General features: G+C 67.2%; 59 protein-coding genes, 1 pseudogene and 1 riboswitch (2 of these 61 running past the window's edge). Of the genes and pseudogenes, 36 read left to right on the top strand and 24 right to left on the bottom strand.

What is annotated here, in order from left to right:
* On the bottom strand, window positions 1-602 hold the 5' portion of the coding sequence (gene ispH, locus ACW17U_RS15455; protein ID WP_492053602.1) for a 4-hydroxy-3-methylbut-2-enyl diphosphate reductase. The gene continues 358 nt to the left of window position 1, outside the view; 602 of the gene's 960 nt are visible here — the first part of the coding sequence; it begins with the start codon at window positions 600-602; its stop codon lies off the left edge, out of view.
* Between the two features lie 163 nt (window positions 603-765).
* Here ispH and ACW17U_RS15450 point away from each other — a divergent pair, with 163 nt between their 5' ends.
* The gene (locus ACW17U_RS15450) at window positions 766-1,464 is read left to right on the top strand and encodes a hypothetical protein (RefSeq protein WP_062143249.1); all 699 of its coding nucleotides are present in this window, start codon (window positions 766-768) and stop codon (window positions 1,462-1,464) included.
* The gene (gene argS / locus ACW17U_RS15445; RefSeq protein WP_492053600.1) at window positions 1,461-3,263 is read left to right on the top strand and encodes an arginine--tRNA ligase; all 1,803 of its coding nucleotides are present in this window, start codon (window positions 1,461-1,463) and stop codon (window positions 3,261-3,263) included. The genes ACW17U_RS15450 and argS overlap by 4 nt, the downstream gene beginning before the upstream one ends.
* Before the next feature lie 50 nt (window positions 3,264-3,313).
* On the opposite strand, the gene ACW17U_RS15440 is transcribed toward argS, so the two are convergent.
* Entirely contained in the window at window positions 3,314-5,125 is a 1,812-nt protein-coding gene (locus ACW17U_RS15440; RefSeq protein ID WP_492053599.1) for a methyl-accepting chemotaxis protein, read from the bottom strand.
* A 184-nt stretch (window positions 5,126-5,309) separates the two neighbouring features.
* Window positions 5,310-5,401, top strand: a riboswitch (glycine riboswitch).
* Window positions 5,402-5,651: 250 nt separating this feature from the next.
* On the opposite strand from ACW17U_RS15440, the gene gcvT reads away from it, so the two are divergent.
* From gcvT to ACW17U_RS15410, 6 genes are all read left to right on the top strand, one after another.
* Window positions 5,652-6,701, top strand: coding sequence for a glycine cleavage system aminomethyltransferase GcvT (gcvT, locus tag ACW17U_RS15435; RefSeq protein WP_492055750.1), 1,050 nt, complete (start codon window positions 5,652-5,654; stop codon window positions 6,699-6,701).
* 13 nt (window positions 6,702-6,714) lie between these two features.
* On the top strand, window positions 6,715-7,080 hold the full coding sequence (gcvH, locus tag ACW17U_RS15430) for a glycine cleavage system protein GcvH (RefSeq protein ID WP_492053597.1): 366 nt from the start codon (window positions 6,715-6,717) through the stop codon (window positions 7,078-7,080).
* A gap of 59 nt (window positions 7,081-7,139) precedes the next feature.
* A complete protein-coding gene (gene gcvPA, locus ACW17U_RS15425; protein WP_492053595.1) occupies window positions 7,140-8,486 on the top strand; it encodes an aminomethyl-transferring glycine dehydrogenase subunit GcvPA in 1,347 nt (448 codons plus the stop codon).
* Window positions 8,483-10,060: an aminomethyl-transferring glycine dehydrogenase subunit GcvPB gene (gene gcvPB, locus ACW17U_RS15420; RefSeq protein ID WP_492053593.1), complete on the top strand. Its 1,578-nt coding sequence runs from the start codon at window positions 8,483-8,485 to the stop codon at window positions 10,058-10,060. Before gcvPA ends, gcvPB begins: the two co-directional genes overlap by 4 nt.
* Before the next feature lie 130 nt (window positions 10,061-10,190).
* Window positions 10,191-10,601 carry a hypothetical protein gene (locus tag ACW17U_RS15415; protein ID WP_062143269.1) on the top strand — a complete coding sequence of 137 codons (411 nt, stop codon included), beginning with the start codon at window positions 10,191-10,193 and terminating at the stop codon, window positions 10,599-10,601.
* Window positions 10,598-11,044, top strand: a complete 447-nt coding sequence (locus ACW17U_RS15410) for a hypothetical protein (RefSeq protein WP_378109279.1) — start codon at window positions 10,598-10,600, stop codon at window positions 11,042-11,044. The genes ACW17U_RS15415 and ACW17U_RS15410 overlap by 4 nt, the downstream gene beginning before the upstream one ends.
* A gap of 36 nt (window positions 11,045-11,080) precedes the next feature.
* Here ACW17U_RS15410 and ACW17U_RS15405 read toward each other — a convergent pair whose 3' ends face one another.
* The 5 genes from ACW17U_RS15405 to ACW17U_RS15385 form a co-directional block, all read right to left on the bottom strand.
* Entirely contained in the window at window positions 11,081-11,590 is a 510-nt protein-coding gene (locus ACW17U_RS15405; protein ID WP_492053591.1) for a F0F1 ATP synthase subunit B, read from the bottom strand.
* 13 nt (window positions 11,591-11,603) lie between these two features.
* The gene (locus ACW17U_RS15400) at window positions 11,604-12,140 is read right to left on the bottom strand and encodes a F0F1 ATP synthase subunit B family protein (protein ID WP_062143275.1); all 537 of its coding nucleotides are present in this window, start codon (window positions 12,138-12,140) and stop codon (window positions 11,604-11,606) included.
* 124 nt (window positions 12,141-12,264) lie between these two features.
* On the bottom strand, window positions 12,265-12,489 hold the full coding sequence (locus tag ACW17U_RS15395; protein ID WP_058348596.1) for a F0F1 ATP synthase subunit C: 225 nt from the start codon (window positions 12,487-12,489) through the stop codon (window positions 12,265-12,267).
* A 46-nt stretch (window positions 12,490-12,535) separates the two neighbouring features.
* Window positions 12,536-13,297, bottom strand: coding sequence for a F0F1 ATP synthase subunit A (locus tag ACW17U_RS15390; protein ID WP_062143278.1), 762 nt, complete (start codon window positions 13,295-13,297; stop codon window positions 12,536-12,538).
* A 5-nt stretch (window positions 13,298-13,302) separates the two neighbouring features.
* On the bottom strand, window positions 13,303-13,683 hold the full coding sequence (locus tag ACW17U_RS15385; protein WP_492053588.1) for an AtpZ/AtpI family protein: 381 nt from the start codon (window positions 13,681-13,683) through the stop codon (window positions 13,303-13,305).
* Window positions 13,684-14,075: 392 nt separating this feature from the next.
* Between ACW17U_RS15385 and ACW17U_RS15380 the strand changes: the two genes are divergently transcribed.
* Both ACW17U_RS15380 and ACW17U_RS15375 read left to right on the top strand, forming a co-directional pair.
* Window positions 14,076-14,459: a DUF6481 family protein gene (locus ACW17U_RS15380; RefSeq protein WP_062143285.1), complete on the top strand. Its 384-nt coding sequence runs from the start codon at window positions 14,076-14,078 to the stop codon at window positions 14,457-14,459.
* A gap of 100 nt (window positions 14,460-14,559) precedes the next feature.
* Entirely contained in the window at window positions 14,560-15,357 is a 798-nt protein-coding gene (locus ACW17U_RS15375; RefSeq protein WP_492053586.1) for a TSUP family transporter, read from the top strand.
* A gap of 12 nt (window positions 15,358-15,369) precedes the next feature.
* Here the strand turns inward: ACW17U_RS15375 and ACW17U_RS15370 are convergent, their stop codons facing one another.
* The 4 genes from ACW17U_RS15370 to ACW17U_RS15355 form a co-directional block, all read right to left on the bottom strand.
* Entirely contained in the window at window positions 15,370-18,816 is a 3,447-nt protein-coding gene (locus tag ACW17U_RS15370; RefSeq protein WP_492053584.1) for an AAA family ATPase, read from the bottom strand.
* An 18-nt stretch (window positions 18,817-18,834) separates the two neighbouring features.
* Window positions 18,835-19,437, bottom strand: coding sequence for a thioredoxin domain-containing protein (locus tag ACW17U_RS15365; protein ID WP_492053583.1), 603 nt, complete (start codon window positions 19,435-19,437; stop codon window positions 18,835-18,837).
* Window positions 19,438-19,447: 10 nt separating this feature from the next.
* Complete coding sequence (locus tag ACW17U_RS15360; protein ID WP_062143300.1) at window positions 19,448-20,074, bottom strand: DsbA family protein; 627 nt, start codon at window positions 20,072-20,074, stop codon at window positions 19,448-19,450.
* Between the two features lie 120 nt (window positions 20,075-20,194).
* Window positions 20,195-20,740: a DUF721 domain-containing protein gene (locus ACW17U_RS15355; protein ID WP_492053581.1), complete on the bottom strand. Its 546-nt coding sequence runs from the start codon at window positions 20,738-20,740 to the stop codon at window positions 20,195-20,197.
* Window positions 20,741-20,797: 57 nt separating this feature from the next.
* On the opposite strand from ACW17U_RS15355, the gene mutY reads away from it, so the two are divergent.
* Window positions 20,798-21,856 (top strand): A/G-specific adenine glycosylase, encoded by a 1,059-nt coding sequence (gene mutY, locus ACW17U_RS15350; RefSeq protein WP_492053580.1) that lies wholly within the window; start codon window positions 20,798-20,800, stop codon window positions 21,854-21,856.
* On the opposite strand, the gene ACW17U_RS15345 is transcribed toward mutY, so the two are convergent.
* Window positions 21,853-22,929: a site-specific DNA-methyltransferase gene (locus tag ACW17U_RS15345; RefSeq protein ID WP_492053578.1), complete on the bottom strand. Its 1,077-nt coding sequence runs from the start codon at window positions 22,927-22,929 to the stop codon at window positions 21,853-21,855. The two genes, mutY and ACW17U_RS15345, sit on opposite strands and share 4 nt — an antisense overlap.
* Window positions 22,930-23,116: 187 nt before the next feature.
* Here ACW17U_RS15345 and ACW17U_RS15340 point away from each other — a divergent pair, with 187 nt between their 5' ends.
* On the top strand, window positions 23,117-24,286 hold the full coding sequence (locus ACW17U_RS15340; RefSeq protein WP_492053576.1) for an acyl-CoA dehydrogenase family protein: 1,170 nt from the start codon (window positions 23,117-23,119) through the stop codon (window positions 24,284-24,286).
* Here ACW17U_RS15340 and rnhB read toward each other — a convergent pair.
* Window positions 24,283-24,930 carry a ribonuclease HII gene (gene rnhB / locus ACW17U_RS15335; protein ID WP_492053574.1) on the bottom strand — a complete coding sequence of 216 codons (648 nt, stop codon included), beginning with the start codon at window positions 24,928-24,930 and terminating at the stop codon, window positions 24,283-24,285. The genes ACW17U_RS15340 and rnhB overlap by 4 nt on opposite strands.
* Before the next feature lie 129 nt (window positions 24,931-25,059).
* On the opposite strand from rnhB, the gene ACW17U_RS15330 reads away from it, so the two are divergent.
* Window positions 25,060-25,962: a glycoside hydrolase family 16 protein gene (locus ACW17U_RS15330; RefSeq protein ID WP_492053572.1), complete on the top strand. Its 903-nt coding sequence runs from the start codon at window positions 25,060-25,062 to the stop codon at window positions 25,960-25,962.
* A 94-nt stretch (window positions 25,963-26,056) separates the two neighbouring features.
* On the opposite strand, the gene ACW17U_RS15325 is transcribed toward ACW17U_RS15330, so the two are convergent.
* The 5 genes from ACW17U_RS15325 to ygfZ form a co-directional block, all read right to left on the bottom strand.
* Window positions 26,057-26,647: a DNA-3-methyladenine glycosylase I gene (locus ACW17U_RS15325; RefSeq protein ID WP_492053571.1), complete on the bottom strand. Its 591-nt coding sequence runs from the start codon at window positions 26,645-26,647 to the stop codon at window positions 26,057-26,059.
* 61 nt (window positions 26,648-26,708) lie between these two features.
* Window positions 26,709-26,918 (bottom strand): helix-turn-helix transcriptional regulator, encoded by a 210-nt coding sequence (locus ACW17U_RS15320; RefSeq protein ID WP_062143325.1) that lies wholly within the window; start codon window positions 26,916-26,918, stop codon window positions 26,709-26,711.
* On the bottom strand, window positions 26,911-27,366 hold the full coding sequence (locus tag ACW17U_RS15315) for a hypothetical protein (RefSeq protein ID WP_492053569.1): 456 nt from the start codon (window positions 27,364-27,366) through the stop codon (window positions 26,911-26,913). Before ACW17U_RS15315 ends, ACW17U_RS15320 begins: the two co-directional genes overlap by 8 nt.
* 83 nt (window positions 27,367-27,449) lie before the next feature.
* The gene (locus ACW17U_RS15310; RefSeq protein WP_492053568.1) at window positions 27,450-28,340 is read right to left on the bottom strand and encodes an alpha/beta fold hydrolase; all 891 of its coding nucleotides are present in this window, start codon (window positions 28,338-28,340) and stop codon (window positions 27,450-27,452) included.
* 97 nt (window positions 28,341-28,437) lie between these two features.
* The gene (gene ygfZ / locus ACW17U_RS15305) at window positions 28,438-29,247 is read right to left on the bottom strand and encodes a CAF17-like 4Fe-4S cluster assembly/insertion protein YgfZ (protein ID WP_492053567.1); all 810 of its coding nucleotides are present in this window, start codon (window positions 29,245-29,247) and stop codon (window positions 28,438-28,440) included.
* 109 nt (window positions 29,248-29,356) lie between these two features.
* On the opposite strand from ygfZ, the gene ACW17U_RS15300 reads away from it, so the two are divergent.
* The 4 genes from ACW17U_RS15300 to ACW17U_RS15285 all read left to right on the top strand — a co-directional run bounded on the left by ACW17U_RS15300 (window position 29,357) and on the right by ACW17U_RS15285 (window position 34,066).
* Window positions 29,357-30,544, top strand: a complete 1,188-nt coding sequence (locus ACW17U_RS15300) for a glycosyltransferase family 9 protein (protein WP_062143336.1) — start codon at window positions 29,357-29,359, stop codon at window positions 30,542-30,544.
* Window positions 30,545-30,675: 131 nt separating this feature from the next.
* A complete protein-coding gene (locus ACW17U_RS15295) occupies window positions 30,676-31,011 on the top strand; it encodes a YciI family protein (protein ID WP_236849558.1) in 336 nt (111 codons plus the stop codon).
* Between the two features lie 6 nt (window positions 31,012-31,017).
* Entirely contained in the window at window positions 31,018-32,250 is a 1,233-nt protein-coding gene (locus ACW17U_RS15290) for an RNA polymerase sigma factor (RefSeq protein WP_492053565.1), read from the top strand.
* 31 nt (window positions 32,251-32,281) lie between these two features.
* Window positions 32,282-34,066 carry a feruloyl-CoA synthase gene (locus ACW17U_RS15285; RefSeq protein ID WP_492053563.1) on the top strand — a complete coding sequence of 595 codons (1,785 nt, stop codon included), beginning with the start codon at window positions 32,282-32,284 and terminating at the stop codon, window positions 34,064-34,066.
* A 93-nt stretch (window positions 34,067-34,159) separates the two neighbouring features.
* On the opposite strand, the gene ACW17U_RS15280 is transcribed toward ACW17U_RS15285, so the two are convergent.
* Window positions 34,160-34,849, bottom strand: a complete 690-nt coding sequence (locus ACW17U_RS15280; RefSeq protein ID WP_492053562.1) for a lysoplasmalogenase — start codon at window positions 34,847-34,849, stop codon at window positions 34,160-34,162.
* 141 nt (window positions 34,850-34,990) lie between these two features.
* On the opposite strand from ACW17U_RS15280, the gene ACW17U_RS15275 reads away from it, so the two are divergent.
* Window positions 34,991-36,532, top strand: coding sequence for an acetolactate synthase large subunit (locus tag ACW17U_RS15275; protein ID WP_492053560.1), 1,542 nt, complete (start codon window positions 34,991-34,993; stop codon window positions 36,530-36,532).
* Between the two features lie 7 nt (window positions 36,533-36,539).
* On the top strand, window positions 36,540-37,217 hold the full coding sequence (locus tag ACW17U_RS15270) for a nitroreductase family protein (RefSeq protein WP_492053558.1): 678 nt from the start codon (window positions 36,540-36,542) through the stop codon (window positions 37,215-37,217).
* Window positions 37,218-37,300: 83 nt separating this feature from the next.
* Here ACW17U_RS15270 and ACW17U_RS15265 read toward each other — a convergent pair whose 3' ends face one another.
* Entirely contained in the window at window positions 37,301-38,644 is a 1,344-nt protein-coding gene (locus tag ACW17U_RS15265) for a hypothetical protein (RefSeq protein ID WP_492053556.1), read from the bottom strand.
* 107 nt (window positions 38,645-38,751) lie between these two features.
* On the opposite strand from ACW17U_RS15265, the gene ACW17U_RS15260 reads away from it, so the two are divergent.
* Genes ACW17U_RS15260 through ACW17U_RS15230 form a run of 7 tightly spaced genes read left to right on the top strand, consistent with a single transcriptional unit; the run spans window position 38,752 to window position 43,887 of the window.
* Window positions 38,752-39,843 carry an MBL fold metallo-hydrolase gene (locus ACW17U_RS15260; RefSeq protein WP_492053554.1) on the top strand — a complete coding sequence of 364 codons (1,092 nt, stop codon included), beginning with the start codon at window positions 38,752-38,754 and terminating at the stop codon, window positions 39,841-39,843.
* Window positions 39,844-39,874: 31 nt separating this feature from the next.
* Window positions 39,875-40,318 (top strand): MarR family winged helix-turn-helix transcriptional regulator, encoded by a 444-nt coding sequence (locus ACW17U_RS15255; protein WP_492053552.1) that lies wholly within the window; start codon window positions 39,875-39,877, stop codon window positions 40,316-40,318.
* Entirely contained in the window at window positions 40,315-41,085 is a 771-nt protein-coding gene (locus tag ACW17U_RS15250; RefSeq protein ID WP_492053550.1) for an enoyl-CoA hydratase, read from the top strand. Before ACW17U_RS15255 ends, ACW17U_RS15250 begins: the two co-directional genes overlap by 4 nt.
* Window positions 41,086-41,089: 4 nt before the next feature.
* Window positions 41,090-41,506: a DUF3995 domain-containing protein gene (locus ACW17U_RS15245; protein WP_492053549.1), complete on the top strand. Its 417-nt coding sequence runs from the start codon at window positions 41,090-41,092 to the stop codon at window positions 41,504-41,506.
* A gap of 37 nt (window positions 41,507-41,543) precedes the next feature.
* The gene (locus ACW17U_RS15240; protein ID WP_492053547.1) at window positions 41,544-42,515 is read left to right on the top strand and encodes an SDR family NAD(P)-dependent oxidoreductase; all 972 of its coding nucleotides are present in this window, start codon (window positions 41,544-41,546) and stop codon (window positions 42,513-42,515) included.
* Window positions 42,515-43,033 (top strand): hypothetical protein, encoded by a 519-nt coding sequence (locus tag ACW17U_RS15235; RefSeq protein ID WP_492053545.1) that lies wholly within the window; start codon window positions 42,515-42,517, stop codon window positions 43,031-43,033. The genes ACW17U_RS15240 and ACW17U_RS15235 overlap by 1 nt, the downstream gene beginning before the upstream one ends.
* Window positions 43,030-43,887 (top strand): SDR family oxidoreductase, encoded by an 858-nt coding sequence (locus ACW17U_RS15230; RefSeq protein ID WP_492053544.1) that lies wholly within the window; start codon window positions 43,030-43,032, stop codon window positions 43,885-43,887. Before ACW17U_RS15235 ends, ACW17U_RS15230 begins: the two co-directional genes overlap by 4 nt.
* Here ACW17U_RS15230 and ACW17U_RS15225 read toward each other — a convergent pair.
* Entirely contained in the window at window positions 43,884-44,213 is a 330-nt protein-coding gene (locus ACW17U_RS15225) for a TfoX/Sxy family protein (RefSeq protein WP_084745696.1), read from the bottom strand. The genes ACW17U_RS15230 and ACW17U_RS15225 overlap by 4 nt on opposite strands.
* On the opposite strand from ACW17U_RS15225, the gene ACW17U_RS15220 reads away from it, so the two are divergent.
* Window positions 44,212-44,691, top strand: a complete 480-nt coding sequence (locus tag ACW17U_RS15220) for a GNAT family N-acetyltransferase (RefSeq protein ID WP_062143379.1) — start codon at window positions 44,212-44,214, stop codon at window positions 44,689-44,691. The genes ACW17U_RS15225 and ACW17U_RS15220 overlap by 2 nt on opposite strands.
* 58 nt (window positions 44,692-44,749) lie before the next feature.
* On the opposite strand, the gene ACW17U_RS15215 is transcribed toward ACW17U_RS15220, so the two are convergent.
* The gene (locus tag ACW17U_RS15215; protein ID WP_492053542.1) at window positions 44,750-46,018 is read right to left on the bottom strand and encodes an MFS transporter; all 1,269 of its coding nucleotides are present in this window, start codon (window positions 46,016-46,018) and stop codon (window positions 44,750-44,752) included.
* A 112-nt stretch (window positions 46,019-46,130) separates the two neighbouring features.
* Here ACW17U_RS15215 and ACW17U_RS15210 point away from each other — a divergent pair.
* The 8 genes and pseudogenes from ACW17U_RS15210 (at window position 46,131) to ACW17U_RS15175 (ending at window position 51,756) form a co-directional block, all read left to right on the top strand.
* Window positions 46,131-46,172: pseudogene (locus tag ACW17U_RS15210) on the top strand (hypothetical protein).
* 58 nt (window positions 46,173-46,230) lie between these two features.
* Window positions 46,231-46,761 carry a GNAT family N-acetyltransferase gene (locus ACW17U_RS15205; RefSeq protein ID WP_062143386.1) on the top strand — a complete coding sequence of 177 codons (531 nt, stop codon included), beginning with the start codon at window positions 46,231-46,233 and terminating at the stop codon, window positions 46,759-46,761.
* A gap of 47 nt (window positions 46,762-46,808) precedes the next feature.
* Window positions 46,809-47,384 (top strand): DUF1285 domain-containing protein, encoded by a 576-nt coding sequence (locus tag ACW17U_RS15200; protein WP_492055749.1) that lies wholly within the window; start codon window positions 46,809-46,811, stop codon window positions 47,382-47,384.
* Window positions 47,381-48,031: a CoA pyrophosphatase gene (locus ACW17U_RS15195; RefSeq protein WP_062143390.1), complete on the top strand. Its 651-nt coding sequence runs from the start codon at window positions 47,381-47,383 to the stop codon at window positions 48,029-48,031. The genes ACW17U_RS15200 and ACW17U_RS15195 overlap by 4 nt, the downstream gene beginning before the upstream one ends.
* Window positions 48,032-48,128: 97 nt before the next feature.
* The gene (locus tag ACW17U_RS15190; RefSeq protein WP_166504112.1) at window positions 48,129-49,382 is read left to right on the top strand and encodes a CCA tRNA nucleotidyltransferase; all 1,254 of its coding nucleotides are present in this window, start codon (window positions 48,129-48,131) and stop codon (window positions 49,380-49,382) included.
* Window positions 49,382-50,089 (top strand): glutamine amidotransferase-related protein, encoded by a 708-nt coding sequence (locus tag ACW17U_RS15185; protein WP_492053539.1) that lies wholly within the window; start codon window positions 49,382-49,384, stop codon window positions 50,087-50,089. The genes ACW17U_RS15190 and ACW17U_RS15185 overlap by 1 nt, the downstream gene beginning before the upstream one ends.
* Before the next feature lie 100 nt (window positions 50,090-50,189).
* On the top strand, window positions 50,190-50,894 hold the full coding sequence (locus ACW17U_RS15180; RefSeq protein WP_492053537.1) for a hypothetical protein: 705 nt from the start codon (window positions 50,190-50,192) through the stop codon (window positions 50,892-50,894).
* A gap of 13 nt (window positions 50,895-50,907) precedes the next feature.
* Window positions 50,908-51,756 carry an alpha/beta hydrolase gene (locus ACW17U_RS15175; RefSeq protein WP_492053535.1) on the top strand — a complete coding sequence of 283 codons (849 nt, stop codon included), beginning with the start codon at window positions 50,908-50,910 and terminating at the stop codon, window positions 51,754-51,756.
* Window positions 51,757-51,765: 9 nt separating this feature from the next.
* Here ACW17U_RS15175 and hemF read toward each other — a convergent pair whose 3' ends face one another.
* The gene (hemF, locus tag ACW17U_RS15170; RefSeq protein WP_062143401.1) at window positions 51,766-52,638 is read right to left on the bottom strand and encodes an oxygen-dependent coproporphyrinogen oxidase; all 873 of its coding nucleotides are present in this window, start codon (window positions 52,636-52,638) and stop codon (window positions 51,766-51,768) included.
* A gap of 58 nt (window positions 52,639-52,696) precedes the next feature.
* Window positions 52,697-53,158 (bottom strand): tRNA (cytidine(34)-2'-O)-methyltransferase, encoded by a 462-nt coding sequence (locus ACW17U_RS15165; protein WP_492053533.1) that lies wholly within the window; start codon window positions 53,156-53,158, stop codon window positions 52,697-52,699.
* 204 nt (window positions 53,159-53,362) lie between these two features.
* On the opposite strand from ACW17U_RS15165, the gene petA reads away from it, so the two are divergent.
* Window positions 53,363-53,636: the beginning of a ubiquinol-cytochrome c reductase iron-sulfur subunit gene (petA, locus tag ACW17U_RS15160; RefSeq protein WP_062143407.1), read on the top strand. The gene runs 278 nt beyond the window's last position; the window shows 274 of its 552 coding nt (coding positions 1-274); it begins with the start codon at window positions 53,363-53,365; its stop codon lies beyond the right edge, outside the window.

The following is a 53,636-nucleotide window of genomic DNA, read 5'->3' as shown; positions in this document are numbered from 1 at the left end:
TTGTGCGGCGCGGCGATGCCCGGGAAGCGGGCCTTGAGCAGGTCGACCATGTCGGCGGTGTCATCGACCGACAAGGTGGTCTGGGTCAGGAAGGCGACATTGGCCGGATCCTTGGGGATCCAGGCGCGGGCATCGTCGATGTTTTCGATCAGGGTCACCGTGCCCTCGGGCAGCTGGCCCATGGTGCCGACCACTTCCGGATGACCTTCATGGCCGATCAGGACGATCTCACGGCCCGAATTGAAGTGCTTCTGGGCCTCGACATGGACCTTGGAAACCAGGGGGCAGGTGGCATCGAGAAAGATCATCTCGCGGGCCTTGGCCTCGGCCGGCACCGACTTGGGCACTCCGTGGGCCGAAAACACTACCGGGCGATCATCGGGGGCTTCGGACAGTTCCTCGATGAAGATCGCGCCCAGGGCCTTGAGGCGATCAACGACATGACGATTGTGCACGATCTCGTGGCGCACATAGACCGGCGCACCGAATTTCTCGATCGCCCGCTCGACAATCTGGATGGCGCGATCGACCCCCGCACAGAAGCCCCGGGGGCTGGCGAGCACGAGGGTGAGCGGCGGACGGACCGGAGCGGGGGCGTTCATGGGCGGGAACCTAAGCGTTCGAAGGCCCTCGCGCCAGCACCGCGGCGGGGGTTCGCAGCCAAAGCTGTCGATTGCGACGTCACGCATATGCCTTTATCAGGCTGCATGACGCCGACTGGGGCATGCGCTCCTTCAAGCTCTTTCAATTCTGACCGGACGTTTCATGCGCCCTCATTTCACCGTCGCCCTCAGTGCCCTGATGGCTGTTTCGATCGCGGCCACCGCGACGAGCGTTCACGCCCAGGCCCGTGGGCGCGGCCAGGACCAGGGCGGTCAGGACGAAGAGCAGGCCAGCAAGAAGAAGAAGCGCGACGAGGAGTGGAACCAGTCCAAGGCCCCGCTCGCCCAGCTGCGCAATGCGGGACCCTGCCCCTACGTGAAGGTGCTCTACGACGCCAGCCGCTTCGTCGAGTTCAAGGACGGGCGGGAAAGCCCGGCGGCGGTAGCCTATACCGGCGAGATCCAGGGCGTTTCGTCAGGCTGTGCCTACAAGAGCGATGATCCGATCAGCATCCGCGTCGAAGTGCTGTTCCAGCTCGGCCGTGGTCCGCAGGGCGCTGAGCCCCAGCGCAACTATCGCTACTGGGTTGCGGTCACCGAGCGGAACCAGGCGATTATCGCCAAGGAATATTTCGATCTGCCGATCACCTTCCCGACGGGGCAGGATCGCGTGTTCGCCACCGAGCAGCTGCAGACCATCACCATCCCGCGCGCGGACGCCAAGGTCAGCGGCGGCAATTTCGAAGTCCTGGTCGGCTTCGACGTGACCCCGGAAATGGCCGCCTTCAATCGTGAGGGCAAGCGCTTCCGGGTCAATGCCGGCCAGACGACGGCCCAAGCAGGGACTCCCAACAAGCAATGAGTGATTTGAAGCGGTCCTTGAGCGAGGCGGCCGCAGCCGCCTTCCAGGCCGCCGGACTGTCTCCCGAGTTCGGGCGTGTCACGGCGTCCGACCGGCCTGATCTTGCCGATTTCCAATGCAACGGTGCCCTCGCGGCCGCCAAGAGCGCCAAGCGCAATCCGCGTGAGATCGCGGTGCAGGTGGTCGATCACCTGAAGGGTGACCCGCGCCTGGCCTCGGTGGAAATCGCCGGCGTCGGCTTCATCAACATGCGGGTCAGCGCCGAGGCCCTGTCGGCCCGCGCCAAGGAGATCGCCGCAGATCCGCGCGCCGGGGCCGCCCTGGTCGAGTCGCCGCGCCGGGTGCTGGTGGACTATGCCGGTCCCAATGTCGCCAAGCCGATGCATGTGGGTCACCTGCGGGCCTCGATCATCGGTGAGTCCGTCAAGCGCCTGTACCGGTTCCGGGGTGACGACGTGGTCGGTGACGCCCACTTCGGCGACTGGGGCTTCCAGATGGGCCTGCTGATCACCGCCGTGATGGACGAGCACCCGTTCATCCAGGCCCTGATGGAAAAGCTGCCGGAAGCGCCGCGCGGCTTCACCAAGTCCGATGAGGACAAGGTGCTCGCCGAGTTCGCGGCCCTGATCAGCCTGGCGGATCTGGACCGGCTCTATCCGCTGGCCTCGACCCGCCAGAAGGAAGATCTCGACTACAAGGAGCGGGCCCGTCGGGCGACCGCAGAGTTGCAGAACGGCCGGTTCGGCTACCGTCTGCTGTGGCGCCATTTCGTCAATGTCAGCCGGGTTGCCCTGGAGCGTGAGTTCCATGCCCTCGGCGTCGACTTCGACCTCTGGAAGGGCGAAAGCGACGTCCAGGAACTGATTGCCCCGATGGTGCATCAGCTGGAGGACAAGGGGCTTCTGGTCGAGGACCAGGGCGCGCGGATCGTTCGTGTGTCCCAGGAAGGCGACAAGCGCGATGTGCCGCCCTTGCTGGTGGTCTCATCCGAAGGCTCGGCCATGTACGGCACGACCGACCTGGCCACGATCCTCGACCGTCGCAGCAGCTTTGACCCGCACCTGATCCTCTATTGCGTCGACCAGCGTCAGGCCGACCATTTCGAGACGGTGTTCCGGGCTGCCTATCTGGCCGGTTATGCCGAGCCGGGCACGCTGGAGCATATCGGCTTCGGCACCATGAACGGCAGCGACGGCAAGCCGTTCAAGACCCGGGCCGGTGGCGTGCTGAAGCTGCACGACCTGATCGAAATGGCCCGCGAAAAGGCCCGTGAACGCCTGCGCGAAGCAGGGCTCGGGACCGAGCTGTCGCCAGAGGCCTTCGAAGAGACCGCCCACAAGGTCGGGATCGCCGCCCTGAAGTTCGCCGACCTGCAGAACTTCCGCGGCACGTCCTATGTGTTTGATCTTGATCGGTTCACCAGCTTTGAGGGCAAGACCGGTCCCTATCTTCTGTACCAGTCGGTGCGGATCAAGAGCGTGCTGCGCAAGGCTGCCGAAGCCGGGCTGAAGGCGGGCCGGATCACCATCGGCGAGCCGGCGGAGCGGGATCTGGCCATGCTGCTGGACGCTTTCGAAGGGGCTCTGACCGAGGCCTATGACAAGAAGGCTCCGAACTTTGTCGCCGAGCATGCCTACAAGCTGGCCCAGACCTTCTCGAAGTTCTATGCGGCCTGCCCGATCATGAGTGCCGACGACGACGCGACGCGAGCCTCACGTCTGAACCTGGCCCAGACCACCCTGCGGCAACTGGAGCAGGCCCTGGATCTGCTGGGTATTGAAGCCCCGGAGCGCATGTAGCCACAGGCTGCGCGTCAGCACCCTGACTGAGTTCTCGGAGTGAGACCCTGTCAGGCGGCTTCGGCTCCGGCTTCGGCCTGTGCGCCGCTCTCGCCCACCCTGAACCGCTGGATCAGGGCCCCAAGTTCGCCAGCTTCGCGGGTAAGGCTGTGGCTTGCGGCGGTGGTCTCCTCGACCATGGCGGCGTTCTGCTGGGTGACCTGGTCCATCTGGCTGACAGCATTGTTGATCTCGGCCAGGCCGATCGCCTGATGCTTGGCGGCTGAGGCGATGGTGTTCACCAGGTCCTCGATGCGTCCGAAATGGTCGACGACGCTGGAGAGTTCCTCGCCGACCCGGACGACCAGCCCCACGCCACTCTGGACGCTGTCGGAGGATTCCGTGACCAGAGTCTTGATCTCCTTTGCCGCGTCCGCCGACCGCTGGGCCAGGGCGCGGACTTCCTGGGCCACGACCGCGAAGCCGCGGCCGGCCTCGCCGGCGCGCGCCGCCTCGACCCCGGCATTGAGGGCCAGAAGATTGGTCTGGAAGGCGATCTCGTCGATCACCGTGATGATCTGGCCGATCTGCCGTGACGAAGCGTCGATCCGCTCCATCGCGGTCATGGCCTCAGTGGCGACGGCGCTGGACTTGCCGACCATGGTGCGGCTGACTGAAGTCGCCTTCTGGGCTTCAGCCGCGTTTTCGGCCGTCTGCCGCACGGTGGCGGTGACCTGGTCCAGTGCTGCGGCAGTTTCCTCGAGGCTGGCGGCCTGTTGCTCTGTGCGTCGGGCGAGATCATCAGACGCCGAAGAAATTTCACGTGAGCCGCTGTCAACAGCGCTCGTGCTGTCCAGGACCCGCCCCAGGGTTTCTTCAAGTATTTCCAGAGAGCTGTTGAAGTCGTCGCGCAGACATTCGAATTCCCGTGGAAATGTTGCGGTTATCCGCTGGGTCAGATTGCCTTCCGCCAATTGCCGGAGCCCGCCGCCCAAGAGCTTGACGACCTGCTGGCGCAGGTTGCGCTCTTCGGTTCTCGCCATTTCGGCCGCCCAATCCTGATCCTGGAACTGCTTCAGCTGCTCGGCCTGTTTCGCGGCCTGGCGCTCCAGTGAGGCCGTTCTGAAACCGGCGACCGATCTGGCCATTTCGCCCACCTCGTCGGCGCGCCCCTGCATCGGGACTTCCTGGGTGAAGTCCCCCGCAGCCAGCTGGCCCATATAGGCGGACACCTTCGACAGGGGGCTCACAATGAAATTGCGCAGGACATTGGAGCCCACCACGACGAGGGCCAGCATCATCAGGGTCGTCGCCGCCAAGAGAGCAAAGGCGATCTTGGTGGTGCGTTCAGCTTCGAGAACGGAATCGGCTGCGGCCTTGTAGGCCATCACCGTCAGGCTGTCGATGACCTTGCGGTGCCGGGCATAGATCGGCTCCAGGGCGGCGATGGAGGTGTTGACGGCGATGACGTCGCCGGACTTCAGGGCGGGGGCGTATTTCTGGTCCACGATGGCCCAGAAGGCGTCCATTTCCACCTGGGACTGTTCCAGGGCTGCCTGTGCGTCCTTCGGCAACCCAGTCTTCTGCCAATAGTCCCGACGTTGCTCATCCTGGCTCTTGAGGGTGGCCAGGGTTGCCAGGGTCGCCTCGGCCTGTCCGGCGTCCTCGGCACCGTGGTGCACGACCAGCATGGCCTCGACGAGGTAAAGCGGCGGCGGCAGGATGTCGGCCAACAGCTCGTAGGCATGGGCCTGCTTCTTTGACAACGGTCCGCCGACCCTGAGTTCCAGCAGGGAGAATACGGCGGTGGCTGTGGCCAGGATGAAGCCCAGCAGCAGGGCACCGGCAAACAGGTTCAGGGCGTCTCGAAGTCTGAGCTTCATGTCTGAGTCCGCAAGTGTGGCCTTATCAGTTCAGGGGAGCAGGGTTAACGGGCCCGAAACCCGGACTGCGGCCATCTGTCTCAGGATGATGCCGAAACGGGCATTCCGCGCGACCAAGCGGCAAGAGGCGTCGGTGAAGCCGGACCCGTGCTTGACTCCGGGTCCCCCCTCCAGCATTGAGCGCCTGACCCACGCGGGAGACATCGGGATTCGCGTCCCGAGGCCGAAGGCGCAACCGCCCCGGAAACGCTCAGGCAAAAGGACCGCGCGGGTTTAGGAACGCTGGAAAGAGGCTGTCTGCCCTCCCTGAACAGGGAAGATGGATGGCCCGCCGAAGGAGCAAGGCTCCCCATCCTTCGCGCGATGGGCCGGGGCCGGAATCTCTCAGGTCAAAGGGACAGCGGGGGCGCGATCGTCTGGTGAAAGCCGGACCAGCAGCGCCGTCCCCGTTTGGAGCCCCCGCGTGTCCGACCAAGATCTCAAGAAGACGCCCCTGTATGACGCCCATGTGGCGTCCGGCGCGCGCATGGTGCCGTTTGCGGGCTATTCCATGCCGGTTCAGTACAAGGACGGGGTGCTGAAAGAGCATCTGTGGACCCGCGAGCATGCCGGCCTGTTCGACGTTTCGCACATGGGGCAGGCGCGCATTCGGGGCACGGATCCGGCCAAGAGCTTCGAGAAGGTGGTCTCGGCCGACTATCAAGGTCTCAAGCCCGGCAAGCAGCGCTATGGCGTTCTGCTGAATGCCCAGGGCGGCATTATCGACGATCTGATGACCGCGCGTCCTGATGACGATGGCCTGTTCGTGGTGGTCAACGGTGCCTGCAAGGACAACGACTACGCCATCATCGCCAAGGCGCTTGAAGGCGAGGCCACGGTCGAGCGCCTGGAAGATCGCGCCCTGCTGGCCCTGCAGGGGCCCGAAGCCGCCGCCGTTCTGGCCGCCCACGTCCCGGCTGCGGCCGATATGGTGTTCATGGACACCGCCGTTCTGACTGCCTTTGGCGTCGAGGCCATCATTTCCCGCTCGGGCTATACCGGTGAAGACGGCTACGAGATCTCGGTGCCGGCCGCCGACGCGACGCGCATCTGGAACACCCTGTTGCAGGACGAGCGCGTGAAGCCCATCGGACTGGGCGCGCGCGACAGCCTGCGCCTGGAGGCCGGCCTGCCCCTCTATGGTCACGACCTCGACGAGACCGTTTCGCCCATCGAGGCGGGCCTGAATTTCGCCATCGGCAAGCGCCGCCGTGAGGCCGCCGATTACCCGGGCGCGTCCCGGATTGGTGCCGAACTGGCCGGCGATCTCTCCCGCATCCGCGTCAATCTGAAGGTGCTCGAAGGTGCTCCGGCCCGTGAGGGCGCGCAGATCGCCGACGAGACCGGCACCGTGGTCGGGGTGATCACCAGCGGCGGCTTCGGACCAAGCTTCGGCGGTGCCATCGCTATCGGCTTTGTGCCCCCCGCTCTGGCGGTGGTCGGCGCGCGGCTGCAGGTGATTGTCCGCGGCAAGTCACAAGCGGCTGAGGTCGTGGCCTCGCCATTCGTTCCCAATCGTTACGTCCGCAAACTCTAGGAAGGGCCCAGACATGCGTTTTACCAAGGATCATGAGTGGGTCGCCGTCGAAGGCGATATCGCTACGGTCGGCATCACCGCCTATGCCGCTGAACAGCTGGGCGACGTGGTGTTTGTCGAGGTGCCTGAGGTCGGCAAGACCGTGAAGCAGGGCGACGGCCTGGCCGTGGTCGAGAGCGTCAAGGCCGCCTCCGACGTCTATGCCCCGGTCTCGGGCGAGGTGGTCGAGGCCAATGCCGCCCTGGGTGACGCGCCCGAGACGGTCAATGCCGTGCCGGAAACCGGCGGCTGGTTTGCGAAGCTGCAGCTTTCCAACCCGTCGGAAGTCGAGGCCCTGATGGACCGCGACGCCTACGAAGCCTTCCTCGGCACGCTCTAACTTCCTGTCATCCCGGCTCTTCGCTGCAGCCAGGATGATACCAGAACAGGCTCCTCCCCATGCGCTACCTGCCCCTGACCCCCGATGATCGCGCCGAGATGCTGGGCGTTATCGGCGTGGACTCGATCGACGCTCTGTTCGTCGATGTTCCCGCCTCCGCCCGGCGCGCCGGGACCGTCGACCTGCCGCTGCACGCCGGCGAGCTGGAGGTCGAGCGTGAGATGGCGGCCCTGGCCCGACGGAACCGCTCGGCGGGGGAGGGGCCTTTCTTCTGTGGCGCGGGAGCCTATCGCCATCACGTGCCGGCGACGGTCGATCACATCATCCAGCGGTCGGAGTTCCTGACCAGCTACACGCCTTACCAGCCGGAAATCGCCCAGGGCACCTTGCAGGTCCTGTTCGAGTTCCAGACCCAGGTCGCGGCCCTGACCGGCATGGAGGTGGCCAATGCTTCGCTCTATGACGGGTCGACCGCCGCCGCCGAGGCGGTGATGATGGCCACCCGGGTCACCCGCCGCAACAAGGCGGTGATGTCGGGCGGCGTCCACCCGCACTATGTCGAGACCATCGACACCCTGGCCCATGCGGCCGGTGTCGCGACCCAGCGCCTGGCCGTCGCCATCGATGCCGAGGACGCGGTGATCGCCGCCATCGACGCCGACACCGCCTGTGTCGTCGTCCAGACCCCCAATGTGTTCGGCACCGCCACCGACGTTACCCGGATCGCCGCCGCGGCCCAGGCCGCCGGTGCCCTGCTGATCGTGGTGACCACCGAGGTCGTGTCGCTGGGCCTGCTCAAGTCGCCCGGCGAGATGGGCGCAGATATCGTGGTGGCCGAGGGCCAGTCGATCGGCAACGGCCTGAACTTCGGCGGCCCCTATGTCGGCCTCTTTGCCTGCAAGGAAAAATACATCCGCCAGGCCCCTGGCCGGCTGTGCGGCGAAACGGTGGACGCCGATGGCCGTCGGGGTTTCGTCCTGACCCTGTCGACCCGCGAGCAGCATATCCGCCGCGACAAGGCCACCTCGAATATCTGCACCAACAGCGGCCTCTGCGCCCTGGCCTTCAGCATCCATATGAGCCTGCTGGGCGAGGTGGGCCTGCGGCAGCTGGCGGCGATCAATCACGAAAAGGCCCGCGCCCTGCGGGATGCCCTGGCCGCCATCCCCGGCGTCGAGATCCTCACTTCGCGGTTCTTCAATGAATTCGCCATCCGGGTGCCGGGCAAGGCCGCCGAGCTGGTGGAGACCCTGGCGGGCCAGGGCATCATCGCCGGCGTCCCGTTCTCGCGTCTCGATGCCCATGCCGGCCTCGACGACGTGCTGCTGGTGGCCGCCACCGAAACCACCCTCGATATCGACATCACCTTCTTCGCCAAGGTTCTGGCCAAGGTCATCGCCCAATGAGCATGAACAGCGTTGGACGGCCGACCCGTCCCGAAACCGCCAATGACACCGTGGACACGCACGCCACCCTGACCGGCGCTCGCGGCCTGCTGCAGGACGAAGCCCTGATCTTCGAGCGCGATGGCTGGCACAAGACCGGGGTCGACCTGCCGGAGGCCTCGGCCCCTGCCGACGACCTGAACAGCCTGCTGCGCACGGCCCCGATCGGCCTGCCGGGCCTCTCCGAGCCCGAGGTTGTCCGCCACTATGTGCGGCTGTCCCAGAAGAACCACGCCATCGACCTGGCGCTGTATCCGCTGGGATCGTGCACGATGAAGCACAATCCGCGCCTCAACGAGAAGATGGCGCGCCTGCCGGGCTTCTCCGACATCCACCCCCTGCAGCCGCAGTCGACCGTGCAGGGGGCTCTGGAACTGATGGACCGCCTGGCCCACTGGCTGAAGACGCTCACGGGCATGCCCGCTGTGGCCCTGACGCCCAAGGCCGGTGCCCATGGCGAGATGTGCGGCATGCTCGCCATCCGCGCGGCGCATGAGGCCAAGGGCCAGGGTCATCGCAAGACCGTCCTGGCCCCGACCAGCGCCCACGGCACCAATCCCGCCACGGCTGCCTTTGTCGGCTACACCGTGGTCGAGATCGCCCAGACCGCCGACGGTCGGGTTGATCTGGCCGACCTGGAATCGAAGCTCGGCGATCACGTGGCGGCCATCATGGTCACCAATCCCAATACCTGCGGTCTGTTCGAGCGCGATGTGGTGGAGATTGCGCGCCTGACCCATGCGGCGGGGGCCTATTTCTACTGCGACGGGGCCAATTTCAACGCCATCGTCGGCCGCGTTCGTCCGGGCGACCTGGGCGTCGATGCCATGCACATCAACCTGCACAAGACCTTCTCGACGCCCCATGGCGGCGGTGGTCCGGGTGCCGGTCCGGTGGTGCTCAGCGAGGCTCTGGCGCCGTTCGCGCCGACGCCCTGGCTGGTGCATGGCGAAGACGGCTTTGCCCTGGTCGAACACGCCGGCGAGGCGGGGGCCGAGACCGCCTTTGGCCGCATGAGCGCCTTCCATGGCCAGATGGGCATGTATACCCGCGCCTATGCCTACATGCTCAGCCACGGGGCCGATGGCCTGCGTCAGGTGGCCGAGGATGCCGTGCTCAACGCCAACTATCTGAAGGCCCGCCTGTCGGACGTGATGAGCCCGGCCTTCCCGGACGGCCCGTGCATGCACGAGGCCCTGTTCGACGACAGCTGGCTTGAAGGCACGGGCGTGACCACCCTGGATTTCGCCAAGGCGATGATCGACGAGGGCTTCCACCCGATGACCATGTATTTCCCGCTGGTCGTCCACGGTGCGATGCTGATCGAACCGACTGAAACCGAGAGCAAGCAGGAACTCGACCGCTTTGTGGTCGCACTGCGAGCCCTGGCTCATGCCGCCAAGGCCGGTGATGTCGAACGCTTCAAGGGAGCGCCCTACCATGCTCCGATGCGGCGTCTCGACGAGACCCTGGCTGCCCGCAAGCCTCGGTTGAGGTGGAAACCTGTGGCGGAAGCGCCACTGGCGGCCGAATAGCAGGGTCCTATTTCAGGACGCGTCGAAAGGGCGCCTTTACGGCGCCCTTATCGGTCCACATATCAGGCTCGCGCGTCGGGCTGATTGGATTTTCCAGGAGCAAACGGAGCGTGAAGTCCGTCAGCTCCTCATGAATGCTTCAGTCGCCCTCGCCATGCCTCGTGCACGCCATTCCCCTGCCGATGATCTCGCCCGCGAGATCGTGGCGCGCGTCCTGCGCGTCACCCTGGTGGTGCTTGGCCTGTTGCTGGTCGCTGCCGGTGCCGTGATAGCCCCCTTGCCGGGCCCGCTGGGCCTGCCGCTCACGGTCATCGGCCTGATGCTTGTGCTGCGGAACTCGTTCAAGGCCCGCAAGCAGTTCGTGCGCTTCCAGCATGCCCACCCCAAGCTGATCTTTCCCTTGCGCAGACTGCTGCGTCGGGAGCCCGAGGTGGTGCTGGTCGCCTGGCAGCAGGTTCTGCGCATTGAGCGGCTGATCATGCCCCGCCGTTGGCGCGTGGCCGTGCGCTGGCGCAAGTCGATCAAGCGCCGCCGTCGGTGACAGGCGCCTCAACCAGCGCGATCGACATCAGGCAAAAGGTCCGCCGGCGCGCTCGGTTGGCCTTGCTGCTGCGCGAGTCTGCGGCTCGGGCCTATCGGATCGCAGCGATCGCCTTTGGTAGCCTGGTGATCCTGGTCGGGGCGGTCCTGACCCCCTTGCCGGGCCATATCGGCCTTCCCATGCTGGTCATCGGCCTGATGATCGTGCTGCGCTACTCGTTCCAGGCGCGCAAGCAGTTCATCCGCTGGCAGAGGCGCCATCCCAAGCTGGTCTTTCCGATCCGGCGGCTGATGCGCCGTGAGCCGGAGGTCCTGCTGGTCTTCTGGCAGCAATTGCTGCGCACCGAGAAGCTGGTCCTGCGCCGGGCCCGGTGGCGTGTTCTGAAGCGGGGCCGCAAACGGGCCCGGCGGCTCTGGAGCCAAAGAAAAAGGGCGCAGCCCTAAAGCTGCGCCCCTGATCTTTTCGCCGGATGATCGCCGCTACTGCAGCTTGGCACCCATCTGGCCGATGGCCGTATCGACCAGCGGGTCGCTCTTCAGATCCGAAAGGCGCGCCGTCAGCACGGCTTCAGCAGCCTGGGCGGCGAGGTCAACGGCGGCAGCCTTGACGTCCGCCGTGGCCTGGGCCTCGGCCTGGGCGATCTTGCGTTCGGCCATTTCGGCGCGGCGCTTGATCTGCTCTTCCAGCTTTTCCTTGGCTTCCTCGGCCAGACGCTTGGCGTCGGCCTTGGCGGCTTCAAGCATGCCGGCCGCCTGACGTTCGGCGTCCTCGCGCTGGGCCTTCACGTCTGCGAGCAGGGCCTGAGCCTCTTCCCGCAGTTGCTGGGCCTCATCGAGCTCGGCCTTGATCTTGGCGGCATGGGCGTCGAGCGCACCGAACAGGGCACCGGGCAGGACCTTGAGCACGACCAGAAGGCCGAAGAACAGGACCAGCGCGACCAGAACCCAGAACTCGGGGTTGGAGAGGCTGAACAGGGACTCGTGTTCCATAGTCTGTCTCTCCTTACGCCGTGGCGGCCTTGAGCTCAGCGGCCGAGGCCGCCTTGCCCGTCAGCTTCTCGACGATGGCGCTGGCCGTATCCGAGGCCACGGCAGCGACGTGGCTCATGGCCTGGTCGCGTGCAGCCTGGATGCTGGCCTCGGCGGCGACCAGCTTTTCGGCCAGAACCGCTTCTTCCTTGGCCTGACGTTCGGCGGCCGCGGCCGAAGCCTTGGCCTTGGCGTCCGCCGCGGTCTTCTGGGCCGAAGCGCGAGCCTCGGCCACCTCGGCCGCAGCCGCACGGGCCTGGACCTCGGCTTCGTCCTTCAGACGGCGGGCGTCGGCGATGTCGCCGGCAATCTTGGCACCGCGAGTCTCGATCGCGCCGCTGACCCGGGGCAGGAGGCCCTTGGACAGCACCGCATAGAGAACGGCGAAGATGAGCAGCAGCCAGACGATCTGGCCGCCCCAGTGCTCGAACTGCAGCTGCGGGAGTCCGCCGCCACCGTGAGCCTCGGGCGCACCAGTCGTTTCGACCGTGCTGTGGGGTTCCGTCGCCATGGGCGAAGTCGCCTCTTTAGCTAAGCATTTTCAAACGGATTTGACGCCGAGAGGCGTCGAGAAAATGCAGGAAAACAAGGGATTCGGTGCGAGCGCCTCGAAACGAGACGGCTCGCGCCGAGGATTAGGAGAAGAGGATCAGGAAGGCGACGACCAGGGCGAAGATGCCCAGGGCTTCGGTCAGCGCCATGCCGAGGAACAGCATCGGACGCTCTTGAGCGGCGGCGGTCGGGTTGCGCAGGGCGCCCTGGAAATAGTTACCGAACATCACGCCCAGGCCGATGCCTGCGCCGATCATGCCCAGCATCGCCAGACCAGCGCCGATGTACTTCGCGGCTTCAGCTTCCATTGTGAGACTCCTAAAGATCGAAAGGTTGGAAAGAAAAAAAGGGTGATCAGTGGCTGTCGAGGTGCACGACGTCGTTCAGATAGACGCAGGCGAGCACCGCAAACACGAAGGCCTGAAGGAAGGCCACCATGAACTCTAGAGCCGTCAGGGCGACGACGGAGGTCAGGGCCAGCGCCGCGCCGGCCCAGCCGAGCACGCCAAGCCCGCCCAGGGCGACGACGAAGCCGGCGAAGATCTTCAGAACCACGTGACCGCCGACCATGTTGCCGAACAGTCGCAGGGCCAGGGTCAGGGGGCGCACCAGGAACGAAACGATCTCGATCAGCACCACCAGCGGCAGGATCCAGCCGGGCACGCCCGACGGGGCGAACAGCTTGAAGAACTTGATGCCGTTCTTGGCAAAGCCCACGGCGACCACGGTCAGGATGACCAGCATGCCCAGGGTGAGGGTCACGGCCAGCTGCGAGGTGGCCGTGAACACCAGGAACATGCCCTGCAGGTTCATGAACAGCACGAAGGCGAACAGGGTGAAGACGAAGGGCAGGAACTTCTTGCCTTCGTGACCGATGATCGACTCCGCCAGGCCATCGACCAGGCCGTAGAGCAACTCGCCCACCGTCTGGAGGCGGCCGGGGATCACCGCCTGCTTGGCCGAGGCCAGGGCGTAGAACACGATGACGAGCGTCGCGGCCAGCAGCATGGCGGCCACGGAATTGGTGATCGACAGATCGATCGGCAGGCCCAACACGGTCACGGTCGGCAGTTCCACGATCTTGCTGACCTGGAACTGGTGCATCGGATCGGCCATTGGCCCTAGTCTCTCTTCTGCTTGGGGGCGGTAGACCCGCCTCCCGTGTCTTCGCCGGCCTGCCCCTCTGGAGCTTCTGCCGACGCCTGCGCGCTCAGTTGCATCGCCTTGCGGACGACGCCGAAGATCGACGCCCCCATGCCGATCAGCAAACCGCCGACCATGCCCCAGGGCGCCGTGTGGGCGAACTGGTCGAGCAGCCAGCCAAAGCCGAGCCCCACCAACACGCCGCCGATCAGATCCGCCAGAAGACGATAGCCGTCCTGGGACGATTTCTCGTGCTCCGCGCGCACCGGCTTTTCTGCCGCCTTCTTGGCCTCAAAGGCGTCGAGCCGAGCGTCGAGGCTTTGCAGGGCCTTGTCGTTCGGTTCGTCGGCCTTGGGCATGGGAGCGGTCAGGTCCGAAAACGCCTGCGGATGCGCCTAAAACAGGCGCATTTCCGGCCGGCTTGATCGCGGCGGAACCTATAGACCTCGCTGCGGTGCGTCAAGGTCGGCTCGGAGTGCCGCAAGCATATGAATAATATGGCATTTTGTGCACAGGGGGCTTCCGTGGAGAAAACCTTGCGGTGGTTCAGCCCTTCTGCGGCGCATGGCTGCAAAGGCGAGCCTGGAACGGGTCTCGACATATCAAGGCCCGGGCTTGGCGTCAGGGCGTGCCAATCCGCGACATATAGGCCGCATACCGAGACTGGCGCGGCGTGCCGGCCGGATGACGCATTGCTTTTTTCGACATTTTGAGGTTTGAGAGCCGCGTCTTTCCCTTAGCCAGAAGATTCATGTCGCATCTGAAGAACACCGGTTTCTCCGATCGTATCTCCGCCGCCGCCGAGGCCAAGAAGGCCATGCTGGCGAAAATGAAGCCCAAGCCCACCGTCACGGACCCCGATTTCGACAAGCGCGAAGAGCTTCGCGCCGCCGAACTGGAAGCCGTGCGCGCCGCTCGGGCTGCGGCCCGCGAAGCGGCCCGCCTCGAGCAGGCTGCCAAGCAGGAACTGATCCTCGCCGCCAAGCGCGCCGAGCGGAAGGAACGCAAGGCTGATGCCGCCGCCGAGCAGCGCATGCGCAAGGAAGAGAAGGCCGCCCAGCGCGAGCAACTTCGTTCCCTGGGCCGCACCAGCAAGAGCGCTCGCGCTCATGAATGGGGCAATCTGATCGGCTGATCGGACGGGAACGGGCTCCGCGCCCGGTTCCCGCGTCTCCCGGGCCGCGACTCGACCGCATGGTCCTGGCTCCTTGCCAACCCTGCGGGAGGGCCTGCCCATGGATCTCGTCCAACCTGAACTCCTGGCGACGATGTTTGCCGTGGCCGCCCTGGCCGGGGCCTTCGACGCCATCGCCGGCGGTGGCGGATTGCTCACCGTGCCGGCCCTGCTGCTGGCGGGACTGGATCCTGTCGGGGCGCTCGCCACCAACAAGTTGCAAGGCGCCTTCGGGTCGGTCTCCTCCACCCTGGCCTTTGCGCGTCGCGGCCTGATCGACTGGCGGACCGCCCTTCCGGTCGCGGCTGCTACGGCCCTGGCCGGGCTCGCCGGGGCCCTTTGCGCCAGCCTGCTGTCTCCGCGCGTCCTGGCGGCCCTGGTGCCGTTGCTGCTGATCGTCATCGCCGTCTATTTCGGCCTGTCGAAGGCCCTCAAGGCCGAAGACGCCCCGCCGCGTCTGGCCCTGCCGGTGTTTGCGGGCCTGATCGCGCCGCTGATCGGCTTCTATGACGGTATCTTCGGTCCCGGGGCCGGGGCTTTCTACATGGTCGCGATCGTGACCCTGCTCGGCTATGGCGCGCTGAAGGCCACGGCCCATACCAAGCTGGCCAATGCCGCCAGCAATCTGGGCAGCCTGACCCTGTTCATGGTCAAGGGTGCTGTGATCTGGCCGATCGGGCTGGCCATGGCCGCTGGCGCCTTCCTCGGGGCCCAGGTCGGATCGCGGCTGGCCATGCGATTCGGGGCCGGCCTGATCCGCCCGCTGCTGGTGATGATGTCCTGCGCCATGGCGATCAAGCTGCTGGCGGATCCCGCCAATCCGCTGCGCCAGGCCGTGCTGGGCCTGTTCGGAGGCTAAAGGGGCTGGTCGCTACTGCGCCGCCACCATCTGTTCGGCGGTATTCAGATCGACGCTGACCAGTTGGCTGACGCCCCGCTCGCCCATGGTCACGCCGAACAGGCGGTCCATCCGGCTCATGGTCACCGGATTGTGGGTGATGGCGATGAACCGGGTCTGGGTGCGGCGGCGCATCTCGTCCAGCATGTTGCAATAGCGGTCGACATTGGCGTCATCGAGCGGCGCATCAACCTCGTCCAGCACGCAGATCGGGGCCGGATTGGCCAGGAAGACGCCGAAGATCAGGGCGCTGGCGGTCAGGGCCTGTTCGCCGCCGCTCATCAGACTCATCGAGGCCATGCGCTTGCCGGGCGGGCAGGCATAGATCTCAAGGCCGGCCTCGAGGGGATCATCGCTTTCGATCAGACGCAGTTCAGCCTGGCCGCCGCCGAACAGGGCCTGGAACAGGGTCTGGAAATGGCCATTGATCACCTCGAAGGCGGCGAGCAGGCGTTCGCGACCCTCGGCGTTCAGCTCTTCGATACCGGCTCGCAGCTTGCCGACCGCGCCGGACAGATCGGCCCGCTCGCTGCGCATGATCTCCAGGCGCGCGGCATATTCCTGGGCCTCTTCCTCGGCCCGCAGATTGACCGGCCCAATGGCGTCGCGCTCCCGTTCGAGCGCAAAGAGGTGGGCCTCCACCCCCGCCGCGTCCTTGGGCACGGCCACAGCCTCGCCAGCGACATGGCGGCCGAGTTCCTCGGGCTCCATCCGGACCGATTCGCGAATACTGCCGGCGATCTCGGCGAACCGCGCCCGGGCGCCGTCGAGATGCGCCACCAGGGCGGCGCGGGTTTCGCGCGCCTCGCCGGCGGCCTGGTCGGCGGCCCGGGCCGCACGGTCGGCGGTCAGACGGGCGGTCTCGGCTGTTTCCAGGGCATCGCTGGCCCGTATGCGCCGGGCTTCGGCCGCGCCGAACTCCTCAAGCAGAACCAGCAGCCGGTCCTTCAGCACAGTCGGTGCCTCGCGTGCCGCCTCGAGCGCGGCCGCCGCCTTCACCCGGTCCGCATCGAGCCCTGCGATACGGTTGCCGGCGGCCTCCGCCCGGCGGGTCCAGTCGCTATGGTCGCGGTCCAGGGCTTCAAGCCGCCGCTGGCGACCGGCCCGCTCGCGGGTTTCGACATCAAGGGCGGTGCGGGCCGCTGAAGCCGCCTCGCGGGCAGTGGCTGCGGCCTGGCGGGCTTCCGCCAGTTGCGGGGCGAGGTCCGCGACCGCTGTTGCACCGGCATGTTCGGCGCGAACGCCGGCCAGGGCAGCCTCGGCCTCGGCCTGTTCAGACTCGAAGCGGTCAATGGTCTCGTCCAGTGACTGGGCCCGGGCGGCCCGCAGGGCCGCAGTACGCTCGAACTGGGCCACGGCGTCGCGGGCCCCGGCCAGCAGGCGTTCAGCCTCGGGCGGAGCCCGGCGACGCTCACGCAGGTTGTCCTCCGCAGCGCGCAGCCGGTCCGTGGCGATTTTCAGGGCACCGGTCGTCGCCTCGGCCCGCGGCGCGGTCAGGTCGATCTCGGCCTCGACCTCGGCCAGACGGGTGCGCTGTTCCAGCCTCACGGCCGCCGGACGCGGTGCGTCGGCGCGGGCGACGAAGCCGTCCCACCGCCACAGGTCGCCCTCGGCGGATACGAGGCGCATGCCGGGAGACAGGCCCTTTTGCAGGCGATCGCCCTCGCCGCGCTGCACCACCGCCGTGAAGGCGAGGCGGGCGGCCAGTTCGGGCGGGGCCTTCACCAGGGGGGCGAGGGGCTGCGCCTCGTCGGGCCAGATCGGGGAGGGGGTTCCGGCCCCGCCCCAGTAGGAGGCTGCACGCGGGTCAAGAGCGGCGTCCAGGTCATCGCCAAGGGCGGCGGCGAGGGCGGCCCCATAGCCCTTGTCCGGGGAGACCGAATCCAGGGCGGGCGCGTGACCGCTGCGGCTGCGCGGCGCGGTCAGGTTGGCCAGGCCCCGGGCCTCGGTCCTCAGGCGACCCAGCTGGTCCTCGACACTGCGCGCCAGCTGCCGGGCCATGGCTTCCTGCTCTGCGGCCTTGGCGCGCTCGGCCTCTGCCGTCTCCAGGGCGGCCCGGGCGGCATTCAGGCTCGTCTGGGCGTTGTCAAAACGCTGGCGGGCGTCGGCGGCAGCCGGATCCGTTTCGGGCCCAACGGCGGCGCGCTCCGACCTGGCCTGGTCGAGGGCGCGCCGGGTCCGGGCCAGTCGGCCCTCCGCATCCGCCAGGCGCGCGGTCGCGGCCCGGGCCCGCGCATCCTCAGCAGCAGCCCGTGCGGCCAATTGCTCGACCACGGCTTCGGCGTCGGCCCGGGCCTCCTCGGCGGCCTTGGCGGCGGCAGCCAGCTCGGGGCCCCGTTCGGGCGCAGCGGCGACGAGGGCGCGGATCTCCGCCAGTTCGCCATCCAGCCGGGCCAGGGCTGCGGCGGCGTCCTGCTGGGTCTGGACCTCGCGGGCCCGGTCATCATCGATGCGGGCCAGGTCGGCCGACAGGCGCTGGAACTCGGCCGCGGCGGCCTCGGCCTCACGCTCGGCGCGGTCCTTCTGGATCGCCAGCTGGCCGAGCACCGCCTGGGCGATCGTGGCCTCTTCGCGCAGGGGCGGCATGGCCGCCTCGGCGCGGGTGATCTCGACCTGGGCGGAAGCTGCGGCGCGGGCGGTGTCTTCCACATTTCGCGCCGCCTGGGTCGCTTCGGCCTGGGTCCGGTTCAGGGTGTCGCGGGCCTCGGTCCAGCGCGCGAACAGCACGGCGCCCTGCACAGCCCGGATCTCGGAAGACAGTCGCTTGTACTTTTCCGCCTGCCGGGCCTCACGGCGAAGCCGGTTCAGCGCGGATTCGAGCTCGCGCGCCACATCCTCAAGGCGCGAGAGATTGGTTTCGGCGGCTCGCAGTCGAAGCTCGGCCTCGTGACGGCGGGTGTGCAGACCCGAGACACCAGCCGCCTCTTCCAGGATGCGCCGGCGGTTCTGCGGCTTGGCCCCGATCAACTCGCTGATCTGGCCCTGGCGCACCAGGGCCGGCGAATTGGCCCCGGTCGAGGCGTCGGCAAACAGCAGCTGGACGTCGCGGGCCCGCACCTCGCGGCCGTTGATGCGATAGGTCGATCCCTCGCCCCGATCGATGCGGCGGACGACCTCCAGGACCGGATCGTCATTGAACTGGGCCGGTGCCGTGCGGTCGGCATTGTCGATGGTCAAGGTGACGTCGGCATGGTTGCGGGCCGGCCGCGCGCCACTGCCGGCGAAGATCACCTCGTCCATGCCGCCGGCCCGCATGGCCTTGGCGGAATTGGCCCCCATCACCCAGCGCAGGGCTTCCAGCAGGTTGGACTTGCCGCAGCCATTGGGGCCGACAATACCGGTCAGGCCGGGCTCGATCCGAAACTCGGTCGGCTCGACGAAGGACTTGAAGCCCGAAAGGCGCAGCCGCTGGAACTGCACGCCGGCGCTCCCCTGTCCTCAGCCCTTGGCCAGGGCGGTCTTGAGGCCCTCGACTGTCAGTTCACCGGGCAGCCTGCGGCCGTTGAGGAAGAAGGTCGGGGTTTGGTTGACCTTGTCGCGCACGCCGGCGATCTCGACCCGCTCATTGAGGGCGTCCAGCGCCTTCTGGTCGCCGAGGGCCGCGGCGAACTGGGCCTCGCTCAGGCCGAAAGCCTTGCCGATGGCCTGCAGGCCCTCAAACAGTTCGCCACTTTCGAAGATGGCGGTCTGGCGGGCGAAGACCGCGTCGAGGACCTCAAAGTACCGCGGGGCCCCGACGCGGCGAGCCAGCAGGAAGGCGGCGGCCGCAAACTCGACCGGCTCGGTCAGGAACTCCCGGAGCACCAGTCGGACCTTGCCATTGTCGATATAGGCCTTGCGGATCGCCGGCAGGTCGCCGGTCCACCAGTGGGCGCAATGCGAACAGCTGGGGGACGCAAAGACGACCAGTTGGGCTGGGGCATTCGGAAGACCCAGAACCACGTCGCCGGGCGCGGCGGGCATGGGTGCGGCTTGAGCCGCCCCCGGACCGGCCGCAAGGGCCAGGCCAGAGGCGATCAGGGTGCGACGGTCGACGGGCAAGCGGCCGGTCCTATTTGGACGCGGCGGCGATGGCGGCGTCCAGTTCGGCCAGGCTGCGCTCGCCGCCGGCCGCGTCGCCGACGACCTTGCCATTGACGATGAAGGTCGGCGTGCCCTGAACGTTGAACAGCTTGGCGTTCTTCTCGACGCGATCATTGAGGGCCTTCAGGGCCTTCTCGTCGGTGACGCAGGCATTGAACTTGGCCTCGTCCAGGCCGGCGGACTGGCCGATGCGCAGGAGCACTTCGCGGAACTGGCCGGTGGTGAACATCTCTTCCTGGGCGCGATAGACCGAGTCAACGACCTCGAAATACTTGTCCTTGCCGGCGCAGCGAGCCATCAGGAACGAGGCGGCGGCCACCTGGGCGGGCGGGGTCAGCATCTCGCGATAGACGAAATTGACCTTGCCGGTGTCGATGTACTTGGCCTTGAAGGCCGGGAACACTTCCTCGTTCCAGCGGGCGCAGTGGCTGCACGAGGCCGAGGCGTATTCGATCACGGTGATCTTGGAGTCGGGATTGCCCCGGCTCATGTCGTCGGCCGAGACGGCGTCCTTCTTAGAGCAGGCCGAGAGGCCAAGGCCCAGCGAGGCGGTGAGTGCGACGGCGGTCAGGAGCCGGCGGGTCATCGGACGCATGATCGATCTTCCTTGAGGCGAGAACAGTGGAGTTAAGCGCGATTCTTTAGGGGTGCGAAAACGGCGCTGATAAGGCCTTGGCATGAGCGCAATCGCAGCCGGCTTGTCAATGTTTCGACGTCAGCCTTGCTCGCTTCTCAGCACGCCACGCCCCAGTTTCATCAGGGCATCCTTCAGGCCGCCGTCCGGCTGGTCGGCCAGGCCCTCGGTCAATTGACGTTCCAGGGCCGCGTCCAGGGGCGGCTTGCGGCGCGGCCGGGCGACGACCGGCGCGGGCGGCACGCTCAGCGGGCCCTGGACGATGCGCAGGCGGGTGACGGTTCCCTTGCCCAGCAGCATGTCGAGACGGGCGGTGATCTGCGGAGCCTGGTGCTGGATCAGCGACGCCACAGGACCATCGACCCGCAACTCCAGGGCACCGCCGGCTCCGTTGCGGCCCTTGATGATCCTGACGGGTTCCGTACGGCGGGCCAGGGTCTCGCCGACGATTTCCTTCCAGCGGGTCTTTAGGGCCGCCGGGCCCTGACCGTATTTTTCCTCCAGCGCCTTCAGCAGCGGCGCGAGGTTCTTGCCGGCCGGCGGCGGCGGGCGCACCGGCGGCCGGGTGCGGCGCTGGCGCAGGATCGCAAGGGCCTCTTCGGCAGTGGGCAGGGGGCGGCGGGCCATGGCGGCAGGTTAGCACGAGGTCTTCGCCCCCCGCGAGGTTTGCGGTAGGCCAGGGGCATGAAAGATCGCCCCAGCCCTTTTCGGAACGCCCTCCGTTCAAGCCTGCTGTCCTGGTACGATGCCCAGGCCCGCGACCTGGCCTGGCGGGTCGGCCCGGCCGGCCGGCGCAGTGGCGTCCGCAGCGATCCCTACCGGGTGTGGCTGTCCGAAGTGATGCTGCAGCAGACCACCGTGCCCCACGCCACGCCCTATTTCCTGAGCTTCACGGCGCGTTGGCCTACCGTCTCGGATCTGGCGGCGGTGGAGGACGGCGACCTTATGGCCGCCTGGGCGGGGCTTGGCTACTACGCCCGGGCCCGCAATCTGCTGGCCTGCGCCCGGGCTGTGGCGGCTGACCATGGCGGCGTCTTTCCTGATTCGGAAGAAGGCCTGCGGGCCCTGCCGGGCGTGGGCGCCTATACCGCCGCCGCCGTAGCGGCCATCGCCTTCGACCGCGAGGCCAATGTCGTTGACGGCAATGTCGAGCGGGTGATGGCCCGCCTGTTCGCCGTCGAGACCCCCGTGCCTGACGCCAAGCCGGAACTGAAGGCGTTGGCGGGCGATCTGGTCACGGCCGACCGGCCTGGCGACTGGGCCCAGGCGCTGATGGATCTGGGGGCCACGGTCTGTCGGCCCAAGAGCCCTCTCTGCGACGTGTGCCCGATCTCGGCGTGGTGTGAAGGCCGCAAGACTGGGGCGCCGGAGACCTATCCGCGCAAGACGAAGAAGGCCGATCGGCCGCGTCGGCATGGCGTGGCCTATGTCCTGACGCGGGGCAATGACGTGGCGCTGGTCCGCCGGCCGCCCAAGGGTCTGCTGGGCGGTATGCTGGGTCTGCCGACCAGCGACTGGCGCAGCTCTCCCTTCACGGACATCGAAGCGGTCGCTACAGCTCCGGTTCTCGCCAATTGGGGCGAGGTCGGCGCAATCGAGCACGTGTTCACGCACTTTTCGCTGACGCTGCAGGTCTTCCGCGCCGAGGGCGAAGGCGACTTCGTCTGGACTGCCCGCGAACGGCTGGGCGCGCTGCCCAGCGTCTTCCTGAAGGCGGCTTTGGCGGCAGAGCGGCTGCTCTAGTTCATCCCCGCCCGGACCTGGGCCCGCAGAACGTCGATGGGGGCCAGACCCGCGTCGGTCTTGAAGTGCCAGTAGGTCCAGCCGTTGCAGGCCGGGGCCGACTGCACCAGGGCACCGATCTTGTGGATCGAGCCCGACAGGTCGCCGACCGTGATCGAGCCGTCGGCCCTCACCTTGGCTGCGTGGGCACCTTTGGAGCAGAACAGGGTGTCGCCGGGGCTGAGCAGGCCGCTCTCGACGATGGTGCCAAACGGCACGCGGGGCTCCGAGCGCTTGGAGCCCATGACGTCCAGGTCTTCCGGGGCGATCGGAACGACCTTGGCGATGCGGGCCTTGGCGTGCTCGACATATTCGGTTTCGCGTTCGATGCCGACGAAGCGGCGACCCAGGCGCTTGGCGGCCGCGCCGGTGGTGCCCACACCGAAGAACGGATCCAGGATCACGTCGCCGGGCTTGGTGGTCGACATGATCACCCGATAGAGCAGGGCTTCCGGCTTCTGGGTCGGGTGGGCCTTGTTGCCGTCAGCGCCCTTGATGCGCTCCTCGCCGGTGCACAGCGGGAGGGTCCAGTCCGAGCGCATCTGCACTTCGTCATTGGCCATCTTCAAGGCGTCATAGTTGAAGGTGTAGCGCTTGGCCGCCTGGCTCTTGGAGGCCCAGATCAGGGTCTCGTGGGCATTGGCGAAGCGGGTGCCCTTGAAGTTGGGCATCGGGTTGGACTTGCGCCAGATCACGTCATTGAGGATCCAGAAGCCGAGGTCCTGGATCGCCACGCCGACGCGGAAGATGTTGTGATAGCTGCCGATCACCCAGATCGCGCCGTCGTCCTTCAGCACCCGGCGGGCGGCCTTCAGCCATTCGCGGGTGAACTTGTCATAGGCCGCGAAGCTCTCGAACTGGTCCCAGTGGTCATCGACCGCGTCGACCTTGGAATTGTCCGGCCGCAGCAGGTCGCCGCCCAGCTGCAGATTGTAGGGCGGATCGGCGAAGATCAGGTCGACCGACTTCTCGGGCAGGGCGTTCATCGCCTCGATGCAGTCGCCCTGAATGATGGTTTCCGGCCCGAAGGTCATGTCCGCGTCCTGTAAAACAGCAAACGGAATCATGAGTCTTGTTGGTGAAGGCTGTGTTGAGAAGCATGGTTAGCGAAAGGTGAACGGCTCTTTGCGGGCGGTTTACTTCCCTAGCGGCGCCTCGCCGATCGTGCGCCCTCACACGCCAGATCCGCGCCAGACGGACGGCGTGATCCGGGAGAACGCCATGCAAAATCCCCTCGAAGCGCTGGACCTCAGCCGCAAGAGCCCCTTCTACCAGGACCACCATGCCGCCTGGCGCGACACCCTGCGCCGCTGGGTCACCAAGGAGATCATGCCCTTCGTCGACGACTGGGACGAGGCTGGTGAATTCCCCCGTGAGCTTTATCGCAAGGCCTCGGAAATCGGCCTGCTGGGTCTGGGCTGGCCCGAGGCGTTTGGTGGCTCGCCGTCCGATCCGTTCATGTCGATCATCACCAGCCAGGAACTGGCCCGCCATGGAGCCGGCGGAATCAATGCCGGCCTGATGAGCCACGGCATCGGCCTGCCGCCGATCCGCGCCCTGGGGTCCGAGGCGATGCAGGCGCGGGTCATTCCGCCCGTGTTGGCCGGTGACAAGATCTCGGCCCTGGCCATTACCGAGCCGTCGTGCGGATCAGACGTGGCCGCCCTGACCACTTCGGCCCGGCGCGAGGGCGACGTCTATGTCGTCAATGGCGGCAAGACCTATATCACCAGCGGCATGAGGGCCGATTTCTACACGGTGGCGGTGCGCACTGGCGGCGAGGGGGCGGGCGGTATCTCGTTGCTGCTGATCGAGCGCGACCGCGAGGGCTTTTCCCGCACGCCGCTGAAGAAACAGGGCTGGTGGGCGTCCGACACGGCCAGCCTCTATTTCGACGACGTGCGGGTGCCGGTCGAGAACCTGATCGGAGCCGAGAACCAGGGCTTTTCCGGGATCATGCGCAACTTCAATGGCGAGCGGATCGGCATGACCGCCGGGGCCCTGGGCTTCTCCCGCGTCTGCCTGGAGGATGCCATTGTCTGGGCCCGCGAGCGCAGGACCTTCGGCAAGCGCCTGGCCGACCATCAGGTGATCCGTCACAAGCTGGCCGACATGTACAAGCGCATCAGCGTCACCCAGGCGTGGCTGGAGACACTGGCCTGGCGGATCCAGCAGGGCGAGCAACCGATTGCCGAGATCGCCCTGCTCAAGGTCCAGGCCACCGAGACGCTGGAATACTGCGCCCGCGAGGCCATGCAGGTGATGGGCGGGGCCGGCTATATGCGCGGCAGCCGCATCGAGCGCATCTATCGCGAGGTGCGGGTCAACGCCATCGGCGGCGGCTCGGAGGAGATCATGCGCGACCTGGCCGCGCGGCAGATGGGGATCTAGTCGCCGCGGCCCATGTCTTTCGCGCCCATGGGGTCGAGGCCCTCGGCGGCCAGCTTTACCGGGGCCCAGTTCATCCGGTGAATGGGCGAAGGGCCCAGTCGGCGAAGGCCCTCGACATGGCTCTTGGCGTGATAGCCCTTGTGGCCGGCGAAGCCGTAGCCGGGATAGAGTCCGTCCATCTCGACCATGATCCGGTCGCGGGCTTCCTTGGCCAGGATCGAGGCTGCGGCGATCGAGCAGGACAGGCTGTCGCCCTTGATCACGGTCTGGATCGGGCAGGGCAGGTCGAAGCGATAATTGCCGTCGACCAGGGCGAAGGCCGGGGTCACGGCCAGGGCCTCGATGGCCCGCCGCATGGCCAGCCCCGCCGCGTGCAGGATGTTGAGTTCGTCGATTTCCTCGATGCCGGCCAGGCCCACGCCCCAGGCGATGGCCGTTTCCTTGATCTCGATCTCAAGCGCCGCGCGGGCCCTTGCCGTCAGTTTCTTGGAGTCGTTGAGGCCCCTGGGGATGCAGGCCGGATCGAGGATCACCGCCCCGGCACTGACCGGCCCGGCCCAGGGACCTCGCCCAGCCTCGTCCACCCCGCAGACCGGGTTGTGGCCGCAGGCGCGTTCAAGGGACATGTCGGGACCGGATGCCATGGGGCGGTGCATAGGGGGATTTGCCGGGGCCATCAAACCGTCATCCCGGCCGATCGCAGGACGCCCTGGCCCACGTATCCGAAGCTTCCGGCACGGCATGGTTTGGGACAGGTTGCTGGATCTGGTTTCATGAGGTCTTCCATGGTTGCCCGCAAACGTCTCGCCCTGACGGCCCTGGCGGCGACCTTGCTGGCCGCCTCGCCGGGCGCGGCGACGGAAAAGCCCTGGCGACTGGTCTGGTTCGACGGCTTCGACGGTGACCGCCTCGATCTCTCCAAATGGTCCTACGCCGTTGACTGCGGTGGCGGCGGCAACAATGAGCGCCAGTGTTACACAGATGCGCCCGATATCGTGACTGTCAGGGATGGCACCCTGCGCCTGTCCACCGTCAAGCGCCCGACAACCGCCCTCGCCAATCCGTGGGGTCCGCCCGATGGTCCGGTGAAGACCGGCGACTTTGCCTCGGGCAAGATCCTGACCAAGGGCAAGGCCGCATGGTGTTATGGCCGGATCGAGGTCCGGGCCCGGGTTCCCGGCGGTCAGGGCGTGTGGCCGGCCATCTGGATGATGCCGGAGACCAGCGCCTATGGCGGCTGGCCACGGTCCGGCGAAATCGACATCCTCGAAACCATCAATCTGGGCGCGCCGTGCGCGAGCTGCGAGGCCGGTCGCGAAAACCGGATCTTCGGTACGATCCATTTCGGCAAGGGCGGGGGTCCCGAGCACCGCCAGTGGGGCGGCCAGACGGCACCGGCCACAACGTCCGATGGCTTCCATGTCTATGCGGTGGAATGGTCTCCGGGGCGGATCGACTGGTTCGTGGACGGTGTCGGCTATTTCACCGCCACGGCGGAGGACTGGAAGCCCGTGGACGGCGTGGCCGGCTCCGCCCCCTTCGACCAACCCTTCCACCTGATCCTGAACCTTGCCTTCGGCGGTGCCTGGCCCGAGGGCGCGAATGCAAAGGGCGTGGACGAGGCGGCCCTGCCGGCAACGATGGAGGTCGACTGGGTGCGGGTCAGTCAGCGCTAGGGGCCCCGCGACGTCGGTGGCAAGAAACGCCGCCGCTCCCCACTGCGCCCCAGCGGAAGCTAACCTTAAGTCTCACGGCAAGGCGCTCGCCCCCTTACCGCCCCATCGCTCGACATTCCTCATGCCGGAAACACGTCGTCAGGTGGTCATTGACCAGCCCGGTCGCCTGCATGAAGGCATAGACGATCACTGGGCCGCAGAACTTGAAGCCCTTTGCCTTCAGGGCCTTGGCCATCTCGTCGCCCAGGGGTGTGCGGGCGGGAGTGCCGGTCTCGGGGGTCCAAGTGCTCTGGACCGGTGTGCCGCCGACCATGCCCCAGAGCATGTCGCTGAGATCCTCGCCGCGCTCGCGCATGTCCAGATAGATCCGCGCCCCGGCGATGGCGGCGTCGATCTTGGCGTTGGAGCGGATGATTCCGGCATCGGCCATCAGGCGCGCCCGGTCGGCCTCACCAAACCGCGCCACGATCTCGGGATCGAAATCGGCGAAGGCGGCCCGGAAGGCGTCGCGCTTGCGCAGGATGGTGATCCACGACAGTCCGGCCTGGAAACCGTCCAGCACCAGCTTTGCCCACAGGGCGCGGGAGTCGTACTCCGGCACGCCCCATTCGGTGTCGTGATAGGCCTCATAGACGGGATCGCCCGCCATGCCCTTCCAGGTGTTGCAGCGTATGAGCTCGGTCATGCGGCCAAGCTTGGCTGATCTCGTGTGCGATTTCCAGAACTTTTCGTGAACGGAACGCGGCTCAGTCCGGTAACTGGAAGAGCCCCTCGACGGTGGTCGAAAGGGCCCGGGCCAGTTTCAGGGCCAGCACCGTGGAGGGGATGAAGACCCCGTTCTCCACGGTATTGATGGTCTTGCGGGTGACGCCCACCCGTTCGGCCAGATCGGCCTGGGTCAGGCCGGCCTCGGTGCGAACGGCCTTGAGCTGGCTCAGCAATGGTGCGTCAGTCACGGTCGGCGCGCCGCTCCAGCATCACGAAACGCAGGGCTGGAACCACCACGGCGACCGACAGCAGGATGTGGGCAATCTCTCCGGCCTCCAGCGGAACGAACGGCGCGGCCGCATAGAGCCCCAGGGCGCAGGCGGCCAGGGCCCAGAAGCCGGCGGCATAGGCCCGGGCGCGGTGGGCGCGGGTGGCCTCGTCGTCGAGCAGGGCCCGGACGACCTTGCCGTGTCGCCAGCCCCCGCCGGTGGCCAGCAGGAACAGCAGGACCAGGGCCAGGAACAGATGCGAGCCCAGCGAGACGATCTCGACCATGCGCAGCGGCCCATGCGGCTTGGCATAGCCGCTGAAGAATGCGCCCTGCCAGATGAAGAACAGCATGGGGGCCAGCCACAGCATGCGGTTGCGACGGCGCTGGGCGCGTTCGGCGATTTCGCCGGGGGAGGCGACGGGCATGGGTTTTCTCTCGGTTCGTGTAACCTGTGGGTTACTAGTAACCTTGAGGTGACATCAGAGTCAAGCCGTCGCCGGGTGCCGGTTTACCCTTTCAAAAATGCCTCGACCTCGGCCTGAAACCTGTCGGGCTGGTCGACCATGATGAAGTGGGCCGTGTCGTCGATGCGGACCAGCTTTGCCCCCTTCAGCGGGGCATAGGCGCCGGCGTACCAGCCATCCACCGTCGCGGCCGGGAAGGGGCCGGCCTTGTCGAAGGCGTGCAGCACGGTGGTCGGGGCGGTGATCTTGCCCAGCTCCGGCGTCAGGTCGGTCAGCAGCAGCTCTTCCATGGCCCGGCCCGAGACGTCGCGATCGCTGGCCAGGGCGTGCTGGATGATGGCCTCGCGGGCGCTTTCAGTCTTGACCATGCCGGCAATGGTCTGGCGCTGCTGGACGGCGGCCTGGTCGGCGGGGGTGTTGACCATGCCGTCGCGGATCATGGCAGCGTTCTTGGCGATCTGCTCCTGAGTCACGGTCGGGCCGAAGAAGGCCACGGCCAGCTTGGGGAACATGTCGACCACCATCAGCCGGCCGACCCGCTCCGGATGGCGCGCGGCCAGTTCCATACCGATTGAGCCGCCCATCGAGTGACCGATCACGGCCGGGGCCTTCAGGCCCTTGGTCTGGATGTAGCCGGCCAGGGCCTCGGCGACGCCGGCGACCACGGGTCCCGAGGCATTGCCCGCCACCGGTGCGCCGGCAAAGCCGGCCACCTGCACGAGGTGAACGCGATAGCGGCCCTCCAGAGCCTTGGCCGTCGGCTCCCAGATGGCGCGCGAGGACGACAGGCCTGGAATGAGGATGACATCCGGTCCCTGACCGCGTGTCTCGACCGTGAAGCGTCCCGCGTCCGGCGCGGTGGCGGCCAGGACGGGTCCGGCGGTGATCAGGGCGGCCATGCCGGCGCCGCAACCCAGAATCTGACGTCGATTCATACCCAATAGTCTCCCCCAAAAACCCGTCGATCTGCTCATCGACTTTGATTATCAAAGTACATTGCAAATGGAGGTGTTGGCAAGGCCAAAGACAGCCCTAAGAGACGGCCAGCCAGTCCGGCAGGTCGAGCCTGACGGGGCGCCCGTCCACGGTGAGGTCGTCTGCCTCGATGCGGTCAAGGCGAAGGGCGGCCATGGCGCGGCCCTCGCGGCCGGACAGCACTTCGCCGGCCCGACGCTCGCCGGCCAGGATCTCGGTGCCGAAGGCGGGGGGCGGGCCGTCGAAGCTGATGGGCCCCATCCGGGTCTTGATCAGGCCTCGCCGCTTCATGCGGCTGGTGGTCTCCTGGCCGACGAAACAGCCCTTCTTGAAGTCGATGCCGTTCAGCAGGTCGAAATTGGCCTCGATCGGATAGGTCTTGTCACTGAGCCAGTCAGCCGGCCCGGGGACACCGAGGGCGAGACAATGGGCCTGATATGCATCTTCATCCGCAGTCTGAGCAATATCCAGGCCATAGGCCCGGGCCCCGAGCCCCGGCAGGCGCGGGTCGCGATACAGGCTGGAATTGTCTTGCAGCGACCCGTCATCTGGGAAAAGGGCGGTGACGGTCAGGTCGCTGGCCGCGATCTCGACCTTGGCCCGCAGGCGATACATGGTCAGGCGCTGGAGGATGGCCTCTCGGTGCTGGGCCGCCACGTCCAGCAGGGCACCGCTCTGCGTCCCCGCCACGAACAGGTCATAGAGCAACCGGCCCTGGGGGGTGAGAATCGCGCCCAGACGCAGTTCGCCCTCGGCCAGGGTCTCGACATCCTGGGTGATCAGGCCCTGCAGGAACGACCGCCAATCGGGCCCGGACAGGGCGATCACGGCGCGGGACGACAGGGGGGCGAGGGCGGTCGTGGACATCTGTCCTATGTGGCGTGCGACAGCGTGTCGCGCCAGTGGGCGCGTTTACGGAAACTCAAGCCGTCATCGTGGGATGCGCCGACTCGCCGATGAGCCTATACCTTCCCCGATGACACAGCGGGCCTTCCCGATTCTCTTCATCACCGCCACGCGGATTGGCGATGCCGTGCTGTCGTCCGGCCTGATCCGCATGCTGGCCGACGAGATCCCCGGTGCCCGGTTCACCATTGTCGCGGGCCCGCTCGCCGCTCCCCTGTTTGCCCATGTTCCCGGCCTCGACCAGGTCATCGTCATGGAGAAGGGCAAGGGCAAGGGCCACTGGTTCAAGTTGTGGAACCAGGTTCGTCACAAGAAATGGAGCCTGATCGTCGACCTGCGCGGCTCAGCCACGGCCCTGTTCCTGCGTCGCGACAAGCGGGCGATCTGGAAGAAGGTCCCTGGCGAGGTCGTTCACAAGGTGATCGATGCAGCCCGGGTGCTGAAGCTGGACGGCGCACCGCCGGCCCCGCACCTCTACATCACCCCCGAGGTCCAGGCCCTGGCCGACCAGATGCTGGCCGTGAAGCCCGGCGAGACCGCGGGGCCCCTGCTGGCCATGGGCCCCGCCGCCAACTGGGTCGGCAAGGTCTGGCCGATCGAGCGTTTTGCCCAGACGGCCGGGCAGCTTCTGGGTCCCGACGGTCCCCTGGCCGGCGGCCGCCTGCTGATCCTCGGCGGGCCCGAGGATGGCCGCATGGTCGAGGAACTGCGCATGGCCTCGGCGCGTGGCCGATGCGTGGACCTGACGGGCAAGGTCGATCTGTTGACCGCCTATGCCTGCCTGAAGCGTGCCGACCTGTTCATCGGCAATGACAGTGGCCTGATGCACATCGCCGCCGCCGCGGGAACCCCAACCGTCGGCCTGTTTGGCCCCTCCGACGAGCGCCGCTACGCCCCCTGGGGCCCCCTGACCCGCGCCGTCCGGGGTCCGCGCGCCTTCGAACAGTTTCTCGAGGTCGATCCCGACCTCTCCCAGGCCATCCGCCACATGAGCGATCTGCCGGTGGCCACCGTTGTCAAGGCGGCCAAGGCCTTGCTGGTCGAGGTGACGCCGGCGCTGGAACCGGCAAGCCTGGCCGAAGCCTTGCCCGTCGTCGAACCCGCCGAGCCGGACATCATCCTGCCAGCCGCACCTCCAGCCGAAACGGTTGAAGGCGAGAACTCCGCGCCGGACCTTGAGCCGGTCCTTGAGGACACCGCCGCCTCCGCTGCTGAGGCCCGGGACCCCGGCACCGTAGCGACGACGCCTGTGCCCTGAGGCGAGCGTTTTTCGCTGCGCCTCTCGACTTTTCTTCCAGCCGCCTGTCGAATCCGCTCGACCTCGCACGTCTCTGCTTCCGAAGGCGGCGCGGCGTGCGCCTGCCGGATGGGAGACCTGCCGTGAAATACATGCTGCTGATCTATGAGACCGAAGCCAACTATGCCGGCGAAGCGGGCGAAAAGCTGCTGGCCGACATCATCGCCCAGCACATGAAACTGGGGGCGGAGCTTGCTGCCTCAGGGATTGACTGGAGCGGCTCGGAACTGGCTCCGACCTTTACGGCAGCCACGGTGGGCGGGAACGGCGTCGTCCATGACGGCCCGTTTGCCGAGACCCACGAACAGCTGGGCGGCTACTACATGGTCGACGTGCCCGACCGCGAGGCAGCCATTGCCTGGGCGCGCAAGATCCCCCTGTCGCCCGGCGGCAAGGTCGAGGTCCGGCCGACCGGCGGTCACGGCTAGGCGCTGATGTCCGGGGCGGTGGGTCTCGACCGAGTCGCCCGCGAAAACGGCGGACGGATCATTGCCGCCCTGGCCGCCGGCTTCCGCGATCTGGACCTGGCCGAGGAGGCCTTTGCCGAGGCCTGCGCCCGCGCGGCGGCGGCCTGGCCATCGCGGCCGCCGCAAGATCCGGCCGCCTGGCTTTACGCCACGGCCCGCCGCGCGGCCCTCGACGCCGTGCGGCGGCGCGGCGTACGGCGGCGCCTTGCGCCTGAGCCGCCCGAACCGACGCCGAGCGTGGAGGAGGCCATGACCTCCGACGAGGCCCTGATCCCTGACGAGCGGTTGCGGCTGATCTTCGTCTGCTGCCATCCGGTCGTGCCGGTCGAGGCGCGCGCCCCCCTGACCCTCCGGCTGGTCTGCGGTCTCAGTGTGCGCGAGATCGCCCGTGCCTTTCTGGTGGCCGAGCCGGCCATGTTCCAGCGTCTGACGCGGGCCAAGCGCCGGATCGCCCAGTCGGGCGAGCCGTTCGAGATCCCCGGTCCCGAGGCCTGGACGGAACGTCTGTCGGCGGTTCTGTCGACCCTGGAGGTGGCCTATGCCCGTGCCCATGGCGACGCGGCCGGGGCCGGAGCCCATGCCGGCTTTGCCCGTGAGATGCTGGACCTGACCGGGGTGCTGGTCGGGCTTTTGCCGAACGAGCCCGAAGGCCTGGGGTTTGCGGCCCTGGTCCGCTATGCCGAGGCGCGGCGGACAGCCCGGCTGGATGAGACCGGGGCCATGGTGCCCCTGTCCGAGCAGGATCCGGCCCTCTGGCGGCGGTCCCTGATCGTCGAGGCCGAGGGCCTGCTGCGTCGCGCCGCTGATCTTGACAGGCCGGGCCCGCGCCAGCTGCAGGCGGCTATCCATGCGGTCTGGTGCGGCCGCAGAAGTCTGGAGGAGCCGCCGCGCTGGGGCACGGTCCTGGCCCTGTATGATGCCCTGCTGGCCTGGCGGGATGATCCGGTGGTGCGCCTGAACCGCGCGGTGGTCCTGGCCGAGGTGGCCGGGCCGTCGGCTGCCCTGGCCCAGGTCGAGGGACTGAGCCCGACCGGCCTGGACGACTTTGCCCCGTACCATGCGCTACGCGCCGACCTGCTGGCCCGGCTGGACCGGACCGTCGAGGCCTGCGCGTCCTATGACCGGGCCCTGGCCCTGGATCCGGGTCCCGCTGAGCGCCTGTGGCTGCAGCGTCGTCGCGGCGCGCTGATGATGGATTGAACAGTCCCCTGAGGCGCGGGATAAAGCGCTCATGGACGGATCATCCCCCGCTACCGCGCCCTTCCGCGACGCCCGCTATGCCCCCCGCGCCCTCGAGGTCGAACAGCGCGGCGACGCGCTGATCCTGCGCAATCCCATGGCCTATTCCGAGGCGGTGCAGACCGTCACCGCGCCGCTGGTGCGCTGGTCGGTCGAGGCCCCGGACCGGGTCTGGCTGGCCGAGCGCGACGGCGAGGGCTGGCGGACTGTGACCTATGCCGAGGCCCGAGCCCGGATCGAAGCCCTCGCCGGCGGGCTGAAGGCCCTGGGTCTTGGACCGGGCAAACCCCTGCTGATCCTGGCCCGCAACGGCATCGACCATGCCCTGATCGGCTACGCCGCCATGAGCCTGGGCGCGCCCATTGCGCCGGTGTCGCCGCAGTACGGCCTGGCCGGCGCCGACCTGTCGCGGCTGGACTTCGCCGTTCAACGTCTGAAGCCGGCAGCGGTCTATGCCGATGACGCCGTGGCATTCGGCGGTGCCTTGGCCGCGCCTTTCCTGGCCGGGCTGCCGGTGATCGCCAGCCAGAACGCCAGAGATAGTGATATTCCGTATACGGATCTGCTCGAGGCCCCGCCGGTTGCGCCGCTCTGCCAGCCCTCCGACGTGGCCAAGCTGCTGCTGACCTCGGGCTCGACCGGCAAGCCTAAGGCCGTGGTCTGCACCCACGCCAATATCGCGCTGAACGCCGCCCAGATCGAGGCCTGCTACGCCGATCCCGAGCCGCCGGTGCTGGTCAATTCCTCGCCCTGGAGCCACAGCCTCGGGGCCAACGCCATCCTGCACATGGTGCTGCACCGGGGCGGAACCCTCTATATCGACGCCGGCCAGCCGACGCCGACCCGGTTTGGCGAGACCCTGCGCAACCTGCGAGAGGTGGCGACCACCTATCACAACATGGTCCCGGCCGGCTGGGGCCTGCTGGTCGGCGAGCTGGAACGCGATGCGGCCCTGGCGGCGAAGTTTTTCGAGAAGGTCCGGGTGCTGCAATATGGCGGGGCCTCCATGGCCCAGTCGATCCTCGACCGGATCCAGGCTGTCGCGGTGCGCACCATCGGCGAGCGGGTCAGTTTCGCGGCCGGCTATGGCGCGACCGAGACGGGGCCGACCGCCTGCAACATCCACTGGCTGAACGCCCGCTCGGGCATGGTGGGTCTGCCGACCCCCGGTACGGCGGTGAAACTGGTTCCGGCCGGCGACAAGTTCGAGATCCGCGTGAAGGGACCCCAGGTCTCGCCCGGCTATCTCGACCAGCCCGACGCCACCCGCGACGCCTTTGACAAGGACGGCTTCTACCGGCTGGGCGACGCGGCGCGCCTGGCAGATCCCGAGGATCCGTCGGCGGGCCTGGTGTTCGACGGCCGGCTGGTCGAGAACTTCAAACTGGCCAGCGGCACCTTCGTCGCCGCCGGCGCCCTGAGGGTCGCGGCGGTGTCGGCCATCGGTGGGGTTGTGTCTGATGCCCTGGTCTGCGGCGAGGGGCACGACGGGGTCGGACTGATGCTGTTTGTCGATCCCACTGCCGCCGCGCGCCTGGGTGATGCCACCGCTGTGCGGGCGGCGATCGTCGAGGGTCTGGAGCGGCTCAATGCCACGGCCAAGGGCGGCGGCAAGGTGGCCCGCGCCCTGATCCTCGACGGCGCGCCCGACGCCGCCTCCGGTGAGTTGACTGACAAGGGCTATATCAACCAGGCCCTGGCCCGGGACCGCCGTCCGGTCGAGATGCAGCGCCTGTTCGCCGAGGCCCCCGACGACGGGGTGATGGTGTTCCTCTGAACATCCGCTCTCCCCGGCGAAGGCCGGGGCCCAGATCGAACTCAGAGCGCTTAGTGTTTTGACGAGGCCACTGAGCGCGTCATCCCCAAAGGCTCAGGCTGAATCTGGGCCCCGGCCTTCGCCGGGGAGAGCGGAGGATTGGTTCAGCCCCTGAACTACCCCCACGCAGATCAGCAACTGCCCGAAATAGTACAGCCCCCACACGCCCAGCCCGGTCAGGAAATTGTCCGGCAGCGGTCCGGTGCGGGCGAAGATCAGCAGATCGGAGACCACGAACATCACGGCCCCGATCCCGACCCGGAAGCGGTGGAACCGGCTGGTCCAGGCCGTGGCGGCCATCAGGGCCAGGCCCAGGCTGTAGAAGGCGACGCCCGGTGCGCCGGCCCGGTCGCCGGGTAGCAGCCAGGCGAGAGTGACGGTGGCCGGGACCAGGACGACGGCCAGAGCCAGCTGGCTGCGCGACAGGGTCGGGCGGCGGTTGCGCAGATAGAGGCCGATGGCGACCAGATGTCCGGCCAGAAAGGCTATGGCCCCGACGGTCAGACCAAGAGCCCCGAGCAGAACATCACCCAGGGCCCCCAGGGCCATGACGGCGACCAGCAGCCAGCCGTCGAGATCGCGGGCCTTCAGGGCCGCATAGACCGCCAGCAAGCTGACCCCGAGCCCCTTCCAGGTCAGTTCGGCGGCCTTGGGCAGGCCCAGGTCCCAGGCCGCGACATAGCTGACCCCGGCGATCAGCGAGGCGATCAGCACCCAGCGCGCCAGCATGTTGGTGTTTGGCAAGGCGATATCCCCCGTGGTCGGACCGCTCTGTGGCCGTCGCGAACGGTTCCAGAGTGCGACAGTCGGGGGGACCGGCGCAACTCCCGTTGGCGCAAGGCCCGAAATGTTGGATGGAGGGACGAGACTGGTACGGAGAAGACCATGAACGGCGCGGATGCCCTGATCACCACCCTGGCCGATAACGGCGTCACGGCCTGTTTCGCCAATCCCGGCACCAGCGAGATGCAGTTCGTCGCGGCCCTGGATCGCGAGCCGCGCATGCGCTCGATCCTGTGCCTGTTCGAGGGCGTCGCCACCGGCGCGGCCGATGGCTATGGCCGGATGGCCGGCAAGCCCGCCTGTACCCTGCTGCACCTGGGTCCCGGCTATGCCAATGGCGCGGCCAATCTCCATAATGCCAGGAGAGCCTATACGCCGGTGGTCAATGTGATCGGCGACCATGCCACCGATCACCGCCAGTACGATGCGCCGCTCAATTCCGACATCGCCGCCCTGGCGGCTCCCAATTCGATCTGGGTCAGGTCTGCCGACAGTGCCGACACGGTCGGCCCGTTGACCGCCGAGGCTGTTGCCGCCAGCTTTGGCGCGCCCGGCGGCAATGCCTGCCTGATCCTGCCGGCGGACAGCGCCTGGAACGAGACCAATACCGCCGGGCCGGTGATCGAGATCCCGCAGCCCGCTGCGCCTGACGCCTCCGCAGTCGCTGCCGTCGCTGCCGCGATCAAGGCTGCCGGCAAGCCCGTGATCCTGCTCGGCTCCAGCGCCTGCGGCGAGGCCGGCATCGCCGCCGCCGGGCGCCTGGCGGCCGTCGGTGTGCGGGTGCTGACCGACACCTTCACCGCCCGTCAGTCGCGCGGCGAAGGGCGCTTTCGGCCCGACAAGATGATGTATTTCGGCGAGCAGGCCCTGAAGGACCTGACCGGAACCGACCTGATGGTCCTGGCCGGCACCAGCCAGCCGGTGGCCTTCTTCGCCTATCCGGACCGTCCCAGCGTGCTTGTCCCCGAGGGCTGTGATCTTCAGACCCTGTGCGGTCGCGAGGTCGACGCGCCGGCCGCACTGAACGCCCTGGCCGACGCGCTGGGCGCGCCCGCCGGTGGGGCGGTCGAGGCCTATGTCGAACCGGCCGCGCCGGGTCCCAAGTTCGACGCCTGGGCCATGGGGGCCTCGATTGCCCGCCACATGCCGACGGGTGGGATCATTTCTGACGATGCGGTGACCGCCGGCCTGCCGATCTTCACCCAGACCCGCAATGCCCGAGCCCATGACTGGCTGAGTCTGACCGGTGGGGCCATCGGCCAGGGCATTCCGGTCGCTCTCGGCGCGGCCGTGGCCTGTCCCGACCGTAAGGTCCTGAGCCTCAATGGCGACGGGGCGGGGATGTACACGGTGCAAGGCCTGTGGACGATCGCCCGCGAGAAGCTGGACGTCACGGTGGTGATCTTTGCCAACGGGGCTTATCGCATCCTGGGGATCGAGATGGGCCGTACCGGTGGCGGAGAGCCCGGACCCAAGGCCTCGCGGCTGCTGGACCTCGGCGACCCGCAGATCGACTGGGTCGCCCTGGCGACAGGGATGGGCATGCCCGCCGAGCGCGTCGAGACGGCCGAGGCCTTTGACGCGGCCATGGCGCGGGCCATGACGACGCCGGGACCGCATTTCATTGAAGCCGCGATGCGATAGGCGCGCCATGACCTCCGAACCCTCTCACCTGCCCCTGCCAGATCGCTGGGACCTGACCGACGAGCAAATGCTGGAGCGTGCGGAAGCGGCCCTGGTCCGCCTGCGCCGCCGGCACACGATTCGCGACTTCAGCGACCGTCCCGTGCCACGGTCGGTGGTCGAGCGCTGTATCGAAGCGGCGGCTACTGCGCCCAGCGGTGCCAACCAGCAGCCCTGGCGATTTGTCCTGATTGGGCCGGGTCCCTTGCGCACGGAACTTCGCGCCGCAGCCGAGGCCGAAGAACGGGAGTTCTACGCCGGCCGGGCCGGAGAGGCCTGGCTCGATGCTCTCGCGCCCCTGGGCACCGACGCCGACAAGCCCTTCCTTGAGACCGCCCCCTGGCTGATCGCCATCTTCGGCCAGCGGCATGGCGTCGACGCCCAGGGCGGCAAGATCAAGCACTACTACGTGCCCGAATCGGTCGGCATAGCGACCGGGTTCCTGATCGCGGCGCTCAACGAGGCGGGTCTGGCGACCCTGACCCATACGCCCAGTCCGATGGGCTTTCTAAATACGGCCCTTGGGCGGCCAGAGCATGAAAAGCCCTATATCCTGCTGGTTGTCGGCCACCCGGCGCAGGACGCCACCGTCCCCGCTCACGCCAAGTCCAAGCTGGGCCTGGATGCCGTGATGAGCCTGCGCTGAGCAGATCTTTCCGGACTCCTGGCAACAAAAAAGCCCGCCGGGATCGCTCCCGGCGGGCTTGCTGTTTCAGGCTTGCGGCCTGATCAGCTCTTCTTGCTGGCGTTGGTCGGCAGCTTGCAGCCGCCGCCGATACCCTTGGCCTGCGAGCAGGCGAGGATTTCCTTCGACTTCGGATTGGGCGTGTTGACCGGATAGCTCATGACCCAGCCGGGCAGGCCGTCCGAGCAGGCGACCTCGAAATAGCCCTCGTTGTCATTACGGCCGACGAGGCGGACGCCGGAGACTTCGCAGGAGCCCTTGCCATAGGCCTTCAGATCGGCCGACAGGCGGGGGAACATGCTGTCCTGCTTGGAGAAGCTGCAGCGATAGCCGTTCAGTTCCGCGAAGAGGCAGTCATAGATCACTGCCGGACCGGTCGAGAAGATCGCGATCGCACCGTCGGGACGGTTCTTGCACTTCAGCTCGACGATTTCCTTCTTCGGATCCGGGCTGGGCAGCATGCCGTACTTTTCGACCTGGCAGTCAAAGCCGCCCTTGGTCGAGAGCTTGGTATAGAGGCCGGCCTGCTCGGTCTGGGCCGCAACCGAATCGGTCAAGGTACAGCCACCGCCGACAAAGCCGGCCTGGGCGCAGTCGATCGTACGGGCCAGGGCACCACCGGCCGCAGTCTGCTGCAACATGTAGCCCTTGCCATCGGCGCAGGCGACTTCGAAATAGTTGTCGGTCTTGGTGCTGAGGACGTAGCGCTTGTCCTTGACCTGACAGGTCTTGCCGGATGCAGCGGTCAGGGTATCGACGATCGCCAGTTGGGCCGCCTTGTCGGTCAGCTTGCAGCTGACATTGGCCCCTTCCTCGTACAGCAGACAGCTGTTGGCGACGACGTCGCCGGCCGCGCTGGCCGGGTTGGTGGTCTGCATCACATAGCCGGTGCCGCCCTTGCAGGCGATTTCGAAGTAGGAGTTCTTGGCCCCCGAGCCGATGGCGCGGGCGTTTTCAATGTCGCAGGCCACGCCGGCCTTGGCGACGAAGGGCTTCAGGCCCGCCTTGGGGTTTTCATTGCCCGGCAGGATGCAGGCCAGGGCGCTGGGCTTGCCATCAGCGGCAGGCGCATTCGACTCCAGGCAAGTGAAGGCCTGGGCGGGCGTGTCCTTCTTGACGATCAGCGCAAAGCCGATGCTGTCCTGACAGGCCACTTCGTAATAGCCGGTGGCGGTTTTCTTATCGAGGCCGATCAGTCGAGCGTCGGTGACCGTGCAGCCGGCGTTCAGGCTCTGCATGATCGCGGGAGCATCTTTCATGCCCGCTTCACGCGCCTTGGCGTCAACCTTTGGCTTGTCCTTGCTCTCTTTCGGCGCCGAAATGACGGCGGCTGGAACGAGCGCGCCGAGCGCGAGGGCGGCGGCCAAGCCGATCGCGAATGGCCTCATGGGAAACATCTCCTGGGTGGATTCCTCGCGCGGACATAAGCGCGTGCTTGCGTTGGGGGTCAAGATGTCCTCCCACGAGAGCGAAAACATGGCGGGAAGGGACGGACATGCGCGACGGGCTGGAAGAGGATGTCAACGAGCCACGCCGGCCCCGGCTGGTCTACCCGTTCGAGGTGGCGCCAGAGCAGGGTTCAGGCCAGGCGGTTGAGGTCGCGCCGGGTGTCCTGTGGCTCCGTCAGCCCCTGGGCGGGTCGCTGCAGTTCATCAATGTCTGGGCCATTGCCGACGGCGAGGGCTGGGCGATCGTCGATACCGGCGTCCAGACCAAGGAGACCAGTCAGGCTTGGCGGGCCGCCTTCACAGGGGCCCTGGAGGGAAAGCCGATCACCCGGGTGATCTGCACCCACCTGCATCCCGACCATGTCGGCCTGGCCGGCTGGATCGTGCGCAAGTTCGACTGCCGCCTGTGGATGACCCGGCTGGAATATTTCCAGTGCCGGATGCTGGTGGCCGATACCGGCCGCGAGGCTCCCGAGGACGGCGTGCGATTCTTCAAGGCCGCCGGCTGGGACGAGGATGCCATCGAGAACTACAAGGCCCGGTTCGGCGGCTTCGGCAAGGCGATCTACGCCCTGCCCGACAGCTATCGCCGGCTCAGCGACGGCGAGGATTTCGACATCGGCGGCCGCACCTGGCGGGTGGTGACCGGCCAGGGCCATTCGCCCGACCATGCCTGCCTGTGGTGCCCGGAGCTGGACGTTCTGATCTCCGGCGACCAGGTGCTGCCGCGCATCTCGTCCAATGTTTCGGTCTTCCCGACCGAACCGGAGGCCGATCCTCTGAGCGACTGGCTGCGGTCCCTGGCCAAGGTCAAGGCCGTGGTGCCTGACAGCGTGCTGGTCTTGCCGGCCCACAATGACCCCTTCCACGGCCTGCACGCCCGCATCGACCACCTGATCAACGGCCATGAGCGAGGGCTGGGCCGGCTGCGCGGCAAGCTGGAAGAGCCCAAGCGGGCCATCGACGTGTTCGGTGCCCTGTTCGCCCGACCCATTGGTCCGGACCTGCTCGGCATGGCGACGGGCGAGGCCTTGGCCCACCTGAATTGCCTGATCGGCCGGGGTGTGGCGACCCGGGACCTCGATGCCGAGGGCGTGGCCTGGTACCGGACCTCCGGAGCGACCGAAACAACCGTTTGATATTTCGCGCGCGAAGTATTAGCGTGGGCCCATGTCCGTGCCGCCTGACCGCCGCCTTGTGTTCCTGCTCAACGCCGGCAACCGGCGCGTCCAGCGCTGGATCGAGGCGGCCATGGCGGCCAAGGGCGGCCTGACGGCGGCCCAGTCTGGCGTGTTGTTCTTTCTGGGCCAGCGTGACGGTGCCTTGATCGGCGAAGCGGCCGAGGCTCTGGACCTGGCCCCTTCGGCCATGACCGGCCTCGTCGACCGCATGACCAGGGTCGACCTCGTGGAACGCCGCGCCGACCCCGCTGATGGCCGCGCCATGCGGCTGTATCTTACGGACAAGGGCCGTCAGGCGCGCGAATACGCCAAGGGCGGCCTCGACAGCATCAATACCAACCTGACCGAGGGCTTCTCGGACGACGAGATCGCCGTGGTCGCCCGCTGGCTGATGAGCCTTCAAACCAAGTTCCCCAAAGGAGAGCCCGCATGACCGAACATGTGAAGGTCGCGATCGAGGCCGGCGTGATGACCATCACCCTGGCCCGTCCGGAAAAGAAGAACGCCCTCAACAATGCCATGTACGGCGTGCTGGCCGACAGTCTGGAGCAGGCCGAGGCCGACCCCGCCGTGCGGGTGGTGGTGTTCCAGGCCGACGGCGACGCCTTCACGGCCGGCAATGATCTGGCCGACTTCACCGCCCAGGCCACCGGCGCTTTCAGCGGCGAGCGGCATGTGAGCCGGTTCCTGAAGGCCCTGGCCAACGCCACCCGGCCGCTTGTCGCCGCCGTCCATGGCCAGGCCGTGGGTGTCGGCACGACCATGCTGCTGCACTGCGACCTTGTGTTCACCAGCCCGGATGCGCGTCTGACCACGCCCTTCGTCAACCTGGCCCTGGTGCCGGAAGCCGCTTCAAGCTGGCTGTTGCCGGCCCGCATCGGCCATGCCCGCGCCTATGCCATGTTCGCCCTGGGCGAGGCCGTGGACGGTACGACCGCTGCCGCCTGGGGCCTGTCCAATGCGGTGGTGCCGCTGGACGAGGTGCGTGCCCGGGCCCGCGCTTCGGCCGACCAGCTGGCCAAGAGACCGTTGGGGGCTCTGACCACCACCAAGCGCCTGATGCGCGACGCCGAGAAGATCGCCGCCCTGATGGATACCGAGGGTGCCCTGTTCGCTGAACGCCTGCAGACGGCCGAGGCCCGCGAAGCCTTCATGGCCTTTGCCGAGCGGCGGCCGGCCGACTTCAGCAAGGTGGCCTGACGCCGTGCTGCTGGCGGTGATCCTGGCCGGGACCCTGCTGGCCCTGGCCGGCGTCCACCTCTACTGGGCGTTCGGCGGGCGTTGGCCGGGCCATGACGAGGCCTCGCTGGTTGAGCATGTGGTCGGCCGCACGGCCGGTATGCGCGCTCCGGGACCTCTGGCCTGTGTGGCCGTCGCGGCCGCCCTGGCGGCCGGCAGCCTGCTGGCCCTGGGGGCCGTTGCCCCGCCTTCACCCCTGTCCACCTGGCTCTGGTTCGCGCGATGGCCCCTCGTCGTCGTTTTCGGTCTGCGGGGACTGGCAACCTATGTGCCGGCGGTCTTCCGCTATGCCGAGGGAACGCCCTTTGCCCGCCTTAATCGCCGCGCCTATGGCCCGCTTTGCCTGGCCATCGCCCTAGGGCTGCTGACCCTTCAACTGTAACGTTCCGTACACAGAAAAAATCAAGGGAGAGAACGACATGGCCGACCGCATCACCTCGGGCTTCAGCCCCTATACCCCGGCCCGCGACGTGGTCGCCGGCCATGACCTGACCGGCAAGGTCGCCATCGTCACCGGCGCTGCCACCGGCATAGGGGTCGAGACCGCCCGTGCCCTGGCCGAAGCCGGCGCGGAGGTCGTCATCGCCGTCCGCAAGCCTGATCTGGCAGAGGCCGCCGTCGCCGAGGTCAACAAGACGGCCAAGGGTGCGAAGGCCTCCTGGTCGATGCTGGACCTCTCGAGCTTCAAATCTATCCGGGCCTTCGCCGAGCGCTGGGGCGACAAGCCGCTGAACATCCTGATCAACAATGCCGGCGTCATGGCCAGCCCCCTGACCTATACCGAGGACGGGCTGGAGATGCAGGTCGGCACCAACCATTTCGGCCACTTCCTGCTGTCGGTGCTGCTGGCCCCGAACCTGATCGCCGGTGCCAAGCATTCGGGCAAGAGCTCGCGACTGGTCTCTCTGTCCTCGATCGGCCACCGCCGGGCGGGCTTCAATTTTGATGACCCGCACTACAAGACCCGCGCCTATGACAAGTGGGAAAGCTACGGCCATGCCAAGACGGCCAACGCCCTGTTCGCGGTCGGCTTCAACAAGCGCTTCAGGGATCAGGGCGTGTTCGCCAACGCCGTGATGCCGGGCGGGATCATGACCCCGCTGCAGCGCCACCTGCCGATCGAGGAGCAGATCGCCCTGGGCTGGATCGACGAGCACGGCAAGGTTCGCGACGGCTTCAAGACGACGGAGGAGGGCGCCTCGACCAGCGTCTGGGCCGCCGTCGGCGACGAGCTGGAAGGGATCGGGGGGCTCTATCTGGAGGATCTCGCCCAGGCAGAGCCCTGGACCAAGGAAAAACCCTGGGCCGGCGTCCTGCCTCATGCCCTGGATCCAGAAGCTGCCGACCGCCTTTGGGCCCTGTCGGTGGAAACCACGGGAGCCGGGGCCTGATGGAGAGCCGCCCCGTCCTGCGGTTGGCCGCTGTAGCCACCCTTGTCGGGGCGGCCATCGATATCCTTGCGCCTTTCGTGATCTATCCGCGGCTGGCGGAGCCCTGGCCGCATCTGGTCTATGTGATCATCGACGTCCTGCTGCTCTTTGGCATTCTGGCCGTGCGCTCCGTGAGCGGACGGTCTGCCGGGCCCCTGGCCCTAGTCGGCTTTGGGCTGGCCCTGCTGGGCCTGATGCTGGTGCGGACCTCGTCGGCCGCCATCTTCGGCGAGGCGTCCTACATGATCGCTTCCAGCGTCTGGTCGATCGGCATGGTGGTCTGGAGCGTCGATCTGCTGCGCGCCAGGGGGCCATTCCGCATCGCCGCCGGCCTGTGGATCGCCGCCCTCGTCATCGGCCTTGCCGGCCTTGTCCTGAAGGACCACGGTCCCGTCGCACATGTAGCCAAGATGGCCTTCATTCTCGGCTTCGTAGCCGCCGCCGTCGATCTGCTCAAAGCCCGTGGAGAACCCCAATGAGCCTCAAGAACAAGACCCTGTTCATCACCGGTGCCTCGCGCGGCATCGGTCTGGCCATTGCCCTGCGCGCCGCCCGCGACGGAGCCAATATCGTCATCGCCGCGAAGACGGCGGAGGCCCATCCCAAGCTGCCGGGCACCATCTATTCGGCCGCCGCCGAGATCGAGGCGGCCGGCGGCAAGGCCCTGCCCCTGGTCGTCGACGTGCGCGAGGAGGCCAGCGTTTATGAGGCTGTCGAGAAGGCCGTGGCCCGGTTCGGCGGTATCGATATCTGCGTCAACAACGCCTCGGCCATCTCAATCACCGGCACCCTGTCGACCGAGATGAAGCGCTATGACCTGATGCACCAGGTCAATGGCCGCGGGACCTTCCTGACCTCCAAGGCCTGTATTCCGCACCTGAAGAAGGCGGAGAACCCGCACGTCCTGATGCTGTCGCCGCCCCTGGACATGAAGCCCCGCTGGTTCGCGCCGCACGTCGCCTATTCGATGGCCAAGTACAATATGAGCCTGTGCGTTCTGGGCATGGCCGAGGAGTTCCGCAGCGACGGCATCGCCTTCAATGCCCTGTGGCCGAGAACCGGTATCGCCACCGCCGCCATCCAGTTCGCCCTGACCGGCGAGGAGGGGCTGCGCCACTGCCGGACGCCGGAGATCATGGCCGACGCCGCCCACGCGGTCTTCGGCAAACCGTCGCGCGAGTTCTCCGGCAATTTCCTGATCGACGACAGTTTCCTGTTCGAGCAGGGCGTCACCGACTTTACCCCCTATGCCGTCGATCCGGCCGCCACGCTTATGCCGGACTTTTTCGTGCCGGAAGACAGCGTGCCGCCGCCGGGGGTCAAGATCGGCTAGCGCTTCTTCTTCCGCGAAGCCACTTCCAGCGACCTGCGGGCCCAGTCGACCAGCAGGTCGCTGTCGTCCAGCGCCTCCACCGGCGCGGACCAGTAGGCCATCGGCTTGCCCTCGCCGATGGGATCAAAGGCCTGGGAACCCGCCGCTTCGAAATCGGGTTTCAGCGACTCGTCGCCCTTGAGATAGAGGGTGTCGTCGTCGATCAGGGCGAAGAACAGGCCGTTCGCATAGAGCCCGACCCCGCCGAACATCTTGCGTGAGGTCAGCACCCCCAGCGGGGCCAGTTGTTCGAGTACGAAGTCCAGATAGTCCGAAGAGACCGCCATGCCCGTTTCCATCCGCCCCGCCGTCGCCGCTGACAGCGCCCTGATCCTGCAGTTCATCCGCGATCTGGCCGAGTATGAAAAGCTGCTCGATACGGTGGAGGCTACGGAAGCCCATGTCACGGCGGCGCTGTTCGGGGACCATCCGCGCGCCTTTGCCGACATTGCCGAGCTCGACGGCGTCCCGGTGGGCTTTGCCCTGTGGTTCTACAATTTCTCGACCTTTGTCGGCCGGCACGGCATCTGGCTGGAGGATCTGTTCGTGCGGCCAGAAGCCCGGGGTGCCGGGGCCGGCAAGGCCCTGCTGGCTGGCCTGGCCCGGCGCTGCGTGGACGAGAATCTGGGCCGGCTGGAATGGTCGGTCCTGGACTGGAACGCCCCGTCGATCGCCTTCTATGACAGCCTTGGCGCGGCCGCGATGGACGAGTGGACCATCCGTCGCCTGACCGGCGAGGCCTTGAAGAGTTTGGCGGAGGCCTGAGCCTGTCGAAGGACGAGGGCAGACCCAGAGAAGGGGGCGAGCCCACTCTCGCCAGGCTCTATTCCAGCCGGTCAGCCTTGCGCAGCTCCGGGAACATCCAGGCCCACAGGCCGGTCACGCCCAGCGCGCCGATGCCGCCAAACACCACGGCGCCGACCGGGCCCAGAAACCAGGCCGCAACACCGCTTTCGGCCTCGCCCAGTTCGTTCGAGGCGCTAATGAACACCCCCGAAACGGCCGACACGCGGCCACGCATGGCGTCGGGGGTGACGATCTGGACGAGGGTCTGGCGCACATAGACACTCAGCATGTCGGCCCCGCCGAGCAGGGCCAGGGCCCCGACCGAGAGCCAGACCAGCTTGGACAGACCAAAGACCACCGTGGCGGCACCGAACACCGCCACGCCGAGGAACATGACCCGGCCGGCATGGCGACGGATCGGATTGCTGGCCAGATAGATCGCCACCAGGGTAGCCCCCACGGCCGGGGCAGCCCTTAACAGTCCAAAGCCGCCGGGTCCGATGTGCAGCACATCCTTGGCAAAGACCGGCAGCAGGGCGGTGGCCCCCCCGAGGATCACCGCGAACAGGTCGAGAGAGATCGAGCCAAAGACGATCTTGTTGTTCCAGACATAGGACAGCCCCTCGCGGATCAGCTCCAGCCGTGAGCCCTCCTGGGCCTCTGGCCGGGTGTTGGTCCGGATCATCAGGGCCAGGAGGGCCGCGACCAGATAGAGGGCAAAAGAGGCACCGAAGGCGAGCGTCGGCGAGTGGATCAGCAGCAGACCGCCCAGGGCCGGCCCGATGATCGAACCGCTCTGCCAGGACAGCGAACTCCAGGCGATGGCCCGGGGCAGCAGCGGACGGGGCACGAGCATCGGGCTCATGGCGCTGCTGGCGGGCGACAGAAAGGCCCGGCTGGCCCCGAACACCACCGATACGGCAAAGATCGGCCACAGGGCGTGTGAGCCGCTCAGGGCCAGGATCAGCAGGACAAGGGCGCTGACGGCGTCGATCGCCAGGGTGGTTGCGACGATCAGCTTGCGGGTCCGGCGATCGGCGGTTTCGCCGGCGATCAGGGTCAGGGCCAGCAGGGGCAGGAACTGGGCCAGGCCGATCATGCTGACCAGGAAGGCCGACTCGCCGACCGACCGGGTCAGGCGGGCAATGGCATAGACCTGCCAGCCCAGGGCCACTGACTGGATCTGAACCCCCAGCGTCGAGGCGAAGCGCGCCGTCCAGTAAAGGACGAAGTCACGCTCCCGCAACAGGGCGCGGGTAGAGGTGTCAGGCGGGGGCGGGTCGGCCAGGTCGGGGGCGTCGGACATCGCACTGCACCATAGAGGCGCTGGCCCGCGCCGCAACGTTATTGACCTGGCTGCGGCTTGGCCCTACAGCGCCCGCGAGTTGATGCCCTCAAAGGGCGGGAGAGGTCCGGCCATGCGCCTGCGACGAATGACGCGCGAACGCGCCACGATCTGAAGCCCTCCCGCGTTCTGGCGTCGGGAGATCCCGACGACCTTTCGCATTCCGAAGGCTGATGACCGCTCTTTCTTCAACCGCCGTCCCCCCCATCCCGATCTCCGCGCCCGTCCTCGTTCTCGAGACGCTCGCCCTGGAGACGGCTGTCACCGCCCTGATCGACCGGGTGTTTGGTCCTGGTCGTTTCGCCAAGGTTTCCGAGCGTCTGCGCGAGGGCAACCGCCTGCTGGCGGACTGTTCGTTCGTCGCCCTTCGCGAGGGGCAGCCGGTGGGCTGCGTACGCCTTTGGCCGGTGTCGGTCGGCGGTCAGGCCGTTGCCTTTCTGGGGCCCCTGGCCGTGGATCCCGGCGAGCGCAGCGTGGGTCTGGGTCAGGTACTGGTCGAGCAGGCCTGCGAGGCAGCCAGGATCGCCGGCTGGAAGGCGGTGTTGCTGGTCGGCGATGCCCCCTATTTCACCCGGGCCGGTTTTTCAGCAGCGCGGACGGCGGGCATTGCCCTGCCGGGGCCGGTCGACCAGCGCCGGGTCCTGCTCAAGGCCCTGGTCGAGGGCGGCGATGAGGGCCTGTCTGGGATGGTGACCCTCACCTGACGCCACGGACGCTTGAGTGGGGCCCAAGCATGCCCTACCTGAAGCCCATGACCGCGCAATCTTCCAAGGCCGGACTTGAGGGCGTCGCCGCCGCTGCCAGGGACGCGGGCACCCGAGGCCTGCCGCCGGTGCATCTGTGGCATCCGGCCCATTGCGGCGACATCGATATCCGTATCCGCAAGGACGGGGTGTGGTTTCACGAGGGCACCCCGATTGGCCGCGAGGCCCTGGTGCGGCTGTTCTCGACTGTCCTGAGGCTGGATCCGGACGGCTATCATCTGGTCACTCCTGCCGAAAAGATGCTGATCCAGGTCGAGGATGCGCCGTTCATCGCCGTGCGCGTCGACCGCGTGGGCGAGACCCTGCGGTTCGAGACCAATGTTGGCGACGTGGTCGAGGCGGGGCCGGACCATCTCATCCGGGTCGAGACGGATCCTGTGACCGGCGAACCGCGACCCTATCTGCATGTGCGTCGCGGCCTTGAGGCCCTGATCGCCCGGCCGGTCTTCTATGAGTTGGCCGAGATGGCCGAGCCCAGGGCTACTCCGGAGGGCGAGGTGTTCGGCGTCAGTTCGAACGGGGCCTGGTTCCCGATCGCTGCGGCCGGTTCGGTTGTCGCATGACGCCGGAGGCGCGGCGGGCCTGGATCACCAGCCGCCTTGACCCCCTCGACCGTTTTGATCCCAGCCTGGCGGACCCGGTGCGGTCGGACTTCGATCTCAATCCCGGCCTGAAGTTCGACAATCCGCACGCCCTGCGGCCTGCAGCGGTCCTGGTCGGGCTGGTCGAGCGCGAAGAGGGGCTGACGGTGCTGCTGACCCGTCGCGCCGATACCCTGCGCAGCCATACCGGCCAGATCGCCTTTCCGGGCGGTCGCTGCGATCCCGGCGAGACCCCCTGGCAAACAGCCCTGCGCGAGGCGCAGGAAGAGGTCGGCCTGGATCCCGGCTTTGTCAGCCTGGCGGGCCTGTTGCAGGGCTACCAGACGGTGACCGGCTTTCATGTCACGCCGGTGGTGGGCTTCATTGACCCGACGGCCCGCTTTGTGGCCAGTCCCCACGAGGTGGCCGATGTGTTCGAGACGCCGTTCGATTTCCTGATGGACCCGGCCAACCATCAACGCCAGCATCGCGACACGCCCAGCGGAGAGCGGCGGCATTTCTACGCCATGCCCTGGAACGACCGGTTCATCTGGGGGGCCACGGCCGGGATGTTGCGGTCGCTGCATGACCGACTTCACGATGAATCCACAGAACAAACCGTGGGCTAGGGTGGATCGCCCGTAGCGGCCGTCACGCTTCCTGCCTAACAATGTCGCTCCTGCTCTTTGGGGGGGGGGGCGTGCGACGTGCGTAGGAGTTGATCGCTTGAATACGGAATCGATAGGCATAGCGCCCTGGATGGCGCTGCCGGAAACCCGGGCTGTCATTGCGGCCCTGGAAGATCGCGGCTTCGTCGGCTGCGCGCGATTCGTGGGCGGCTGCGTGCGCAACACCCTGATGGGCAAGCCCATCGACGATATCGACATCGCCACCACCCTGACCCCCGACCAGGTCATCGACGCCCTGGCCCATGCCGGGCTGCGGGCGATCCCGACCGGGGTGGACCATGGCACCGTCACCGCCATTTCGGGCGGCAAGCCCTACGAAATCACGACCCTGCGCCGCGATGTCAGCACGGACGGCCGCCGGGCGACGGTGGCCTTCAGCCAGGATTGGGGCCAGGACGCCGAGCGCCGCGATTTCCGCTTCAACGCCCTTTATGTCGATCCCGAAGGCCGGCTCTATGATCCGACCGGAGAGGGCGTGAGGGACGCGCGCGAGGGGCGGGTGGTATTCGTGGGCGATCCCATGACCCGGATCCGCGAGGACTATCTGCGCATCCTGCGCTTTTTCCGCTTCCAGGCCTGGTACGGCAAGGTCGAGCCCGACCAGAAGGCCCTGGCCGCCTGCAAGGCGCTCAAGGGCATGGTCTCGGGCCGCGCCGCCGAGCGCACCCAGAAGGAGCTGATGAAGCTTCTGGCCTCAGACGATCCGCGCCCCGCCCTGCGGCTGATGGCGGCGACGGGCGTGCTGGGCTCGATCCTGCCCTTCGTGAAATCCCTGGCCCGTTTCGAAAGCCTGCTGGCGATCGAGACCGAGCAACTGTTCGAGAATGATCCGGAGCTGCGTCTGGCCGCCCTGATCCCGGATGATCCCCAGGTCGCCGAGCAGATGGCCGAGCGCCTGCGCCTACCCAACAATGTCCGCGACCGGCTGGTCGACGCGGTCGGCAAGAGCCCGCGTATCGTCAGCTGGATGAGCCCGCGCGAAGCTCGCCGTTGCGTCTATGCCCTGGGGATCCGGACCTTCTCCGACCGGATCAAGCTGGCCTGGGCCGGTTCTGGGCGACCGGTGACCTCGCCGCAATGGCGGGGGCTTCTGGCCCTGGCCGAGACCTGGACGCCGCCGCCCTTCCCCCTGTCGGGTGACGAGGTCATGCAGGCTGGCGTGCCCAAGGGGCCGCAGGTCGGCGAGGTGATGCGCGAGATCGAGATCTGGTGGATCGACCAGGATTTCATCGAGGACAAGTTCAGCGCCATCGAGCGGCTTAAGGCGGTCGCCCAGGGCATGGTCTACTGATGCGGATCGGCTTGCTGGAGACCGGCGCGCCGCCAGAGTCCCTGCAACCGGCCTTTGGCCGTTATGGCGGCATGTTCCAGACCCTGTTGGGGTCCGATCATCAGTATACGGCCTATGACGTTCAGGCGGGTCAGTTGCCCGGCGCGCCGGGCGAGCATGACGCCTATCTCATCACGGGTTCGTCGGCGGGGGTCTATGATGATCTGGCCTGGATCGCGCCGCTGATGGACTTCCTGCGCGCCGCCAAGGGCCAGGCGGCCCTCGTCGGCGTGTGCTTTGGCCACCAAGTCATGGCCCAGGCCTTCGGCGGTCAGGTGGTCAAGTCCGACAAGGGCTGGGGCGTGGGTCTGCACCGCTATGAGGTCGCCCGGCCCCAGGCCTGGACCGATGCCCCCAGCGTGGCCATTCCCGCCTCGCACCAGGATCAGGTGGTGGTCCTGCCGCCCGCGACGACGGTAATCGGCGGCAGTCCTTTCACGCCCTATGGCCTGCTGTCCTATGACGATGCCCCGGCGATCTCGATGCAGTTTCATCCCGAGTTCGACCCGGCCTATGCGGCGGCCCTGATCGAGGCCCGGCGCGGCAGTCGCTACAGCGACGAGCAGGCCGACGCCGCCCTCGCCACCCTGCAGGCCCCCAATGACCGACTACGGGTCGGCGGCTGGATCCGGTCCTTTCTGCGGCAGGCATCGGGCGACCAGGCCTGACTCCCTGGCGTGTGTGTCTGGCACAATACAATTCAACATTGAGATGATGCCCGGTTTGGGATAACGTGGGTCTGTCAACAACCCTGATCGGGTGGCCGCGATGGACTCGCTGGATCTGATGCTGGCTCTTGTCACCGCGACAGGGGCCCTTGGCCTGACGGCGATGAGCCTGGTCGACGCCCTGAAGACCCTGCCCTGGGGTGGCGTGTCCTGGATCGGCTTTCCCTTTCTGACCCGGGTGATTGATCCCCTGAAGGCCCCCCTGGCCGCGGCGATGGGGGAAGACTGGCGCAAGATTATCCTGGCCCACTGGATCAACGGGCGTCCGCGCAGCGAGCAGATCGGCGTGATCCGGTCGATGATCCGTCTGGGGCTCAATGCGGAAACAGCCCCAGAACTGGCACGTTTCGGTGGCGTCGGCGCGGCCGAGCTGACGTTCGTGGCGGAGAAACTCAGGACGGGTCAGGATCTGGAACAGGCTGACGTCAATCTGATCGGCCGGCTCGAAGCCTCGATCGAGGCCCGTCTGGACGGGGCCTTTGACCGTGCCGAACAGGCCTATCGCAACTGGTCACGGCTGCTGGCCGGGGTTGTGGCGGTGATCCTGGCGGTGGTGGTCCAGAAGATCATGGCCGACTCTGGATTGCCCAGGGGCGACCTAGGACCATTCGTGGACTCAGACAGGGCGGTCTGGGCGGCCGTCGTGGTGGGCCTGCTGGCCGTGCCGGTCGCACCGATCGCCAAGGATCTGGTTTCGGCGCTGACCGCCGCCTCCAAGGCCCTGCAGACCGCCCGCCGCCTTTGACCGGTCGGCCCTCATGACCCTCTATCTGAACCTTCGACAGGGCGCGCTCGGCTACGGGTTGCGAGAGGTTCCCGATCCCCTGGCGGGGGATGGCCTGGTCGCCAGGCCGACCCTGAAGCGCCTTGAGCACTGGGATTTCGCTGCCCGTCTGGACAACAGATCGGTCGTGTTTGCGGTTCACGGCTTCAATGTCTCCTATGACCGTGGCCTGCGCTCGGTCGCGCGGCTTGAAGCGGCGCTCAAGCCCCTACTGCCGGCGGATTTCGTGGTCGTCGGGGTGCTGTGGCCGGGCGACTTTCTGATCCCGGCGATCAACTATCCCGGCGAATGGCGCGATGCGGTCGAGGGCGGGCGGCATCTGGCGCTCTATGCCGACACCTGGTTGCGAGGGGCGCGGGACCTCCACTTTCTGTCCCATAGCCTGGGCGGCCGTCTGGCGCTGGAGGCGACCGCCAGGCTGGGTCGCAAGGCGGGGCAGGTTTGCCTGACCGCGCCGGCCACCGACGACGACTGTCTGGAAAGTCCCTATGACGCCAGTGTCCGCAATGCCCGGGGCCTTAACTATCTGGCCTCAAAGCGGGACATGGTTCTGAAGGCCGCCTATCGCATCGGGGACTGGGCCGGCGATCTGTTCTTCGGCGATGACGATGCGGCGACGCGCGGCGCGCTGGGCTGGCACGGGGCCCGCTGGCCGCGCACCGACCAGCCTGGGGTCCAGGGCGAGCAGATCGCCAAGGCCGACAACTATGGCCACGGCTCCTATTTTCCGCCGGGCAAGCCGGGCGAGGCCATCAGCCTGCAGCAGTCCCGCGTCGCGACCTATGTCGCGCAGTTTCTGCGAGGCGGCCCGGCGCGATGGTGAAGGATCCGCCTAGGGCCACTTCACCGACGGCGGCATGGAACTGAGGATTGATTCGACATTGCCGCCGGTCTTCAGGCCAAACATCGTGCCGCGATCATAGAGCAGGTTGAACTCCACATAGCGCCCGCGCTGCACCAGCTGCTGCTCGCGCTCATCGGCCGTCCAGGCCTCGCCCATGCGACGGCGCACCAGTTCCGGATAGACCTCGAGGAAGGCCCTGCCGACGTCCTGGGTGAAGGCAAAGTCCCGCGACCAATCGCCGCTGTCATGGTGGTCGTAAAAAATCCCGCCGATGCCGCGCGGCTCATTGCGGTGAGGCAGAAAGAAATACTCGTCGCACCAGGCCTTGTACTTGGCATGCCAGTCGGGGTGGTGCGCGTCGCAGGCGCGCTGATAGGCAGCGTGGAAGTCGATGGCGTCGGGAAAGTCCTGTTGACGCTGATAGCCGAGCAGGGGCGTCAGGTCGCCGCCGCCGCCGAACCAGCTCCTGGTCGTGGCGATGAAGCGCGTGTTCATGTGCACGGCCGGCACACGCGGATTGGTCATGTGGGCGATCAGGCTGATGCCGGTGGCGAAGAATCGCGGGTCCTCGTCAGCGCCCGGCATGTTCTTGGCCATTTCCGGCGTGAAGGTGCCAAACACCGTCGAGCAGTGGACGCCGACCTTCTCGAACAGTCGGCCGTGCATCATCGACATCACGCCGCCACCACCCGCAGCGCGGTCCCAGGGCTTGCGCTCGAACCGGCCCGGCTGGCCCGGATAGAGATCGGCCGGGGCCTCGTCCTCCAGGCGCTCGAATTCCGTGCAGATCTGGTCGCGCAGGGTTTCAAACCAGGCGCGGGCGCGAGCCTTCTTGTCGTCGAGATCGGAAACGTCGGTCATGACAGCCGCTTAAGGGCTCGGCGCGCGCGGTGCAAATCCGGGCTTCTGCGTAGGACCATCAGGGCCGGTAAAAGCCGTCGGTCTGTCGCAGGGCCTCGCCCAGCGCCATGGCGGCGGTCGTCGCGAGATTCATCGATCGGGCAACGGGTTGCAGCGGGATCACCAGCCGACCCTGGGCTGCAGCATGAACCTCATCCGGGGCCCCGCGACTTTCATTGCCGAACAGCAGGGTATCGCCCGACTGAAACTCAAATTGATGAAAGGGGACCGCGCCCCGCGTCGTGAACAGCAGCAAGCGGCCCTCGGCGCGTTCGGGGGCGGCAAGAAAATTGTCCCAGCTCAAATGGCGCTGCATATGGGCCAAAGGGCCGTAATCCAGGGCCGCCCGCTTCAGGCTTTTGTCATCCAAGGGGAAACTGCACGGCTCGATGACGTCCAGACCGACCCCAAAACAGGCGGAGAGACGAATCGCAGCCCCAAGGTTTTGCGGAATGCCTGGTTGAAAAAGCGCGAGACGCATTCTAAGCGAACCACCACAAGGTTAGCAGGGACATTGCTGCGAATCGAAAGGGCTTGCGGACTCACGCCGCGCGTCCGATAGGACGATCCAACCGTCGTCTTGTGACGGAGATCCGTTCGCGGGTCGAGAAAGATACGGCGCCGAAAGGCGCATCTCCTGGCCGGCCGGCCCTCCCGGCGCGGCGGAATCGAAGGGTGACTTAAGGTGGCCGACACCGCCGTGGGCGCAACGACCGAGCCGGAACATGGGGCTGATCCCAGCCGGCGCGACTTCATTTACATCGCGACGATCGCGGCTGCCGCGGGCGCCGGGGCATCGCTTGTTTGGCCGTTCGTCGATCAGATGAACCCGTCAGCCGATACGCTGGCCTTGGCCTCGACCGAATTCGACCTGACCAAGGTCGCGGACGGGCAGCAGGTGACGCTGAAATGGCGCGGCAAGCCGTTGTTCGTGCGAAACCGCACGAAGGCCGAGATCG

The organism is Caulobacter sp. AVps16 (assembly GCF_058681455.1).
Note: the sequence above shows the minus strand (reverse complement) of the source record. Positions and strands in the feature narration are given on the sequence as shown.

Excerpts from the sequence above, each read along its gene's own strand:
- ACW17U_RS15450 (WP_062143249.1), top strand. The coding sequence starts at position 766 with ATGCGCCCTCATTTCACCGTCGCCCTCAGTGCCCTGATGGCTGTTTCG.
- argS (WP_492053600.1), top strand. The coding sequence starts at position 1,461 with ATGAGTGATTTGAAGCGGTCCTTGAGCGAGGCGGCCGCAGCCGCCTTC.
- ACW17U_RS15440 (WP_492053599.1), bottom strand. The coding sequence starts at position 5,125 with ATGAAGCTCAGACTTCGAGACGCCCTGAACCTGTTTGCCGGTGCCCTG.
- gcvT (WP_492055750.1), top strand. The coding sequence starts at position 5,652 with ATGGTGCCGTTTGCGGGCTATTCCATGCCGGTTCAGTACAAGGACGGG.
- gcvH (WP_492053597.1), top strand. The coding sequence starts at position 6,715 with ATGCGTTTTACCAAGGATCATGAGTGGGTCGCCGTCGAAGGCGATATC.
- gcvPA (WP_492053595.1), top strand. The coding sequence starts at position 7,140 with ATGCGCTACCTGCCCCTGACCCCCGATGATCGCGCCGAGATGCTGGGC.
- gcvPB (WP_492053593.1), top strand. The coding sequence starts at position 8,483 with ATGAGCATGAACAGCGTTGGACGGCCGACCCGTCCCGAAACCGCCAAT.
- ACW17U_RS15415 (WP_062143269.1), top strand. The coding sequence starts at position 10,191 with ATGAATGCTTCAGTCGCCCTCGCCATGCCTCGTGCACGCCATTCCCCT.
- ACW17U_RS15405 (WP_492053591.1), bottom strand. The coding sequence starts at position 11,590 with ATGGAACACGAGTCCCTGTTCAGCCTCTCCAACCCCGAGTTCTGGGTT.
- ACW17U_RS15400 (WP_062143275.1), bottom strand. The coding sequence starts at position 12,140 with ATGGCGACGGAACCCCACAGCACGGTCGAAACGACTGGTGCGCCCGAG.
- ACW17U_RS15395 (WP_058348596.1), bottom strand. The coding sequence starts at position 12,489 with ATGGAAGCTGAAGCCGCGAAGTACATCGGCGCTGGTCTGGCGATGCTG.
- ACW17U_RS15390 (WP_062143278.1), bottom strand. The coding sequence starts at position 13,297 with ATGGCCGATCCGATGCACCAGTTCCAGGTCAGCAAGATCGTGGAACTG.
- ACW17U_RS15385 (WP_492053588.1), bottom strand. The coding sequence starts at position 13,683 with ATGCCCAAGGCCGACGAACCGAACGACAAGGCCCTGCAAAGCCTCGAC.
- ACW17U_RS15380 (WP_062143285.1), top strand. The coding sequence starts at position 14,076 with ATGTCGCATCTGAAGAACACCGGTTTCTCCGATCGTATCTCCGCCGCC.
- ACW17U_RS15375 (WP_492053586.1), top strand. The coding sequence starts at position 14,560 with ATGGATCTCGTCCAACCTGAACTCCTGGCGACGATGTTTGCCGTGGCC.
- ACW17U_RS15360 (WP_062143300.1), bottom strand. The coding sequence starts at position 20,074 with ATGCGTCCGATGACCCGCCGGCTCCTGACCGCCGTCGCACTCACCGCC.
- ACW17U_RS15355 (WP_492053581.1), bottom strand. The coding sequence starts at position 20,740 with ATGGCCCGCCGCCCCCTGCCCACTGCCGAAGAGGCCCTTGCGATCCTG.
- mutY (WP_492053580.1), top strand. The coding sequence starts at position 20,798 with ATGAAAGATCGCCCCAGCCCTTTTCGGAACGCCCTCCGTTCAAGCCTG.
- ACW17U_RS15345 (WP_492053578.1), bottom strand. The coding sequence starts at position 22,929 with ATGACCTTCGGGCCGGAAACCATCATTCAGGGCGACTGCATCGAGGCG.
- ACW17U_RS15340 (WP_492053576.1), top strand. The coding sequence starts at position 23,117 with ATGCAAAATCCCCTCGAAGCGCTGGACCTCAGCCGCAAGAGCCCCTTC.
- rnhB (WP_492053574.1), bottom strand. The coding sequence starts at position 24,930 with ATGGCATCCGGTCCCGACATGTCCCTTGAACGCGCCTGCGGCCACAAC.
- ACW17U_RS15330 (WP_492053572.1), top strand. The coding sequence starts at position 25,060 with ATGAGGTCTTCCATGGTTGCCCGCAAACGTCTCGCCCTGACGGCCCTG.
- ACW17U_RS15325 (WP_492053571.1), bottom strand. The coding sequence starts at position 26,647 with ATGACCGAGCTCATACGCTGCAACACCTGGAAGGGCATGGCGGGCGAT.
- ACW17U_RS15315 (WP_492053569.1), bottom strand. The coding sequence starts at position 27,366 with ATGCCCGTCGCCTCCCCCGGCGAAATCGCCGAACGCGCCCAGCGCCGT.
- ACW17U_RS15310 (WP_492053568.1), bottom strand. The coding sequence starts at position 28,340 with ATGAATCGACGTCAGATTCTGGGTTGCGGCGCCGGCATGGCCGCCCTG.
- ygfZ (WP_492053567.1), bottom strand. The coding sequence starts at position 29,247 with ATGTCCACGACCGCCCTCGCCCCCCTGTCGTCCCGCGCCGTGATCGCC.
- ACW17U_RS15300 (WP_062143336.1), top strand. The coding sequence starts at position 29,357 with ATGACACAGCGGGCCTTCCCGATTCTCTTCATCACCGCCACGCGGATT.
- ACW17U_RS15295 (WP_236849558.1), top strand. The coding sequence starts at position 30,676 with ATGCTGCTGATCTATGAGACCGAAGCCAACTATGCCGGCGAAGCGGGC.
- ACW17U_RS15290 (WP_492053565.1), top strand. The coding sequence starts at position 31,018 with ATGTCCGGGGCGGTGGGTCTCGACCGAGTCGCCCGCGAAAACGGCGGA.
- ACW17U_RS15285 (WP_492053563.1), top strand. The coding sequence starts at position 32,282 with ATGGACGGATCATCCCCCGCTACCGCGCCCTTCCGCGACGCCCGCTAT.
- ACW17U_RS15275 (WP_492053560.1), top strand. The coding sequence starts at position 34,991 with ATGAACGGCGCGGATGCCCTGATCACCACCCTGGCCGATAACGGCGTC.
- ACW17U_RS15270 (WP_492053558.1), top strand. The coding sequence starts at position 36,540 with ATGACCTCCGAACCCTCTCACCTGCCCCTGCCAGATCGCTGGGACCTG.
- ACW17U_RS15265 (WP_492053556.1), bottom strand. The coding sequence starts at position 38,644 with ATGAGGCCATTCGCGATCGGCTTGGCCGCCGCCCTCGCGCTCGGCGCG.
- ACW17U_RS15260 (WP_492053554.1), top strand. The coding sequence starts at position 38,752 with ATGCGCGACGGGCTGGAAGAGGATGTCAACGAGCCACGCCGGCCCCGG.
- ACW17U_RS15255 (WP_492053552.1), top strand. The coding sequence starts at position 39,875 with ATGTCCGTGCCGCCTGACCGCCGCCTTGTGTTCCTGCTCAACGCCGGC.
- ACW17U_RS15250 (WP_492053550.1), top strand. The coding sequence starts at position 40,315 with ATGACCGAACATGTGAAGGTCGCGATCGAGGCCGGCGTGATGACCATC.
- ACW17U_RS15240 (WP_492053547.1), top strand. The coding sequence starts at position 41,544 with ATGGCCGACCGCATCACCTCGGGCTTCAGCCCCTATACCCCGGCCCGC.
- ACW17U_RS15235 (WP_492053545.1), top strand. The coding sequence starts at position 42,515 with ATGGAGAGCCGCCCCGTCCTGCGGTTGGCCGCTGTAGCCACCCTTGTC.
- ACW17U_RS15230 (WP_492053544.1), top strand. The coding sequence starts at position 43,030 with ATGAGCCTCAAGAACAAGACCCTGTTCATCACCGGTGCCTCGCGCGGC.
- ACW17U_RS15220 (WP_062143379.1), top strand. The coding sequence starts at position 44,212 with ATGCCCGTTTCCATCCGCCCCGCCGTCGCCGCTGACAGCGCCCTGATC.
- ACW17U_RS15225 (WP_084745696.1), bottom strand. The coding sequence starts at position 44,213 with ATGGCGGTCTCTTCGGACTATCTGGACTTCGTACTCGAACAACTGGCC.
- ACW17U_RS15215 (WP_492053542.1), bottom strand. The coding sequence starts at position 46,018 with ATGTCCGACGCCCCCGACCTGGCCGACCCGCCCCCGCCTGACACCTCT.
- ACW17U_RS15205 (WP_062143386.1), top strand. The coding sequence starts at position 46,231 with ATGACCGCTCTTTCTTCAACCGCCGTCCCCCCCATCCCGATCTCCGCG.
- ACW17U_RS15200 (WP_492055749.1), top strand. The coding sequence starts at position 46,809 with ATGACCGCGCAATCTTCCAAGGCCGGACTTGAGGGCGTCGCCGCCGCT.
- ACW17U_RS15195 (WP_062143390.1), top strand. The coding sequence starts at position 47,381 with ATGACGCCGGAGGCGCGGCGGGCCTGGATCACCAGCCGCCTTGACCCC.
- ACW17U_RS15185 (WP_492053539.1), top strand. The coding sequence starts at position 49,382 with ATGCGGATCGGCTTGCTGGAGACCGGCGCGCCGCCAGAGTCCCTGCAA.
- ACW17U_RS15180 (WP_492053537.1), top strand. The coding sequence starts at position 50,190 with ATGGACTCGCTGGATCTGATGCTGGCTCTTGTCACCGCGACAGGGGCC.
- ACW17U_RS15175 (WP_492053535.1), top strand. The coding sequence starts at position 50,908 with ATGACCCTCTATCTGAACCTTCGACAGGGCGCGCTCGGCTACGGGTTG.
- hemF (WP_062143401.1), bottom strand. The coding sequence starts at position 52,638 with ATGACCGACGTTTCCGATCTCGACGACAAGAAGGCTCGCGCCCGCGCC.
- ACW17U_RS15165 (WP_492053533.1), bottom strand. The coding sequence starts at position 53,158 with ATGCGTCTCGCGCTTTTTCAACCAGGCATTCCGCAAAACCTTGGGGCT.